Genomic DNA, 57,671 nt, shown 5'->3' with positions numbered 1-57,671 from the left:
TCAAAAGTCGATCAGCCCTAAGCTAATTTGCAGCGCCTCATCGACTTTATCCATCATTTCATCGTCCAAATGAGTGATTTTATCGGTCAGCCGTTGCTTGTCGATCGTGCGAATTTGCTCAAGCAAAATGACCGAATCGCGTTCAAACCCGTAGCGTTTCGCGTCAATCTCGACATGCGTCGGCAGCTTCGCTTTTTGGATTTGCGCCGTAATCGCCGCGACAATCACCGTCGGGCTAAAACGATTGCCGATATCGTTTTGGATCACCAACACGGGGCGCACGCCGCCCTGCTCCGAGCCAACAACCGGGGAAAGGTCCGCAAAATACACGTCGCCACGTTTGACAATCAAAGCATTACCCCCCGCTAACTAAGCGTTCAACGGTGTGGTCGGCCTCGTATTCAGCATGAAACGCTTCAGAAGCGATAGATAAATTGATTTTCGCCATTTCCATGTAGCCTCGTCTCATCGCCTCGCGAATTTGCCGTTTCTTCCGCTCGCGAATGTACATTTTCGTCGCTTGATAAATGAGTTCATTGCGGTTGCCGTTTTCCTGCTTTACGAGCACGTCCAGTTCTGTCAGCAGCGACTGCGGCAAACGAACGACGATTTCCGCTGTTGCGCCAGATTCCGACACAAATATACACCTCCACGAACTGCAGCCATTGATTGCTTCCACTTCATGATACCATTAAACAACGGCGCTGCAAAGTCATTTCTCCATTTTCTATCCTTTGTCTTCCGAAGCAGATTATGCATCGCTTCATCCGCGACCAACGGCGTTTCTCACTTCCATTATACGCTTATTTCGGAAAAAAATACGGGGCACCCGGTAGCCGATCGTGCACGGCACTTCATAATTGATTGTGCCCAAATGGCGGGCGACATCATCGATGGAAATGACTTCGTCCCCTTGGCGGCCAATTAATGTCACCTTCGTCCCGACAGGCAGCGGCTCCGGCAGGCGGATCATGCATTGATCCATGCAGATACGGCCGACGATCGGCGCCCGCTGCCCGCCAACAAGCACATGAAAGTGCTGCAGGCGGCGCAGCCAGCCGTCCGCATAACCGATTGGAATCGTGCCGATCCACTCTTCCGTCTGCGCGGTGTACGTCGCACCGTAGCTCACCTTTTCGCCTGGTTGCAGTTTTTTGACGTGTACAAGGCGGCTATGGAGCGAAAACGCCTCTTTCAATTCGTATGGGAGGAGCGGCTTGATGTCCGGCGATGGGGCGAGCCCGTACATCGAAATGCCAAAGCGAACCATGTTGAACGCTCGATCGGAAAAACGAAGGGCCGCCGCGCTGTTGGCGCAATGAACGAGCGGCGGCCGCGACGGCAGCCAGTCAAGCATATGCAAAAAGCGGGCGTATTGATAAGAAAAGTAATCCGTATTCACTTCATCAGCGGTCGCAAAATGCGTATACACCCCTTCAAGCACAAAGGGCGGATGGCGATCGATCAAGGCCGCTATTCGCTTTGTCTCCTCTTCGTCTTTAACCCCAAGCCGTCCCATTCCCGTGTCCATCTTTAAATGGAAATGAATCGGGGTCGAACCGTTATATAGCGATGACGCCTTCTCGAGCCAATCAGAGCGAAACACGGTTAAGGCGATGCGGTGTTCGGCGGCCAACGCCACATCCTCGGGACGAGACGCCCCAAGCACTAAAATCGGGGCATCGATGCCTTTTTTTCGTAAGGCAAGCGCCTCGTCCAAAAAGGCGACGGCCAAGCGGGAAGCGCCCGCTTCGAGCGCCGTTGCCGCCACTTGGGCATCGCCGTGCCCGTAGGCGTTCGCCTTGACAACGGCCATAATTTGCGTACCCTCCGGCAAAAAGCGGCGCAAATTCGCGACGTTGTCGTAAATGGCGTCCAAATCAATTTCCACCCACGTATCGCGGTGAAACTCGTCCATCCTCTCTCGCTGCCTTTCTAGTCATAGCCAGTTTGAAAGCGCTTGAATCGATTGGATTCCTTTTTTAGTTTACCATGTTCCTAGGGAAGAAGGAATAGGATGAGCGGCGGAAAAATGAGAAAAACGGCGGAAAACATTGGAGATCGCAACGATTCGTCCACTGTCCTGCCTTCACTGCTTCTGCACAAAAACAAAAAGCAGCTTCTCCGCTTCAACGCGGAAAGCCGCCTGTTTGCAAAACCGCACTGTCATTTTGCCGCTTTTTCTTGCACTGAGCTGGCGACCATCACCATTTCTTCCGGCGTCAAATCGTCCGAGGCGAGCGTAAACTCCGCCCCATTGTACCACCATGTCAACGTTCGGTCGGTGAGGGCGCCAATGGTGAATCCTAAATCAACCGGGTCGCCGTTGACAAGAACTGGCATGCTTGTCGCCGGAAGCACATCCGCTTTTTCTTGCACGAGCGTAAACGATTTTTTGCCGCCGAATGTCATAATGACGCGCGTGCCGTTTTCACCTTTCACTTCTTTTTCCTCGAGCGCTTGAACCCCTTTCGGAAGCTGACTCGGGTACATGACGGCCATCACTTGCTCTTTTCCTTCGGCCATCGTTGGCACCTCAAGACGGGCGCCAGTCATGTTTTTCTTTGTATCAAACGCGTCATCATCAAACTTTTTGTTAAACTCGACGTTGGAAAACTCGACCGTCAACAGCGCTTTCCGGTCCGTATCCATCACTTTGACCGAGACGGGCGCCAAATCTTTTTTGCGCAGTGTAATCTCTTGGGTTGGAATGACTTCGCTGTTCGGGTAGTTCGTTTTCGTCTCAAACACATAGTAATCGTCCGTCGCCTTAAACTTCGCCTTCGAATCGCTCAAAATGTCTTTGACGAGCGATTCGTACAAATACGCTTGGCTGCTGTTTTTCGGCCAATCGCTCACAAACTTGAAGGTTTTGTTGAGCGCCGGCGTGAAGACGAACACCCCTTCGTCATTGCGCAAAATCATTTGGCTTTGTCCTTTGTCGGCGTTTTTCAAGCTGACGCGGTAGTAGGACGGCTGCTTGTGCCACACTTCAACATGATACACTTGCGGCTTCTCACCGGTGCGGAACGTCATTTTCGCCTCAGCCTGATAACCCGTCATCTCATCGACCTTTTCATCAAGCGCCTTCAGCACCTCTTCCTGCGATTTCGACCCGCAGCCAGCCAAAGCAAACAGAAAAATGATGCCGACCAACGCCATCAGCACGTTTCTGCCCATCGCTTCAACCCCTTTGCCTCATATATCGATTTCTACCCATGCACTACAATATATGAGACAACTTTCGGGAATATGCAGACTAGCCATGGCAAGCATCAGCCGGCGTCATCGGTCCAAGGCGCTCAATGACGACTTGGGCGACGGCGTAATCGCGGCTATGGGAAATGGACAGATGAACCGTCTCGCCATCGCGGCGGGCAGCAATGCTCGGCTTTCCGTGCTCATCGGAAACGATCTCGATGTCTTGAAACGATAGATGCCGCCCGATCCCCGTTCCGAGCGCTTTGGCGTACGCTTCTTTAGCCGCAAATCGCCCGGCGAGAAACTCTGCCTGTCTTGCGGGCGGCAACTCGCCAAACTGCGCTTTTTCACGCGGCGTCAAAATTCGCTCTGGAAATTTGCGGCTCCGCTCAAGAAGGGAGCGGATCCGTTCCAACTCTACAATATCAATGCCAATGCCGACGATCACTGCTTCCTCACCTATCCTATCCGCCCTGATGGTCGGACAAATTTTTTATGAGAGACCCGCATAAGATGGCTTATAAAAAACGCCCCATTTCCGCGAAGAAGGGAGACCAACCCGTGTTTCAACATGCAAGCGATGTCCGCTCATTTGTCCGCCTTTATCCCGTCGTTGCCGCCTTATTATTGGTCCATATCGCCGCATGGCTGTTGTTTTCTCTTCCCTTGACAGCGCTTGAACCCATTTGGCAATACGCCGTCGGGACGAACGGCGCGATCCGCCATGGAGAGTGCTGGCGGCTTGTCAGCCCAATCGTGCTGCATCGCGATTTCCACCATATGGCCGCCAACAGTTTGTCCTTATGGCTGTTTGGCCCCTGGCTGGAGCGCGCACTTGGGAAAAGAAAGTTTTTGTTTCTGTATATCGGAGGCGGAATCGGCGCCAATGTCGCCACTTTATTCCTTCTGCCGCCGCTGTACACCCATGTCGGGGCGTCGGGCGCCATTTTCGCCTTGTTTGGCATGTACAGCTACCTCGCCCTATTCCGCCGCGACTTAGTCGCCCCCCGCCACGCCCAGCTGCTGCTTTCGGTCATGGCGGTTCATTTGCTGATTGGCATCATGACACCACATGGGAATTTATTGGCCCATCTATTTGGCTTCGCCGTCGGCGGCCTGCTTGCCCCCTTTTTGTCCATCCGCCCCAAGCGGCCGTCGTTTTACATGCCTCGGCTATGAAAAAACGGCGCTTAATGCGCCGTAATCCGCCGTTTCTTCGTCCGGCTGCGGGCTGAGCCGTCCGGGCGGCCGCCCCGTTTTTTCTCCCGCTTGACCGCTAAAGGCGGCTCTTCCGTCAATTGCACCGGCGTCGTATCCGGCTCGCGCGTCAACATTTTCAAGCAGGCAGCGACAATCGTTACCGAATCGTGCTCTTCAAGCAATTCTTCCGCTGCCCGTTTGTAAAATGACAGGTTTTCGGTCTCCACGACGTTGAGAAGCTTTTCGATAGCGATACGCTGTTGGCCTTCGAGCGCCTCATCAAGTGTCGGCGGCTTCATCCGCTCCATTTTCCGCTTCGTCGTCCGCTCAATATGGTGAAGCTGGCCGATCTCCCTTGGAGTGACAAACGTCATCGCCACCCCTGTCTTGCCGGCGCGCCCGGTGCGCCCAATCCGGTGGACATAGCTTTCCGGGTCTTGCGGAATATCAAAGTTGTACACGTGCGTTACGCCGGAAATATCCAAGCCGCGCGCCGCAACATCCGTCGCCACTAAAATTTCAATCGCACCTTCCTTAAACTTGCGCAGCACCGACAGCCGTTTCGCTTGGCTTAAATCACCGTGAATGCCTTCCGCTGCATAGCCTCGCAAGTTGAGCGCCTCTGCCAGCTCATCGACACGACGCTTCGTGCGGCCGAACACGATCGCGAGCTCCGGCGCCTGAATATCAAGAAGCCGCGTCAAAATGTCAAATTTCTTTTTCTCGTGCACTTCTAAGTAGTACTGTTGAATGTTCGGCACGGTCATTTCCTTTGCCTTCACTTTGACAAGTTCCGGCTCGTTCATGAAGCGCTCGGCAATGCGGCGAATCGGATCCGGCATCGTCGCCGAGAACAGCAACGTCTGCCGCTCGGCCGGCACATGGCTTAAAATCGCCTCAATATCTTCGATAAAGCCCATATTGAGCATTTCATCCGCCTCATCGAGAACGACCGTATGCACATGCTCAAGGCGGAGCGTCCCGCGGTTGATATGGTCGATAATACGGCCCGGCGTCCCGACGATCACGTGCGGATGTTTTTTCAAAGCGCGGATTTGCCGGTCGATATCTTGACCGCCGTAAATCGGCAAGACGCGCACGCGCTTGACGGCGCCGATTTTGTACAGCTCTTCTGATACTTGGATGGCGAGCTCACGCGTCGGCGCGACAACGAGCGCTTGAACAGCGCTGTTTTTCACATTCACTTTCTCAACGATCGGAATGCCAAACGCCGCCGTTTTCCCCGTTCCGGTTTGCGCTTGACCGATTACGTCTTTATTTTGCAGACTGAGCGGAATCGTCTTCGCTTGAATCGGAGTCGTCTCTTCAAACCCCATCCGCTCGATCGCTTTCATCACTTCTTGGCTTAATCCTAATTCTTGAAATGTCGTCAATGTTATCCAAACTCCTTATAAAAAATCGTCCCTTTATCCGAGAGAAAGGTTTGACAGTTATCATACCATGTTATGCGGTGATTTGCAATGATGGGCATGGGCAGCGCGCAAAAATGTTTCCACCTCAGCAAACAGAACGTGCCGATCGATGCTATGACAAACATGATGGAACGAATTGGGCAAAAGCAACAGCTTTTTTTCTGAAGACCCCATGCGTTCATATAAATAGCAGGCGCTTTTTAACGGCACGATCCCATCTTTTTCCCCCTGGACAATGAGCACAGGCGCCGCAACATGCGGGAGGCGGGGCCGCACATGGCGGACGAGCTTGCGAAACTCTCTGACAGCGGAAAACGGGGTCGCCATCATTTTGTTTCGATAGCGGAGAAACAGCGGGTGCTCCCGCGCTCCGCGCCAGCCGTTGGCAAACATTTCACGGATGTCGCGCCATAATTGGCGCGGGTTGACATAGTAAAACGCAGCGCTTAGCAGCACGAGTTTGGCGACCGGGTATTTTTCCGCCAAGTAGACGGCGATCACTCCACCCATTGAAAACCCAATGACATACACCACACTGCAACGGCGATGGAGCGCTAAAAACGCTTGTTCCGCCGCCGCGATCCATTGGTCGTATGCAATTCCTTTCAGCCGCAGTTCGCTTCCGTGGCCCGGCAAGGTCGGCGTTTCGATCATCCAATCGGTCCGCTCCCGCAAATAATCGGCCAGCGGCGCCACTTCTTCTGGACTTCCCGTAAACCCGTGAATACATAAACAGCCGATCATCATTTCCACCCCCGCCCGAATGAAAAGCGGCGCCTGTGACGCCGCTTTTAGTTTCTCTCGGGTTGCTTGATGTTACACCCAATATCGAAGCAACTCTTCCAATTTCATGCCGCGCGATGCTTTCAATAAAACAATGTCATCCGAAGTCGCGACGGAACGCACGGCCTCGGCCAACGCTGCTTTATCGTCGAACTCCCTCACCCGCCCATCATCAAAAAATGGGGCAGCCGCCGCGGCGATATGGTGCGCCAGCGGCCCGTAAGTGAACACATAGTCCACCATTCCCGGCCGCAACACCTCCCCGATCTCTCGATGAAACGCCACTTCTTCGTCACCAAGCTCCAACATATCGCCCAATACGGCGATTTTTTGCCGGTAGCCGCCTAATTCCCCAAGCAGCGTCAAGGCGGCGCGCATCGATGTCGGGCTAGCATTGTAGGCGTCATTAATGACGGTAAAGCCATATTTCGTCTTGACGACTTCCGTACGCATGCGCGTCACTTGCAGGCGGGAGAGAGACGCATCAATGCCTTCCCAATCGATGCCGAAAAAGCGGGCGACCGCAATGGCGGCGAGCGCGTTGTACACATGATGCTTGCCTAATACCGGCATAAACAGCGTCCGGCCGGGGAGCGCATTGATGACAAACGATGTTCCTCCCGCTTCAATGCGCACATCGGTCGGATAGTAATCGTTCTGTTCGCCCGCCCCGAACGTCACGACATGGCGGGGAAGCGGCAACTTCGGCACGCGCTCCGTCAAGAGCGGCTCATCGCCGTGGTAGACGAATAAACCATCATGGTGCAAACCCGCCAAAATTTCCAACTTCGCCTTGGCGATGCCTTCCCGCGACCCGAGCTCCTGCAAGTGTGCTTCTCCGATATTCGTGATGACCGCTGCGTCCGGACGGGCGATCATGGTCAGCCGCTCGATTTCGCCAAACCCGCTCATCCCCATTTCGACAACGGCCATCTCCGTCCCTTCGTCAAGCGAAAGAAGCGTCAACGGCACACCGATATGGTTGTTGAAGTTCCCTTCTGTTTTTTGCACGCGGTAGTTGGTCGCCAGCAGCGCGGCAATCATATCTTTCGTCGTCGTTTTGCCGTTGCTGCCAGTGACGCCGATCACCTTCAGTCCAAGCTGCTCACGGTAGCGGGCGGCGAGCCGCTGCAATGCCAAAAGCGTATCATCCACAACGACCACTGGCACACCTTCCGGCGGCGTTCCTTCCCTTTCCGCCCACAGTACGGCGGCGGCTCCTTTTTGCACCGCTTCTTGCACGAAATCGTGGCCGTTAAAGGTCGCACCGCGCAACGGAACGTACAAGTTGCCGGCTTGGATCGTCCTTGTGTCGGTTGACACACCGCTTACGACCATATTCTCCCATTCCGGCTTTAAACACTGTCCGTCAGCCATTTCGGCGATTTGCCGCACTGTCCGTTTGATCATCGGCTCTCACCTCTTTTCTTTTTTGAACGTGTACGTGATCGTCTGCTTTTCTTGATGTCGTTCCAATGCGAGCGCGATAAGCCGTTCAATCAGCTCTGGGTACGGCACACCGCTGTGCTGCCAAAGAAGCGGGAACATGCTGTATGGCGTAAAGCCTGGCATCGTGTTCACTTCGTTGATATAAACAGCGCCATCTTCGGCGAGGAAAAAATCGACGCGCGCAAGTCCAGACAAATCCAGCGCCTGAAACGCCGTAATGGCCATTTGTTTGATCGTCTCATACTGTTCTTTCGTTACGTCCGCTGGGATGATCAATTCGGTTTGCCCGTCTTCGTATTTCGCTTCATAGTCGTAAAATTCCTTTTTGGGAACAATTTCGCCAACGACCGAACAAATCGGCTCATCATTTCCGATCACGCCGATTTCAATTTCGCGGCCGACAATCGCCTCTTCAATAATAATTTTTCGGTCATACTGAAATGCCTCGATAAATGCGGCTTTTAAATCGCCGCGCTGCTTGCATTTGGAAATGCCGACGCTCGAACCGGCGTTGGCTGGCTTGACAAAGCACGGGTAGCCAAGCTCTCGTTCGATCCGGTCATACACCGTCTCGCCTCTTTTTTGCCAATCGTACTTCGTCACGGCGATATATTTTGCTTGGCGCAACCCGGCCTGCGCAAACAAGTTTTTCATCATCACCTTATCCATGCCGACCGCGGAAGCAAGCACCCCGTTGCCGACATACGGAATGTTCAATATCTCAAGCAACCCTTGCACCGTTCCGTCTTCGCCGTTCGGCCCATGCAAAAGCGGGAAAATGACATCGATCGTTTCCTCGTTTCCTCCCGCAGCCGAATCGGCAGCCGGAACTTGGTTCAAGGAAACCGGAATCAAGGCGGTCGCCGCCGAAGTGAATTGCAGCTGCTTGATTTCCTCGATCGGTCCGGTCAACTGTTCGCCCTTGATCCATTGACCTTCCGGTGTAATATAAATCGGAATGACATCGAATTTATGAGGATCAATGGCGTTCATCACCGCCATCGCCGTCGACAACGATACTTGGTGCTCCGGTGATTTGCCGCCGTATAACACGCCAACTTTCGTTTTCATCATCGTTCCTCCTCTTTCCTTGGCCATCGTTCCTATTGTAACACGTTTCGCGCCCAACGGTCTGATATTTTATATGTACGATGCAGGTTGTTTCGCCACCCCCCATAAGCGATTAGGAACAAAAAAGTGAGGGTGTCTAAAAAGGTGATTCTTCTTTCAACAAAGCACAACATATCGTTTTCCAGCATTTGTTTTACACGTATATACAGGAATAAGAAAAGGTGCCCCGACCGTTTTGGGACACCTTCTGTCGCTACGGATGCAACACGCGCCAAGCCATGCGTTGCGGCATGGCCGCTACCACTTCGGCGAGCGCTTCTTGCCCCGTTTTTTCCACGCCGGCAAAATAATCGGACACACGGCGGAAAAGCCGGTTTTTCTCCACGTCATCCATCAACAGGCGAAGCATGTGCTGCTCGCCGCTTTCTGGCCCGACCAAATGATAAATGAGACCATTTTGCTGTAAATATTGCAAATTGATGCGCTCCTGCCCAGGCAAGCAATCGATCGTAAAAATCGGAATGCGCTTATGAAGCAACTCGCTGACCGTCACCCCGCCTGGTTTCGTAATGACGGCATCCGCCTCTTCATACAGCCGATTCATCTCTTCCGGGTCAGCGATGTATGGAAGCGGCCGGATATGAGGCAGCTGCCAGCTGGCGATTTCCTCGTACAGCTGGCGATTGGCGCCGCACAGCACCGAATAGCGGAACAACGTTGACGTGCGGGCCGCCCGCAAAAACGCCAGCATATTGCCAAGCCCTTGGTTTCCACCGGCGACAAGCACATGAGCAGGCTGCCGCTTGCGTCTCGCTTCCGACCGATTCATAAACACATCGTGCACTGGGATGCCAGTGACGATGATGCGTCCTTTGTCAACCCCGTACTTCGTGATCAGCTCCCATTTCGCCTCTTGATGGGGAACAAAATGATAGTCAATAAACCGTTTCCCCCAGATGCTGTTCATAAAAAAGTCGGTGTAGACATTGACAACTGGAACCGTCAGCACCCGTTTTCGCTTCAGCCGCTGCAAAATGCGCGACGGAAACGAATGGGTGCAGACGATTAAATCCGGCCGTTCTTCTTCCACCATCTTTTTCATTTTGCTTTCAAAATAAGGCAGCCATGGCTCAAACGAAATGAACTCAAACCGGGGCGGCTCTTGGTACATCAGCGTTTTGTACACACGGTGGTACGAAGCAGGATGCGAGCGAATCCAGCGCAAGTAGGCCTCTGACACCATTTTTTCCATCAGTTCATTGCAATAGCTCAAAAAATCGATCTTTTTGCTTTCGACCGCCGGAAACTGGCGGCGCAAAAAATCCATCAACGTATCGGCTACTTTATGGTGTCCCGTATTCATTTGAAACAGCGGCAAAAACAATACTTTCATCATCGATCGCACCCTTTAGCTTTCGAAAGATTTTTTGCGCCTCCGCTGCCCAACCCATGCCGCAAGCAAAAAAAGCAAAAACAACGCCAAACCGGCAAGCGGAAAAGAAATCAGGGGGATATGGATGCGCTGGCCGAGCCAAAGCCCCGCCGCGGTCAACGGAACTGCCCAACCTGCCGTTCCAAGCGCCGACAGCAACAAAAACGGCCCGAACGGAAACCGGCTCACTCCCGCCATATACGGGCAAATTTGCCGCACCCCGGGAGCATAGCAGCCGAACAAAATCCCCCATTTGCCATAGCGGCCAAACCAGCGGCGAGCCCGCTCCCAACGTTCAGCCGTAATTCCGACGCACTTGCCGTACTTTTGCACAAACGGCGCCCCCCACCACCGGCCGGCGCCGTATGCCGTCACCATGCCGGCCATCGCCCCGCCCCAGCATGAAGCGAGCGACGGTCCAAGCAGCAACTGCTCCTTGGCAACCATCACGCCGACCAAAAAGAGCAAGCTTTCCTCCGGCGCCGGAATGCCGACAATGCCGCAAAACAAAAATAAAAACAGCATCACATATCCATATGACTGGACATACGGCAACCATACGCTTGTATCCATAGCTCCCCCGCTACATCGCCGAGATTTGTGTATTAGTTTGCACATTTCTCAGTTCCGTAATCGTCACCCAACGCATCTTTTTCGCTGCTTCATCCTTAAACAGCAGCTCGAGCGCTGACAACATTTGCTCTGGCGCGCGTTTGTCAGCACCTAACGCATCCCCATTGTCATGAAGCACAATCACCGCCCCGCCGCGTATGGACGAACGCAAGCGGCGGAACAATTCCATTGTACCAATTTTTTCGTTCCAATCGCCAAGAATATGCGACCATAACACCGTTGTATACCGCTTTTGCACGATCGGCGTCCAAGCGTTAAAATGCCCCCACGGCGGGCGGTAATACACCGGGCGTTGGCCCGTCGCCCGCTCAATCGCCGCGGCGGCGCGGCGCACCCCCCAATCCAACCAAAGCGGCGGCAACAGCCAATTGCTGATGTGGCGGTAATTATGAATCCCAATTTCATGGCCTTCTTCGGCCATCCGCCGCACAATATCCGGATAGCGCTCGACTTTGCGGCCGACAACGAAAAACGTCGCCTTCACGCCATATTTCTTTAATAAATCAAGCAACTTTGGCGTATAATACGGGTCGGGGCCGTCATCAAACGTCAGCGCCAGACAATCGGATGCCGTCCCCTCCCGAAACAAACGCACCCGCTTTTTGCGAATGATGATCGTCGGTACAATGCCATAAATGGCAATTCCCACAATGAAACAAACGAACAGCCAAACCCACATGGCATTCACCTCTTGATTGTACTTTACCAATATTTCTTCTCTCTGAAAATAGAAAAATGAACTTTCTGTATTCGAGATCATCACGCTGCAGATGTTTTATCATATAACAAACAAATGAGAAATCGAAAAGAAAATCATGAAAATTTCATGCAGACCGTCCAGTTTTCTTACTATACGAAAAACGCCACCGCTTGGTTTCCTCCCGAAGCTAGGTGGAATCTGCTATAATACATAACGATACACGAGCGATTAAAAAAAGACAGGTGATCCGCATTGCGAAAAAAAATCATCTTAACCGGCGGCGGCACAGCCGGCCACGTGATGGTCAACGTCGCCCTCATCCCGAAATTGAAAGAGCTGGGATGGGATATCGTTTACATCGGATCTCATCAAGGGATTGAACGGGAGATTATCGGCCGCATCGACGGCGTCCCGTACTATTCGGTTTCGACCGGAAAACTGCGCCGCTATTTTGACTGGAAAAACTTTAAAGATCCATTCAACGTGCTGAAAGGCGTTTGGCAGGCGTACCGCCTGATCCAAAAAGAAAAACCGGACGTCGTCTTCTCAAAAGGCGGATTCGTCTCCGTTCCCGTCATTCTCGGCGCTTGGCTGAACGGTGTGCCGTCGGTGATCCATGAATCTGACTTAACCCCGGGGCTTGCGAACAAAATCGCTATGCCGTTTGCGACAAAAATCTGCCTCACCTTCCCGGAAACGAAGCAATACGTCAATGCCGATAAAGCCGTCTACGTCGGCGCCGTCGTCCGCGAAGAGTTGAAGGATGGCAACGCCGAACAAGGGAGGAAGATGTGCCAGTTCGACGGAAAAAAACCGGTCTTGCTGGCGATGGGCGGCAGCTTAGGCTCGAAAAAAATTAACGACGCCTTGCGCGCCAACCTATCGACGCTTCTTGCCGAATTTGACATCATCCACATTTGCGGCAAAGGAAACATCGACCCGAGCCTCGCAGGCCAAAAAGGATACAAACAGTTCGAATACGTCAATGAAGAGCTGCCCCACTTACTCGCCTTGGCCGACATCGTCGTCTCCCGCGCCGGGGCGAACGCCATTTTCGAACTGCTCTCCTTGCGCAAGCCGATGCTGCTCATCCCGCTCTCGAAAGCGGCAAGCCGCGGCGACCAAATTGCAAACGCTCGTTCGTTTGAAAAAGCAGGCTATGCGGAAGTGCTGATGGAAGAGGATTTAACGAACGAATCGCTGCAAGCCGCCATTCACCGCCTATATGAAAACAAAGACCGCTACCAAAAAAACATGGAGAAAGCCGGCGCGAGCGATCCGCTGCAAACGCTGCTTGCAATCATTCAAGACACCGCCCGTTTGTAAAAACAGGCGATGCCCGATGCGGCCAACCACGGCCGTTTTTCGGCATCGCCTCGTTTTGTTTTCATCACCACACAACGAGCCTTCTCCTTTACACCGGCTCAAGCCGATAACGGTTGATACGGAACACATGGTCGCACAAGAGATCGATATCTTCATGATGTTGTACTGGAATTGTGATGCTGGCTCAGTCTTAGCACTCAGCTAGCACTACGGGTTATTTTTATTCAAATTTTTTCTCTTTCCATTTCCTTCCCCCAACCAGAAAACCGCCCGGCGGAACAACCCCGCCAGGCGGCACGACTAGAAGTATAAGAAATAAATGACAACGGCCAGCACGATCCGATACACCGCAAACGGCACGAGGCGGATGCGGTTGATGAGCTCAAGGAAAAAGCGGATCGCGAGCAAGGCGAAGACAAAGGCGCTAAAAAAACCGGCGATGAAAAACGGGATATCGGCGGCGGTGACATATTGCCAGTTTTTCAACAGCGACAGCCCGCTCGCCCCAGCCATGATCGGAACAGCCATAATGAACGTGAAATCGGCGGCGGCGCGATGGCTCATGCCGACAAGCACCCCGCCAGAGATCGTCGAGCCGGAGCGGGAAAAGCCGGGCCACAAGGATAAACATTGCATCAAACCAACAAAAAACGCCTGCTTGTACGTAATTTGGTCGACCGTCTGCGTCCGCGCGGCTTTTTTGGCGAATTTGTCGGCGGCGATCATCAACAACGCGCCGAGCACAAGGCCGATCAGCACCGTTTTTGTCGAAAACAAATGTTCATCGATGTAATCTTCAAACAAGACGCCGAGCACCCCAGCCGGCAGCAGGCCAATGATGACGTGAATGAGGTTAAGGCGCGGATGTCCGCCCGGATGGCGGCCGCGAACGCCAAGCAAGTCGAGAAATCGGTCTTTAAACACGACCACAGCGGCTAAAATCGAGCCGAGCTGAATGACGACTTTAAATGTATTCGCCGCGTACTTGCCTAAAAACTCTGTGGATTTCAGCCAAAGATCGTCGACAATAATCATATGGCCGGTCGAGGAAACAGGGGCGAACTCGGTCAGCCCTTCGACCATCCCTAAAATGATCGCCTTCCATAATTCCATCCAGTGCATGTCCTTCCATCCTTTCTGCGCGGGGTCGTCCTTTCTATACATATGGGCCAAGCGGGTGGAATAACACTCCGCTTTTGGCCGCGCCTGCTCTATTGTACTACAAATCTTTGTCTTGTACTACCCGCGCTTTTTCTAGGCAGCGACCTTGTTTTCGAGACAGAATCATCGACTTCCTGTTGCTAGTCAATGGGACGGGCCGGACGCTTCCCCTAACTCCCCGCGCCGCTCTAAGTAATGATACAAAGCGCCGAGCAAGTTCGCATCGTTTTTGAATTGGCACGTCTCCACCACCGGCTGGACTTTGGCAATTGGAACGAGCGACAATAACACCGAAAGCCGCTTGTTGATTTCGTCGACGAAATCGGGGCGGCTGCTAATGGCCCCGCCCAAAATGATTTTTTCCGGGTCGTATGCGTACTGCAAGTTAAAAATCCCTTGGGCCAATGAAAAATAAAACCGGTCAATGGCCTTTTGCGCGGCTTCATCGCCTCTCTCGGCCAACGCAAATACTTTTTCTCCGTCCAGCTCCCTCTCCGGCATCCCCTTTTCCTCAGCCGCCATCCGGATCAGCGCACTTGTCGCCGCCAGTTCGCTCCATGTTTTGCATTCGATCCTTCCGTTCCCATAGCGGACATCCATCAACATATAGCCAAATTCCCCGCCGTGCAAATGCGCCCCTTTATGGATGCGTCCGTCTTTCACGATCGCCCCGCCAATGCCGGTGCCGACAATGACAAAGGCGATGTCGCGGCAGTGCCGCCCCGCTCCTTTCCATAATTCACCGAGCGCTGCGCAGTTCGCGTCATTTTCCAGTTCCACCGGCAGGCCCGTCGCTCCGCCGAATACTTCTTTAAAGTTTGGGCCGTGAATGCACGGCAATGCGCTGCTTCCGCCGATGATGCCAAGATCGCTGTCAACGCTTCCTGCGGAACTGATCGCGATGCCGGAAAGTTCATAGTTCGCCTGCGCCTGGCGGACGGCGTTAAGCAAGTCATCGCGAAATTGATGAAAGTCATGCCGCTCCGAACGGTAACGCCCCTTTTCGAAAAAGTCGCCATGCTCGTTCATGACGGCATGTTTGACATATGTGCCGCCAATATCAAAAACGATATAGTAACGCACCGATGACGCCTCCTTCGTTTATGATCTTTCCTCTCTTCTAGCTCCATTAGGCTTAGCTGTTTCTCCGCTTTTATGTATTCGCCGTCGGTCCATCCGCTCCTCCCCGCCGCAATGAAAGAGGCCGCTCCACTTGGCGGGAGCGGCTCGTTTCTGTTATCGTTCATATCCCATCGACAACGCTTTTTGCGCGTTGCGGACGTCGTTGTGAAGGAGCTGGACAAGATCGTACGCTGGATAATAACTGCGTTCATACATATAGTTGAACGCTTTTTCGTGCGTGTCAATGGCTTTGAGCAGATGTTTGACAAACGTTTTGCGCAGCACCGGCGTCGCCGCCTCGGTAATGGCAGCAGCATAATTACGCACTGCCGTTTTTGAAAAGCCAAGCAAATCGCCAGCGTGCAAGGCCCGGTCGCCATCATCATGGTCGCGGCTTTCTTCCATCATAGGTGCCGCCGGAATGAAGGCAAGCAGCTCGCGCAAATTCGTTTCCAGCCCTTGAATCGTCTCAAGGTACAATCCTTTTAATTCAGGACAGTCGATTTTGCCGACCGCCTTTTTCATTTTTATGAGCCCGTTTGCTTGAAAAGCGATCAGTTCATGCAACTCCAACGTTTCATGCCAAGCCAAATGGCGATGACCGTACGTATCATTCATTTTGTTTCCTCCTTGTTTTATTTTTCCATTTATTGTATATGCCCACTAAGGAGAAACGGTCACCGTTGTACAAGACATCCGCATCAGCAAAAAAGCGCTTCGCGAAATGCGAAGCACCTTCCATATCATCATTACAGCCAATCTCCCCCATCAAATCCATCGCCGCCATCAAACCAATCATCCACGTCCAACCCGTCAGCGACATCATCGATCACATCGTCAAGCAACTCTTCCGCCACCATTCCCGCCAGCATCCCGGCCGCAAACCCACCAATGGCACCAGCCCACCCGTGTCCGCCATGATGCGAATGATGGACGGGTGGATAATGGCCTACTGGATGGCTATAGATTGGCGAATGCGGCGTTGCCAATGGATGCCCGCTCAGCTGGCCGAACGCCCCGGCCGCCCGCACCGCCTCTTCAATGGCTTCTCGAAGCAGACGGGCTGCCGTCGCCGAATCGCGAAGCTGTTCATGAGTGATCAACAGCTCCCGTTTCATTTCGCGTTCCCCGCCAAAGCCGTGGCGGACGTCGATCTCCATATACAAACGCACCCCTTCTCCCTCGACGAGGGCAAAAAACTCGACTTCTTGGACGATCCCTTGAAATTCGCTCGTCGGGAAGAACGCAAATTCCTGGCCATGCGGCGTAATGCTTCCGGATGTCGCTTTCTCCCGGAATCCCAGGGCGGCCAAAGCGGAAAACACTTGATCCAAGGCGGTCGGCGGCAAAATGTGAATGGCGTCTTGGTCATATGCATCCACCCCAGCGGCAATATCGAGCCGGGTGACGAACGTATAACGAACCGTGGGGCGGCTGATCGGCAAATGGTGCGGCAGTGTGTACGAAAACGGGAGCACTTTCCGCTCACCGGGCTGAATCGTAAACGAAGACGCGACCGGGATCACCGCCGCGGTTTTGCGATATGCCTTCCCTTCCGCTTGCACTTCTAATTGCAATACGATATCTAAGTTCCGAATGTGTTGGGCGACTGAACCACCTTCCAGCAAAAATTCCCCTTCCAACGTTTCACCAAGGCGTACATGCGAGCGATGCAGCACGAGATCCACTTTGGCAGCGCCAATGCCGAATTTCGATAAAAACTTTTTCCACATCGGACCTCTCTCCTTTTTCATCAACCTATTTTCACATTTGAATTACGAACAAGCCGCCAACATGGTGTCACCGAAATAATTTGATCAACCCTAGGACAATCAACACAACCCCAGGCAGCATTGTCGCCTTTTTCATGATTCCCGTTTTCGACACCATGTACCCCAACGATAAGCCGACTCGGATGAACATGAGAGTAAATACGCCAACCAACAGGGAAAACGAAAGCGGCGGGAAATGCAAAAGCGACGAACTGATCCCGGCGCCAAATGAATCCATCGACAAAGCGATCCCGATCAACAACGCTTCTTTTTGGCTGATCGTGCCTGAACGATCAAGATCCCCAAGTTCAGGCCGTTTCAATACTTGAACAGCGCCGCTGAATCGGTTAGCCTCCCCTGTTCCATCACATTCCATAGAGGAATCGCTTCCGTCTCCCTTTGGCTTATAGACGTTATAAATCGCCCAACCGCCAAGCGCCATGAGAATGACCGAAGCAAGCCCTCTCTCAACTTGCAATGGCAAAACAAGCGCCAACAGACGGCCGATGTTCATAGACACAAACACCATCATTCCAGACATGCATGCAATAAGCGCCAACGAAAAGCAGGAAAAACGGACACCACCCATTCCATACGTAATGCCTACGCTCAAGCTGTCCATGCTCACGCTGAAAGCGAGCAAAATCATGGACACCCATAACCACATAGGAATCCCCCCTGCGGTACGATATGCAATTTCGTACGGAGAGGGGACTTTTTTGCCATTCGACACGCATCGATTTCCGGGGAAATGTTTCCCCTTTTCTCGACATTATTCCCGCAAATGATACGGCAATGTCGCAATAACGACATCTTTTTTCATAATCAGAAAAAAGCGTAAAATGATTGCGGTTTGGTTATGCAAAAACGTATGCCACCATTTTTTCACAATAAATTGTGGCAAGAGTACTGTCACCGGCGCGCGGTCTGCTTCTTTTTCCGCTTTCGTGATGTATTCTAACAATGGCGACAAAATGGTTCGGTACGGTGAATAGATGACTTCCAACGGAATGTCCGGATAAAACTTCTCCCACTTTTGCCGCAGCTTTTGTTCGTCTTTTTCGTCGAAAATAATCGACAGTGCCGTAATGTCGTCGGAAATGCTGCGAGCGTACTGAACGGATTGGGCGACCACTTTGCTGACGCCGGAAATGGGAATAATGACTTTTGGTTTCAACAGTTTCCCGCGCTGTTGCCACTCCCGTTCGTCAAGCCGCAGCTGCTCGCCAAGTTTTTTGTAATGTTCATGAATTCGGCTGAACATCCAGACAAACAACGGAATCGCCACGATAACGATCCAGGCTCCTTGCGTAAATTTGGCGACCATCGTGACGAGCGTGACCATCCCGGTGACCACCGCTCCCGTTCCGACGGTGAGCAGCACGCCGAATTTCCGTCCTTCTTCCCGATTCCATAATTTTTTAATCAACCCACTCTGGCCGATCGTAAAGGAAAGAAAGACGCCAACCGCATAAAGCGGGATGAGCGAATGGGTTTTGGCATGAAACGCGATGATCAATGCGATCGCCAGCACGCTCAACAATATAATGCCATTGGAAAACACAAGGCGATCGCCCCGGGCCGCCAAGCTTCTCGGCAAAAAACCGTCCTTCGCCATAATCGACGTCAACTGCGGAAACCCGGCAAAACTCGTATTCGCCGCGAGCACTAAAATGACCATCGTCGCCAGCTGAAACAAGTAAAACAAAAGACCATTCCCAAACACATGGCGTCCGATTTGCGAAATGACCGTTTGATGCTCGGTCGGAGTAACGCCGAATCCCGCCGCCAACACGGTGATGCCTAAAAACATCACGCCAAGCAATGTGGACATCCATCCCATCGTAATGGCGGCGTTTTTTGAACTGTCTGGCCGGAACGCCGGCACGCCGTTGCTGATGGCTTCGACCCCGGTCATCGCCGAACATCCCGACGAAAAAGCGCGCAGCAAAATAAACAAGCTGTAACCGGACGCAAACATGTGAGCGGTTGACGCATGCTCATGCATCGTAAACCCATGCCATCCTTCATGCCACAACTGCCACCCGCCGACAGCGATCATCACAAGAACGAAGCCAATGAACACATACGTCGGATAGGCGAAAACCGTCGCGGATTCGGTAATGCCCCGCAAATTGAGCACCATTAAAAGCAAGACAAGAGCGACAGCGAGCTCCACTTTCCACGGCAGCAGCCCCGAAAACGCCGATGTCAGCGCGGCGACGCCGGAGCTGATGCTGACGGCGACAGTTAAAATATAATCGATCATCAGCGCCGCCCCGGCCACTAAACTAATTTTCGTCCCCAAATGGTCGCGGGCGACGACATACGCCCCGCCGCCGGACGGAAACGCGTAAATGATTTGCCGATACGACAAGGTCACTAACAAAAGCAATACTAAAATCGCCACCGCGATCGGCAGCGAATAGAAAAAGACGCTTGTCCCTAATAAAGCAAGCACAAGCAAAATTTCTTCCGTCGCGTAAGCCACCGATGACAGCGCATCGGAAGAAAAAACGGCCAATGCCTTCCACTTAGGCAATTTTTCATGTTTCAACTGTTTCGTTTCCATCGGTTTCCCAATCAACAAACGTTTTAACGAAGCCATGCTTCCGTTCCTCCCAAAGCATATTCGAGTTGATTCAAAAAGAAAAAACCGCTGAGGACGCGCTCAACGGCTACGTTTGGTTCAAAACCATACTCGTCCCTCCCCAAAGCGCTTGCGAGGTTAGCTGTCGGGTTCGGGCTTGGGGAGATGCCCTTCCTGATCGGATTCACCCCAAGACAGCAGACGCTGCCAAATCGGGTCCCCCGCTCCATGCCGGATTCAGCGCATCGTATCAAGTTGTTCTTGCTTCCATATCTTACCCCTTTGCTTGTCCCTCCGCCAACCTTGAAAAAGGAGGAAAACAGCGAGTTTCTGGGCTTTTGGGCTTATTTTTTCTTTATTATTTTCCCTTCGCTCACGCTCCCGACATTTTTCTGTTTTTCACTCATCCAATCATCATTTTCCCTTTCGGATAGCGGAACGGATCGGGCTGACGGCGCAGCGTGACCGCATAAGCGATCGTCAACGGGCCTACGCGGCCGGCAAACATCGTGAAAATAATGATCGCTTTTCCAAGCGGAGACAATTCAGGGGTTAATCCCATCGATAGTCCAACAGTCCCAAACGCCGATGTCGCTTCGAATAAAATCATGAAAAAGTCTTTTCCCTTTTCGGTAATCGTCAACACCATCGTCACAAGCATGACGACAAACAATCCGCTCATCGTCACGGTCAGCGACTTGTATACCGTATCGTAGACGATTCGTTTTCGGAACAAAATGACGTCTTCCTTCCCGCGGATTTGCGACCAAACCGCGCCGAGCAAGGTCGTAAATGTCGTTGTTTTGATTCCTCCGCCCGTCGAACCCGGGGAAGCGCCGACAAACATGAGAAAAACGATCAAAAACAGCGTCGGTTGCGTCAAATCCGGGATGTTAAGCGTATTCGAGCCCGCCGTTCTCGGAGTGACCGCTTGGTAAAACGCGGACAAAAACTTGCCTGAGAGCGACAGCGGCCCCATCGTCTTCGGATTGTTCCACTCCAGCAGCAATATCAGCGCCATGCTGGCAAACACCAGCCATGCCGTCGTGATGACCACCACCTTCGTATGAAGAGACAGCCGCCGTGTTTGCCGGTACTCATACACTTCATTCATGACAATAAATCCGATGCCGCCCAGTATAATTAAAATCGGCACGACAAGGCTGACGACCGGATCTTCCACATAGCCGGTCAAACTGCGAAACTCGCCCATCAAGTCAAAGCCGGCGTTGTTAAAGTTGGAAATCGCATGAAAGAACCCAAAGTACACGGCTTTCCAAAACGGCATATCGAACGAGAAACGAATCGCCAACAGCAATCCGCCGATGCCCTCAATGACGACGGTAAAAACGAGAATGCGTTTCACGAGCCGAACAATCCCTTCGATGCTCAGCTGATTGAGCGCCTCTTGCAGCAACAACCGCTCTTTCAAGGAAATCCGCTTGCCGAGCAAAAAGGCAAACAACGTAGCAAATGTCATAAATCCAAGCCCGCCCACTTGGATCAGCGCTAAAATGACCAGCTGGCCGAACAACGTGAACGTCGTCCCCGTATCAACCACAACAAGTCCGGTCACGCACGTAGCAGATGTCGCCGTAAACAAGGCGTCTAAAAACGGAAGTCCTTTTCCGTCAACGGTCGCCGTCGGCAGCATCAACAAGAAAGCTCCAACCAAAATAATCAAGGCAAAGCCGGACACTAATACTTTCGGCGGATCGAAAAATTTACGGTTCGCATTCAAAGCCCCATCCCTTCCCCCTCGCTCACATAATCGCCTCTTTATAGTTGTGGATGATGCATAGAAAAAATATACCAAAAACAAGCTTGTTCGGGTACTCTAAACCATTTTCATCATAACATTCTTTCTGCATAATAAAATGGATAAAGGGCATGGCCACCGACTTCAAGAATGTGGATGCATTGAAACCTTTTCCGTCTCCGTTCGTCTATATGAATGGCAAATGGCAGTCCGACTGGGACCACACAGGCATTGAAGCGCGGAAGGGGGCTTGCACCAGTCCCATAAAAACATTCCATTGACTTTTGGCAACAGACGTATTATGCTACTTGACATGGAGACGTTCCGATGTAAAATCATGTAAGAATAAAACGTTTGTTGCTGTGGGCAACGGCTGTTGATATAAACATAGAAGCATCGTTAAGAATACGAGGCAAAGGAGGAGAAGAGGACGTGAAGGCAATTTGGGAAAAATGGTTGAAAAAATGTCGTTCTCTCCCTAACCAATACATTGGCTTTTTTATTTTTGCCGTGCTCTTATTTTGGTTGAAGACGTACGCCGCCTATTTAGCGGAATTTAACCTTGGCATCAGCAACTCCATGCAGGAGTTTTTATTGTTCATCAACCCGATCAGCTCGGCGGTATTCTTCCTTGGGTTGGCGCTGTTGGCCAAGGAAACGCGTGTGTACAAATGGCTCATTATTATTAATTTCGTTTTATCGTTCATTCTATACGCCAATATCGTTTATTATCGTTTTTTCAGCGATTTTATTACATTCCCGACGTTGACGCAAACGAAAAACTTCGGCGATCTCGGCAGAAGCATTTGGGAGTTGCTCCGCTGGTATGACGTGTTCTATTTCTTGGATACGATCATTTTGGCGGTGATCGTTTTCTCGAAGCGATTCTCGCTCCCGGAAGTGCAGGCCGGCCGATTCAAAAAAGGCGCCATTTTCGCTTCGGCCATTCTGATGTTCAGCATCAACTTGGCGCTCGCTGAGACCGACCGCCCGCAGCTCTTGACAAGAACGTTCGACCGCAACTATATCGTCAAATATTTAGGCGTGTACAACTATTTGATTTACGATGCGTTCCAAAGCATGAAATCATCGACGCAGCGGGCGTTCGCAAACAAAAGCGACATCACGACTGTGCTGAACTATGTGCAGGCGACGTATGCCAAACCGAACCCGAAATATTTCGGCGTGGCGAAAGGGAAAAACGTCATTTACATTCATTTAGAGTCGCTGCAAAACTTTGTGATTAACTATAAGTTGAACGGTGAAGAAGTCACCCCGTTCTTAAACTCGCTCACCCGCGATCCGAACACGTTCTATTTCGATAACTTCTTCCATCAAACAGGACAAGGGAAAACGTCGGATGCGGAGTTTATGCTCGAAAACTCGCTGTTTGGCTTGCCGCAAGGCGCTGTCTTTACGACGAAAGGACAAAACACGTATCAGGCGGCTCCGGCCATTTTGCACCAATACGGCTATACAAGCGCCGTCTTCCACGGCAACTACAAAACGTTCTGGAACCGCGATGAAATTTACAAGTCGTTCGGCTTTGACCATTTCTTTGACGCCAGCTACTACGATATGAACGACGAGGACGTCTTGAACTACGGTCTGAAAGATAAACCGTTCTTCCGGGAGTCGATCCCGCTATTAGAAACATTGAAAGAACCGTTCTATGTGAAATTTATTACGCTGTCGAATCATTTCCCATACCCGATCAGCGAGGAGGATGCGACGATCCCGCCGGCGACGACAGGCGACGGCTCGGTCGACCGTTATTTCCAAACGGCACGCTATTTGGATGAAGCAGTGAAAGAGTTCTTTGACTACTTGAAAAAATCGGGTCTGTACGACCGCTCGGTCATCATTTTGTACGGCGACCATTACGGCATTTCGGAAAATCATAACAAAGCCATGGCGCAAATTTTAGGAAAAGAAATTACGCCGTATGAACATGCGCAATTGCAACGGGTGCCGCTGTTCATCCACGTGCCGGGCATAAAAGGCGGCGTCATTCACGAGTTTGGCGGCCAAATCGATTTGTTGCCGACGGTCTTGCACCTGCTGGGCATTGATACAAAAAATTACGTCCATTTTGGAACGGATTTGCTGTCACCTGAACATCAAGAAATCGTTCCGTTCCGCAACGGCGACTTTGTCACGCCGAAGGTGACAGCGGTCAACGGCAAGTACTATGACACGAAAACAGGCGAACCTCTTGAAAGCACGCCGGAAATTCAGCGGCTCGAACAAATCGTCCGTACGAAGCTTGACCTATCGGATAAAGTCGTCTATGGCGATTTGCTCCGGTTCTATACACCGAAAGGCTTCAAGCCGGTCGATCCGTCAAAATATGATTACAATAACCGTGAAGAGGGAAGCGATCAATGATCGCCTCCCTCTTTTTTTCTAGCGCTGCAGCAGTTGCTCAATGGCCCGTTTCCCATTCACGTAACCTGCTCCATATACGTTCGGGTCTCGCCCTTTCCACAAATCGGCGCCGTCTTTTAACGCCCGCTTGATTTCATCCGGCGTTGCATTTGGTTTGGCCTGAAGCATCAACGCGACAATGCCGGCGCAAATCGGCGTCGCCATCGACGTGCCGGACATCGATATATAATGGTCACCGACCCGGCTTTGCTTATTCATCTTGTCAAGAAATGAACGCGGGGCGCGAAGCGAAATAATGTTGACCCCTGGGACGACGAGATCCGGTTTTGTCACCCCGTACTCCGTCGGCCCTCGGCTTGAAAACGACGCCACATCATCGTCGGCGCGCGTTGTCGCCGTATCATGATCGTCAAGAGCACCGACGGTAATGATGCGGTCGCTAATGCCGGGGCTTGAAATCGTCCCATAATTCGGCCCTTCATTCCCTGCCGCCGCACAGACGACAATACCCTGCTCCCACGCCTGCTCCGCGACTTGCACGAGTGGGTCATCATTTTCTATCGGAAACGGTTGCGGCTCCCCTCCGAGCGATAAGGAAATAATATCGATTCGTTTCGATGGATGTCTTTCATTGTAATCGATGCACCATTCAATGCCGCGCATGATCGTTTCCAGCGTCCCGCTTCCTGAACGGTCGAGCACCTTAACGCCGATAAGGTTTGCCTCGTACGCCGGTCCAGCATACAGCCCATCGGACATGCGCCCGTTCCCAGCGGCATCACCAGCGCAGTGCGTACCGTGTCCGTTGTCATCATATGGCGTCGTACGCCCATTGACGAAATCTACAAAGGCAGCAATCCTCCCCTCCAAGTCCGGGTGCGGGTAAATCCCCGTGTCGACAATAGCGATCGTCACTCCCTTTCCACTCAACTCCGTCCCGTTGACCGCCACGCGTTTCGCATTGGCCGACGGCACTGCGTTGTTTAATAACGCTTTCACCGTACGGTTAAAATACACTTTCTTCACTTTTGGATGTTCAAGCAGTTGCTCAAGCGCCGCCGGCGTCACCCGTGCGCTGTAGAAGGGAACATGGCGAAAATGGTGGCGTACTTTCATACGGAAATGATCGCGTTCCGCCTTGGCCACTGCCTCCATCCCTTCAGCATTTTCGACTTCAATCAAGACGGAAAGCGTCCGCCATTTCCGCAGCCAGCGCTCGATCCAGCGGTGAAAAATGCACGGCATGCGTGTCATCGGCTTGTACATATTGACAAGCGCATGGCGGAGAGGACGGTCCAGCCGCCCCGCGTGCCGGCGGGCTAACTGCACTATTGAATAGCCAAACATGTCTTTTCCCCCTTCCTTTGTTTCTCGCTATACTCATATGACGGCTGGACAAAGGAGGAGGCGGCCTTTCCACTAGGACGAACGAACGAAAAAACGCTCGCCTAGCTGAAAACTAGGCAAGCGTTCCCGTCATTCCTCGACTTGCTCAAGCACAATCCGCTTCGCTCTTCCTAAATAATGCTCCACTTGGCGCAGCACGTTTTCCCTTTCGGCAAAAACGACGACTTGCGTCCCATCAACAATCACGCGCGTTAATGCTGTTTTTCGCTTTTTCTGCAGGCCAAATGCTCGCGCGATTCCGTTTACATGCCCTCGTGCGACCGTTCGCAGAAACTGGGTGTCATTCAGTTTTTCTGCATCCTCTTCCCGGTCAATAAACCCGTTCTCCGTGAGCACGGCTGGCATCGCGGTCTCCCTTAGCACATGAAAATTCGCTTTCTTTTTCCCACGATCGCGAAATCCCGCAGCTTTGACGACTTCTTCATGAATGGCATCGCGAATGCGGGCTGTTGCCGAATTGTCATCGAGCCGATTATAAATATAATCTTCATATCCAGTGCCGCCACCCGCGTTCACGTGAATGGAGACGTACAAATTGGCCCCCCAGCGATTGGCCCGGTCCGTCCGCTCATCAAGCGGCACCGTTTCATCTTTTGTCCGGCTCAACTGCACGGAAACTCCTTCATACTCATTTTGCAGCAGACGATTGATTTCGAGAGCGATAAACAACGTAATGTCTTTTTCCAACAACCCGTTGCCGACCGCGCCAGTATCGTTCCCACCATGCCCTGGATCGAGAAAAATTTTGACCATCTTTCTTCTCCTTTCACATTCTTCGTCGTTTAGGAATATAGCACTATTAGCATAAGCGTGGCACTCCAAAATGCCATAGATACTTCCCCAGGGCCAACAAATAAGGCGCAGTCAAAAAGAACGACTGCACCTGACATTCCCGCTGATCGACTTGTTCGATATGATGAAAGCCCCCACACAGCCATACAAGAAAACATAGACCGCTGGGCATTATACAAACTGTCCACTCTGTTGGCTTCGGCTAAACTTGTAAACAGCCAGAAGGAAAAAGGTCAGCGCAAAGGCGAGAAGAATCAACAGATGCCAATACAAACTTCCGAAAGAGCGCCCCTCCTGCAGCTTTACCAAAAAATCGAGCGCCCACCGTTGCGGTATAAAATATGCCGCTTTTTGCAAAAATTTCGGCATCAGCTCGACCGGCCAAAAACAGCCGGCCAGCATACATGTCGGCACGGTAATCAATGGCTGCAGCGCCCCGGCGGAAGCAGAGCTGTTCGCAAACATCACTGTAATCAAAGACAAGCCGATCGCGGATAAAGAGAAAAGCAGGAGCACCAGGGCCATTTGCCACATCGAAATATTAGGATCAATATGAAAGATGTTCTTCATTGCCACGATTGTCACGATGATTTGTGCCGTCATAATCAACAAATTCACCACGATATTCGATAACACATACGTTCTCGCCTGAATCGGTGTTGTCAATAAACGAGAATAGGTGCGCTCTTCTTTTTCTTTGATGATGATCTCAGTCAAATTCCCCGCTGACATCAACATAATCATGACCAAATAACCGATCGTTTGATACGTGACCCCTTTTTGTTTGGCTGTGTCGGGCAGCGAGTGAACGGACAGGCGGAACGGCGCTTGTTGATACCGTTCATACATCTTCCAAAAGAGATCACGATCCCCATTGGCCAATCGCCCCAATGTCGCCAGATGATCGATGTATTCATGCAAGTACGACTTGATGAACATCGTGATTTCCGCTCCCTTGAGCGAGACAAGTTCTATCGGCCGGGGCTGGCCGTGCTGGACGCTTTCGGAAAACCCTTGGCGAAAAATCAGCACGCCATCCATCTTTTGCGAGGTGATTTGCTCATCGACCGCTGATAACTTCACGCTTTTCACGGAGAGATGATCAAGGCTTTTCAGAAAACGGATCGTATCATCGGTAATCCGTCCTTGATCCTCATTGACGATTCCAATGCGAACTTCCTTGACAGGGTTGCCCCCGGCCGCAAACAAAGACAAAAGGATCGCCGCCAACGGAGTTCCAAAATATAACAAAAAATTGATTTTCCGACGGAACGTTCGCTTTAACGTATATCTCACCAACCAGATGACGTCATTCACCTTATAATCCCTCCCGTCTCGCTACAGATGCCACCGCGATCAATAAAAACAACGCCGCTATACCGATATTAAGCAGCATAGTTGGAACGACGCTTGACAAATCGTTCGCATACACGATTTTGAAAATCGTTTCATTCATCCAAGAAAGCGGAGACAAATGGGCATACCATGCTGTTTCATCGATCGGAAAATAAGCGCCGCCGAAAAAGGAAGACAGCTGAATGATGACCATCGCAATCGTTCGCGCCGCTCCTTCCGTCCTTGCCATATAGCTCATCCCTAGACCAAAGCTGATGGCTAAGACCACCTCGGTCAACATAAGCAACCATACGAGACTTACGTGATGCCCCCAATCGGCATGAAACACCCATTTGCTGAACAACATGACGACCGCAACACAAAGAAAATTCGCCGCGACGTTCCCGGCCAGCTTTCCAATAAAAATCTCGCTTTTGCGAACAGGAGCAGCCAAAAGGCGATCAGCCGTCTTCCGCGTTCGCTCCCCCCGCAGCAACGAACTGCCCGGCAATGCGCTGTACAAAGCGATCATCGTCGTCATCGCCACCGCATAATAATCCATGGCTCCCGGTTTGCGCTTGGAATGCAGCGACCGTTCTTGAATATACTCATCATGCACACTTTTATTTGATGGAACAAAACCGGGCTTCACCTCTGAAACGGCCATCGCCAGCTCGTATCGGCCGACAAACGCGGCCATCACCCCCTCAACAAGACTTCCTTTGATCTTGTTGCGTTCATTGGTGTACAACTCCACTCCACGCGGGCCGATCTCGATGTATCCATCCGCTTTTCCTTCCTGCACCGCTTTCGTTCCTTTTATCCGGTCGGATGCCTTTTGAAAATCGATGTGGGCTTTCTTCCCTGCTTGGATCATCGTTTGAATATACGGCGACAACGGCCCTGCTTTTTGATCGTTGTACAAGACGTGTACATCACCGACGGAAATCGTCCAGTGAAACGTGTTGGAAAGGGCTGTTCCTAAGATGAACATCAGTACGATCGGAAACAGCAGCATAAAAAATAGCGTCCGGACATCACGAAAATCGCTTTTGATTTCCTTGGCTGCAATGCGAAAAATATTCAAAAGAAGCACCTCCCTCGCATGATGGCACTCCAAACAGCTAATCCCGCAAATTTCTCCCCGTCAGCGCCAGAAAGACCGTTTCCAAGTTCGGTGATTTGTCTTCAAGCGAACGGATTTCGACACCGTCATTGATCAGGCATTGCACAATTTCGTTTAAATTATTGACACTGATATCCGAACTGATTTTGATCATATTTTCTTCACATTGCACCGCCTTGACCCCGGGAATGTCTTGAAGATGCTGCTTGTTGAGCCGATCCATTCCCCTGATTTCCAGCCAAATATCTTTTGTATCGGTGATAATCGCTTCCAGCTGCTCCTTTGTCCCCTCTGCGATGATCTTTCCATGATCAATGATGGCGATCCGTGTGCAAATCTCCTCCACTTCCTCCATATAGTGGCTTGTATAAATGATCGTGCATCCCATCTCATTGAGCTTTTTCACCGATGTTCCATGCCTTCTTTGGAAATATGGATGGCGTTTTCCAACAGTTGTTTCGCCTTGTCGCGGTCCCCATCCATCAACCGTTTGGCCGCCTCCATCTGAATGAGCGCTCCAGCGAGCGAGTGGCCGATTTGGTCATGGATGCGCTGCGACAGACGGTTCCGTTCTTCCAACTGCAACGTATATTCCGACTGCTTGATGTATTGATGATATTCGCTGATCCTTCTTGTCAGCCGATGCAAATCGTTGCGCATTTGATCCAAACGATCTTCTTGTTGTTCCATCCGCTCGATGTGCCGCTTGACTGCCGTCACGCTGACAAAACTGAACAATGCCACAAAGCCGTATAATTTCCCCGCCGATGGATCAAGCCAAATCATCGGCGTCAACAACACCGCCCCGATCCCCCAAACTCGGTGGATATACACGGAGGCCAGCTCATACCCATTGAGAGGCAGCAACAACGCCCACAGCGGCTCCACAAAGGCGGCGGCTAGAACGAGAAGAACAACGGAACCAAACGCCGCTCCCCTTTTCCAACTCATATGGCGAACGATCAGGGCAAACAGCTGAAGACAAAAATAGATCAGAGAGACTAGAACAAAGCCCGCTCCCGTTCTCTGTTTCGATGAAATGTAATCGAATGCCGCATAGCCCCATACAATCAGCTTGTAAATGATCAGCAGCGATTCCATAACATCCCCTCAGCCGACTTTTCCCGTCAGATAATAAACGGCAATTTGCGTTCGATGTTGCAGTCCGGTTTTGTCCAAAATCGATGTGATGTAATTGGCCACCGTTCCCTCGGAGAGAAATAGCTGTTTGGCAATCTCTTTATTCGAAAGCCCCTTCGCAATGAGCGCCATAATGTCCAACTCTCGTTCCGTAAACAGGCTTTTATCGATTTTCGGGGCTGCTTCTGTTTCTTCTTTTAAGTTGGACTTAATTTTGTCCATCACAATCTCCTGCATCACCACTTGGCCGTGATAAACCGCTTTGATCGCTTCGCGGATTCGTTCCGGATCGGTATTTTTCAAAAAATATCCTTTTGCACCGTATTGAATGGCGTCTAGAATGTATTCATCATCATCAAACGTCGTCAAGATGAGCGGCTTTGTCTTCGTCTGCTCGCATAGAAGCTTTGTCGCTTCCACTCCATTCATGTTCGGCATGCGCACATCCAATAACGCGACATCAACTTCATGATGTCGACAATAGTCCACTGCCTCTTTCCCATCGCCTACAGTCGCGGCGACATCAAACTCGTCATACGTGCTTAAGATGATCCGCAGCCCTTCGCGGACAAAGGGATTGTCATCGGCGATGAGCACTTTTATGCGCGGAACATGGGACGAAGAGTGATGTTCCATCTTTACCCACCCCTTTTCATCATGACGCCTGTCCACTACCTCGCGTGCATGATTTTCATGATTTACTTTCATTGTAATGAATAAGGGGGATTTCTTCCATTGCCATTAAGGGAAATGAGCCAAAGCAAGAGGTTTCAGATACAGGCATCGGCATCGCGCCGGAGCATTTGCCTTTTTTGTTCGATCGATTTTACCGCACAGATGAAGCCAGAACGCGAAATCGCGGGGGAACCGGATTGGGTCTTGCCATTGCCAAAGAATTCGTATCGGCTCACGGCGGAACAATCGATGTCCATAGCACCCCTGGCCAAGGGACCACCTTTCGGGTCAAGCTTCCCCGCTGACGATAGAGAAGATGTTTATGGTAAAATGGAAAACAGAATTCCATAACTAGAAGGAGGAAGAGCCATGTCCCGCGCAAAAAAATGGGTGCAATATTTCCTTTCCCACCGCCATGTCACGATGGAACTGATCCACAAAATCGACGAAGCGCATTATGATTACAAACCGACGCCGACCTCGATGACAGCGAAGCAGCTGGCGACGCATATGCTGTTCAGCTTCTACAATTTCGCTAACACGGCAAAACACGGCGATCTATCGCTGTTCCGGCAAAAAATCGAGGAACCGGAGACGAATTTGGCCAAGCTGGCGGAAACGTATACGGAAAAGACGAGGCAGCTCATCGAATCGATGAGCGATGACGACTTCGACCGGACGCTTGATTTAACTGCCATCTTTGGCACGCAAATGTCCACAGTTCAGTTCCTGCAATTGGCAATGGACCATGAAATCCACCATAAAGGCCAGCTGTTCGTCTACGTCCGCGGCATGGGGCATACGGACTTGCCGCTGTTTGTGAAACGCGGTTAATCTTCCCCATTTTTGTTTCATCTAACTAAACGAGAAGCTTCTCCGTGAAAATAACAAAAAAAGCCGGCTAAGAAACCCCTAGCCGGCTTTTCCTTTTTGGTTGAGGCGATCTAGTCAATCGAGCAGCTTCCGTCTGCGCACATTCCGCCTTCACCCGCCAACGACCGCAACGGGGAAGCTTGTTGTTCTTCCTCCCATACTTTCTCTAGCGCCCGCCGGAACACGTCAACCGGCTGGGCCCCCGAAATCGCATACTTCCCATTCAGCACGAAAAACGGTACGCCGCGGACGCCCAACGCCGCTGCTTCTTCCTCATCGCGGCGCACCTCTTCCGTATAACGACCACTTGCCAACACCTCCTCGGCTTCCGCCCGGTCAAGCCCGGTTGCTTCGGCGATCGCAAGCAGCACATCGCGGTCGCTGATTCGCTTTGACTCCGTGAAATACGCATAAAACAGCCGTTCCACCATTTCATTCAGCTTCCCTTTTTCCTTGGCATAATGAGCCAAACGGTGGGCGTCAAACGTATTCGTCGGCTTCATCGTCTCAAAGCGGAATGTCAATCCGACCGCTTCCGCCTGCCTGCCGATATCGGCATTGGCCCGCTTCGCTTCCTCGATTGAAATGCCGTATTTGTTAGCAATGATTTCGTGAATCGTCAATGGCGTCTCTTTTTTCGCATTCGGATCCAATTCAAAGCTGCGAAATACAACCTCAACATCTTCTCGGTGCGGAAACTGTTCAAGCGCCTGTTCCAAGCGACGTTTGCCGATATAGCAAAACGGGCAGACAAAATCGGACCATACTTCAATTTTCACGGCCATATCCTCCTCTACTTTTGACGCGCTTCCCCTCCATTGTAGCCCATTGCCGGTCGAATGGCTAACGAAAGGCATGGGGACGGACCCGCCCGCATACATTGTACTACCATGCTGTTGGGACAAGGAGGACAAAAACCGATGCATTCTCACGAACTAGGCGCCTTTCTATTGCGGATTGTCACCGGATTCATCTTTTTCGCCCATGGGTGGGTGAAATGGCAACGGGGGCTTGAGGCGGCAGCGGATTCGTTTGTTGCTATGGGCCTTCCCGGCTGGCTCGCCTACATCGTGACGATCATAGAGCTTGCTGGGGGCTGGGCGATGATGCTTGGCCTTGGCACACGCCCGATCGCCGCGGCATTTGCCGTCATCATGGTCGGGGCCATCGCCACGGCGAAAGTCGACGCCGGCTTGCTCGGCAACGGCCGGGAAACGGGCTATGAATTCAATCTCGCCTTGCTCGCTATGTCCGTATATTTGTGGCTGAACGGCAGCCGGCTTTGGTCGTTAGACACGGTTATCGGGCGGCCGCGGGGCTAAGTAGGCACAAAAACGGGTGTCCCTCACAGCGGGACACCTTTTTCTTGCTTAATAAGGCTGAATAAGACTGGACAAATCTTGTCCTTGCTTGTCGGTACGCTGCTTCATCCTTTTTCCACTGTCAGCTTGACGACGCGCTCGCCGATGGCCCGAATCAACTCCGGCGGCATCGGGAAACTGACTGCAGCCGGGTCAGATGCCACCGCTGGAATCGTCGCCGCGAATTGTTCTTCCGTCATCGGATAGTCGGCAAAATCAGCCGGCAGCCCGATGTCATCGCGCAATTGGCGAATTCGCTCAATGGACTTTACCAACAGCGCTTCATTGCCTTGACCGTGATCATAAATGCCAAGCGCTTGAGCCAACAGCTTCGCTTTCGGCAAATACAATTCCGGAATCGCTTCCATCACGACTGGCAAAAAGACGGCGTTCGCCAAGCCATGTGGAATGCGAAACATCGCTCCGTACGCATGGGCGAAATTGTGCACCGGAATGGCGTTTAACGCAAAGCTGAACGCGGTGATGCCAAGCAAGCTCGCATGCAGCATCTCCAAGCGGGCGCGGATGTCCCCGCCGTCACGAACCGCCTCCGGCAAGTAGTCACGAATCAAACGGATCGCCTGCAAGGCGCATGCATCGGTGAGCGCGGTCGCCATCGGCGAGGCGAGCGCTTCAATGGCATGGGTGAGCGCGTCCATGCCGGTAAACGCCGTCACCTTCGGGGGAAGCCCTACCGTTAAATCCGGATCCAAAACGGCCACATCAGCGTTGATAAACGGATTGATGATGTTCGTTTTCAAGCGCAGCTCTTCATTATAAATGACTGCGATCGGCGATACTTCCGACCCCGTGCCGGCCGTCGTCGGGATGGCGATGTGCGGGATCGGCATGAATTGCGCTTGCGGGAACGACTCGTACCGCAGCCCGCCTGGAATCGCCTCTTTAATATCACGCAACCCTTTAAACAGGGCGTATTTCACCCCTTTGGCCGTATCCAGCACACTGCCGCCGCCGACCGCCAACAAGGCGTCAGCTCCGACAGCGCGCGCATAGCGCACCGCTTCATTGACGCATTCACTTTCCGCATCCTGGCGGATATCCAAAAAGATGCCGACAAGCTCTGGTCCGACTCCATGCGTCGTCAAGTCAAAGAGGCTCGCTACTTTTTCGACAACCCCAGCTTGCTCGAGCCCACGGTCAGAAAGCAATAGCACCCGTTTAGCGCCCAGCCCGCGAAACAAATCCGGCACGAGCGCTCGGGTGTTCGACCCGGTGTAAATTGCCGTGCGCAGCCAAAAGTTCGCTAACGTCGTCATGTTCCTTCATCCCCCTTTACTTTTTCATCATGGTGTGCAGGCGAGAAAACAGCACTTGATACCATTTCCGTTTCCCAAGCTCCGGCACCATTGATGTGTGCACATGCTTCAGCTGCGTGTAAGCATCAAGTGAATATTTGCCCATCTCGCGCCCGATGCCGCTTTGTTTGTAGCCGCCAAACGGCGCGTCATTGCGAAGCATATGCCAGTCATTGATCCAGACGACGCCAGCCTGCAGGCGCCCGGCGATGGCGTACGCCTTGTTGACGTCTCGCGTCCAGACGCCGGCCGCAAGCCCGTAGATCGTGTCGTTGGCCATCGCCACCGCTTCTTCCACGTCATGATAGCGGATGATCGACAACACTGGACCGAAAATCTCTTCTTGAGCGATTTTCATGTCATTCGTGACATTCGAAAAAATCGTCGGCGCGACAAAATGGCCGCCTTCACAGCCGGGCACTTCGACTTCATGACCTCCGCATACAATGGTCGCACCTTCTTGCTTGCCGGCTTCAATATAGGAGAGCACTGTCTCTTTTTGCCGCTTGGAGATAACCGGCCCGACGTCGGTCGCCGGATCGAGCGGATGGCCGATTTGCAGCGTCTTCGTCAGGGCGACAAGCCGCTCGACCACTTCATCATGGAGCCGTTCAGGCACAAACAGCCTTGTTCCCGATTCGCACAACTGACCAGAGTGCAAAAAGACGCCAAACAAACTGCCGGGAACGGCAAGGTCCAAATCCGCATCTTCGAGCAAAATGTTCGGCGACTTGCCGCCAAGCTCAAGCGTAACGTTTTTCACCGTTTCCGCCGCCAACGCCATAATGCGGCGGCCGACTTCCGTCGAACCGGTGAACGCCACCTTGTCAACTTGCGGATGGCGGACAAGCGCCTCCCCGACATCGGCGCCGGGACCAGCCACCACGTTGATGACCCCCGGCGGCACGAAGGACGAAATGATTTCCGCCAGCTTCAGTGTCGACAGCGGTGTGTAGCTCGCCGGTTTCACGACGATCGTATTGCCCGCTGCCAGCGCCGGGGCGATTTTCCACGACGCGATCATGAGCGGCAAGTTCCATGGTGTGATCGCCGCGCAAACCCCGATCGGCTCGCGCCAAACAAAGTTATGCGCCGGTCCGGGAAACGGCGGAATCGGCAGTGTTTCCGAAAACGGGTACTCTTGGACGATGTTTGCCATCGTTTGGAATAGATCGACCGTCTGCAAAATATCGATCGAGCTGATGCGCCGGATCGTCCCTCCGCTTGAGATTGCTTCCAAATAGGCGAGCTCTTGAGCGTTGGCGGCAATGGCTTGGGCGATCGCATTCAGCACGCGCGCCCGTTCTTTCGGTTTCATCGCCTTCCAATCGGTCTCGTCAAACGCCTTGCGCGCCGCCTTCACCGCCCGGTCAACATCATCCGCTGTCGCCTTCGCGACAGTCGCCACCACCTCTCCGGTCGCCGGATTGTATACGTGAAACGTTTCCCCGCTCGTTGCCGGCTGCCATTGGCCGTCAATGAAGAGTGGAAAATGATGCACTTGCACATGAGTGGTCATGACGATTTCTCCCTTCCTTGTTTTCGACTCTCAACCTCTAGCCAACGTTTTCGCTTTCCTCAAGACCGAACAGCTCGTCAAACGGTTTCTCCTGCGCTTTTTTCAACACTTCCATCCTCGCTGCCAGTTGGCGAGCGGTGAAATTCATGATATCGGCATGGTGGTCGGGTCCGAAAATCGAATCGTGGGCCGCTGCTTCCAACCGCTTTGCCTTTTGGTAAAGCCGAAACGGGAACGAATCCTCCTGCAGCCCGCGGCTGCCTGTTGTGACCAACGGCTCGGCACGACGCACGCTCACCACTCCTTTTCCATTTTTCTTGAAATGTCGGCTGGTGTTGTACTTCTGGATAGATGAACGCGGGGACAACCAATCAATGTAAAGGCTTACAAATAGGCTGTTGCGACAATAGGCGGGTTGCTGGCAAAAAGGCAGGTTGTAAAAATGACCAAAATGTTATGAATAGTCAATCATTTTCCCTCATTCTAGCAACCTTCCCTTTCTTTCGTCAACAAAAAGCGAATGACATTTTCCGACAATAACGCTAAAAAAACAGAGGGGGTCACAACAGCATCGAGACCTCCTCTGCCACGGCCGTATATCCGCATCGAGCTGATTTGTTATTCAATCTCTCGCACTCCTCTTGAAAGCCAGCACCTCGTTAGGACAGCACCTACTCCGGTCATGCCCGCACTTTTCCGTATTCTTTCCGCAGTTCGCTCGCAATGATGTTGCGCTGGATTTCCGAGGTACCTTCGTAAATTTTCGTAATGCGGGCATCGCGGAAGTAACGTTCGATCGGGTAGTCTTTCATGTAGCCGAGGCCGCCGTGGATTTGCACGGCCATGTCAGCGATTTTGTTGTACACTTCCGAACCGAACAGCTTGGCGATGGCCGCTTCTTTGACGACGCGCATCTTTTGGTCGACCATCCAGGCGACGCGGTAGACGGTCGAACGCAGCACTTCGATCAACATGCTCATTTCCGCCAGCATATGCTGGATCGCTTGCTGCTCGATAATCGGCTTGCCGAACTGTTCACGCTGTTCGGCGTATTCCATGCAGTATTCCAAGAGGCGGATGCACGAGCCGAGGTTGCGCGCGGCAAGACCAGCACGGCCGTTCGCTAAAATCTTCAAGGCGTTGACATACCCTTCGCCTTCTCTCCCGAGCACGTTTTCGGCCGGCACTTCCAAGTTGTCAAAAAACAGCTCAGCCGAATGCGATCCGCGCAGCCCCATTTTCCGCTCGACTTTTCCGACGATAAAGCCGGGAAAATCTTTTTCTACGATAAAGGACGTGATGCCTTTCGGGCCTTTCGACGGATCGGTGACTGCCATGACGGTAAACACATGGGCGTCGACAGCGTTCGTAATATAATGTTTCGAGCCGTTAATGATGTAGCGGTCGCCTTTGCGGACGGCGGTCGTTTTGATCGCAGCGGCGTTTGATCCGGCGCTGGGCTCAGTGAGAGCAAAAGCGCCGATCCATTCGCCCGTCGCCATCTTTGGCAAATAGCGCTGCTTTTGTTCTTCCGTGCCGAGCTCAACGATGCCGACGGTGCCGATGCCGGTATGGGCGCCGATTAACGTCGTATAGCCGTTATGCGTTTTGCCGAGCTCTTCGTAAATGGCGCATTTGCCGACCATTGACAAACCGAGGCCTCCGTACTCTTCCGGAATGCTTAATCCAAACAGCCCCATTTCTTTCGACTTTTCAATGATATCTTGCGGAATCTGGTCATTTTCCTCAATATCCATCGCCACCGGTTCGACAACTTCTCTCACAAACTTGCGGACGTTTTCTTTTAAAAATTCAATCTCGGCTGGCAGCGTGAAATCCATCTTCTTCCCCTCCCCATGATTGAATTCCATATTTTTGCGCCTTGCGCACGAGTGTCGACGCATCGACACCAAGCAGTTTCGCAGCCCGCCGATACGTCTTCGCCTTGTGAAGCGCCTTGATGATCAGCTGGCGCTCGACCTCAGCCGTTGCCTGTTTGAGCGGGATGATCTCTCCGACCGCCACCGGGCTCGCAGCTGGCTCCGGTTCAAGGTGGAGCCATTTCGCCACTTGGTGTTCGTCAATGACTGGGGAAACGGCGGTCACAAACATACGTTCTACAGCATTAACGAGCTCTCGAACGTTGCCGGGCCAGTGATAGTCCATCATCGCCGCCAGCGCTCCGTCGGTAAAGACAAGCGGTTTTTGATACTTTTCCGCAAACCGCTTTCGGTAATGGTCAACCAAGAGCGGAATATCTTCTTTCCGGTCGCGCAGCGGCGGAATGGCAATCGGCATCACGTTCAGCCGGTAAAACAAATCAGCGCGAAACTGCCCAGCGGCAACAAGCTCCTCAAGCGGCTTGTTCGTCGCGGCGATGACACGCACATCGATCCGCTTCGGCGCCTCCGCCCCCAACCTCATGATTTCCATCGACTGCAACACGCGAAGGAGCTTCACTTGCAGGTGAAGCGGAATTTCACTGATTTCATCGAGAAAAATCGTCCCGCCATCCGCCTGCTCGAAATAGCCTTTTTTCCCTTTCTTCGCCGCTCCGGTGAACGCCCCCGGCTCGTAGCCGAACAGTTCAGACTCCATCAACGTCTCGGGGATCGCCCCGCAATTCACTTTCACAAACGGTCGGGCGCGGCGGGCGCTTTGTTTCCAAATGTAGTTCGCCAATTCCTCTTTCCCGGTGCCCGACTCTCCGGTCAACAACAACGTCACATCGACAGCCGCCGCTTGGCGGGCGATATTGACAACATGCGCCATCGCTGGAGCGCGATAAATGAGATGATCTTCTTCCTGACGGCCCAACATATGAAGGAGCCGTTTCGTCTCCTCCAGTTCCGAGCGCAGCTGTTCCATCTCGGTCATATCTTTGACGTAGAGAACAACCCGCTCTGCCCGCCCATCTTCCTCGATGATCGGCACCGCGGAAACGATCCAAATATTTCCTGTTTCCATCCCCTGATGAAGCATCGAACAGGGCTGACGTCCATCAAGCGCCTGTCGAACGACCCGGTCAAGCGGGGCGGTCACCCGCTCTTGCTCCGTTCCTAGAAACAGCGCATCCCATTTTTTGTTTCGCCGCGTGATCATTCCACTGCGGTCCGTGATAGCGATGCCGTCGCTGGATGCCTCCATCACCGTTTGCAATTCATTGACGATGCGCTTGACGGTCTCAAGTTCGTTGGAGATAAATTCAATCTCGGAAATGTCTTGAAACACCCCGACCGCCCCAACGACCTTCCCCTCGTCGATAATTGGCGAGCGGTTTGTAATATAGACGCGCTTGCCGACGCGGTATTTTTCCGTATGCCCTTTGCCGGTGCGCACGACCTCGAGCAAGCCAGACGGGATCACGACATCGGTCAAAAACTTGCCGATGGCTTCTTCTTTCGTCGTCCGCGCCATTTTCTCAGCCGGTGGATTGATCGATGTAATCCGTCCTTTTGCATCGATCGATAAAATGCCGTTATGGGCGGCGTTGAAAATGGCATCCAAATGTTTTAAGCGGAGTTGTGCCACCTTCGCATATGCCGTCAAATGCTGCTCTTTCGTCAACACACCGACAAGGCGTCCGCTCTCATCGACAACGGGCCGGAGCGGACCGCCGCCAAACTCGATCACTTCCACACGGTCGTGAATGGAAAGCGGCGGCAGCGACGGGCGCATCACCTCACGCACAGTTGTTTTCCCTTGGACAAGACCGAACAACACGTCTTTGACCGCCACCACGCCGACGATTTCCTCACTGCAACGGCATACGACCATCCCATCAAGTCCATATTCAACGAATGTCCGAGCCGCTTCATCAAGGGAATCGCTTTCAAAAATTACTGCCTTTGCCTTCACCATGATGTCTCCGACCATCATTGCCATTTCCTCTCCCACCGTTCCGCCTTATTTTCTACTCAAGCAATTTTTGTGCCAAAAAAGTTCCCGCTATTCAGAAAAAACAAACCCCTAGAAGGCTGGTGAAAAACAACGAATTCGCTCGGTTTGTGAGAAATCGTAAGGAAGGAGGTTATGGTGTTGCAAGGTTTTTCAATTTGAGAAACACTGTTGGAGAGCAGCATTTCCCCTTAAATCACCAACCTTCTAAAATTCATCTTACTTGATCGCTTGTTGCCAAACAACAACATATTGTTGCAATCTCGCAACAACAGTTCTGCCGTTATTCAGCTAAAAAATGTTGTTATTTCGCAACACTCATTAGTCACTTCTTTGCAACTATATAGATGCAACAAAGAAGTTTAACATATCCTTGACAGAAAAGTGGTTTGCCCATTTTCGACTGTCGAAGGCAAGCGTGTGGCTTGCCTCCGTCACGCCTTAGCGTGACGGAAGACCGAACAACGACTCGCTTCACAGACCCATTCATGGGTCTGGAAGCGGCGTTGTTCGGTCACTCGACAGTCGGATGCAATGACCGGCAAAGACGAAAAATGTTAAAGCTTTAAATTGCATCTATATAAAATTGATTCCCATTTTCAAAAAATCATTGTTTTTTTCATTGGATGCGCTATAATAATATTGATATTGATTATCATTTTCTTGATCCGGAAGGAGGTGGCCTCATGGTCCGCCTATACGCCGAGGAGTTGACCGTCCGCTACGATGACCGGACGATTTTCGAACGCTTGTCCGTCCGCATTCCCGACCGACAAATCACAGCCATTATTGGACCAAACGGATGCGGAAAATCGACGCTGCTCAAGACGTTGACGCGCATCATTTCCCCGCAGTCCGGCGCCGTCATTTTGGACGGCCGGGCCATTTCGCAACAGCCAACGAAAGAACTGGCGAAAAAAATAGCTATTTTGCCGCAGACGCCGGAAGCGACAAGCGGATTGACCGTCGCTGAGCTCGTCTCGTACGGCCGCTTCCCTTATCAAAGAGGATGGGGCCGCCTAACGAAACAAGATTACGAAGCAATCGACTGGGCGCTTGCCGTAACGAAAACAGCCGATTTGAAACACCGGCCGGTTGACGCCCTCTCCGGCGGACAGCGGCAGCGCGTCTGGATCGCCATGGCGCTCGCTCAAGAGACGGACATCATCTTTTTGGACGAACCGACGACGTATTTGGACATCGCCCACCAGCTCGAGGTGCTCGAGCTGCTTGAACGGCTGAACAAAGAAGAAGGGCGGACAATTGTGATGGTGCTCCATGACATTAACCAAGCGGCGCGGTTTTCCGACTATGTGATCGCCATGAAGGCGGGCACGATCGTCAAAGCCGGGCCGAGCGAAGACGTCATTTGCCGCGATGTGCTTCGCGACGTGTTTGGCATTGACGCTGACATCGGCCGCGACCCGCGGACGAACAAACCGATTTGCTTCACTTATCAACTGCTTAGGGAGGCTTGATTCGTCATGAGGAAAACATGGCTTTCCTTGTTGCTTCTTTTGGCGCTTGTGCTAAGCGCCTGCGGCAACGCGGCGGACGACAACAAGAACAGCAGCGCTTCACCAAAAGAAAAAAAGCCGGAAACGATTACATACCAATCGGAAAACGGACCGGTGGAAGTACCGGCTGATCCAAAACGCGTCGTCGTCTTATCGACGTTTGCTGGGCATGTGCTGGCCTTGGACGTCCCCATTGTTGGCGTGGATTCGTGGTCGAAAATGAGCCCGCTTTTTCAAGAAAAACTGAAAGATGCCGAAGTCGTGACCGATGAAGACATTGAAAAAATTATGGCGTTAAAACCGGACTTAATTATCGGATTATCCAATACGAAAAACGTCGATAAATTAAGCAAAATCGCCCCGACCGTCACGTTTACATACGGAAAGGTCGATTATTTAACACAGTTTCTAGAGATTGGTAAACTGTTAAATAAAGAAAAAGAAGCGAAAGCATGGATTGACGACTTCAAACAACGGGCGCAACAAGCCGGGGAAGAAATCCGGGCGAAAATTGGCGAAAACGCAACGGTCACCGTAGCCGAAAACTTTGATAAGCAGCTGTATGTGTTCGGCAACAATTGGGCGCGCGGCACAGAAATTTTGTATCAAGAAATGAAGCTGAAAATGCCAAAAGCGGTCGAAGAGCAGGCGCTCAAACCGGGCTACTATGCCGTTTCCCTTGAAGCGCTGCCGCAGTTTGTCGGCGATTACCTCATCTTAAGCAAAAACGGCGACGGCGATACATCGTTTATGGAAACGAACACGTTTAAAAACATCCCTGCTGTCAAAAACGGCCGTATGTTCGTCGCTGATGCCAAGGCGTTTTATTTCAATGACCCGATTACGTTAGACTACCAGCTCGATTTCTTTAAAAAGCATTTTTTAGGCCAATAATGACGAGACGGGGCGTTCACGGACAGTGAATGTCCCGTCCTTTCTTGTGAAAAGGAGGAAACCGCCGATGGAAGCAAACCGCCGGCTATGGCCGTTTCGTTATACGTTTCTCTTCTCTCTTATCCTGCTGATGGCCATCTGGTTCGGATCCATGGCCATCGGCGTCGCTGATACGACATGGAGTGACGTATGGCGCGCGCTCTTTTCCGATGAACAAGGTAAACAACTGGACTTGATTCGCGAGCTCCGTTTGCCTCGGGAAACCGCGGCGGCCTTTGTCGGCGCCGGACTCGCCGTCGCTGGGGCGATCATGCAAGGAATGACACGCAACCCGCTTGCTGACCCAGGACTGCTCGGCTTAACCGCTGGAGCGAACGCAGCGTTGGCCATAACGATGGCCTTTTTTCCTTCCGCCCATTATCTCGCAATCACCATCGCCTGTTTGCTTGGGGCGGCTGTGGGAGCAGGGACGGTCTTTGGCATCGGCGCCGCCCGCAAAGGCGGCTTTTCTCCATTGCGCATCGTCCTAGCCGGCTCGGCGGTCTCAGCGCTTTTGTTTGCCGTCGCTGAAGGAGTTGGCCTTTATTTTCATATTTCCAAAGACGTTTCGATGTGGACATCGGGCGGGGTAGCCGGAACGTCGTGGAAACAGCTGTCAGTCATCATTCCGCTCATCGTGATCGGGCTCGCCATTGCCGTATGGTATTCGCGGCAGCTGACGATTCTTAGCTTGAGCGAAGACGTCGCCGTTGGCGTCGGACAAAAAACAACAGCCGTCAAAACGTGGCTGTTTTCCGCTGTGTTTTTATTAACAGGAGCATCGGTCGCCATCGCCGGCAACATCACCTTCATCGGCTTGATGATCCCTCATCTTGTGCGCGCAATCGCCGGCGCCGATTACCGATTTATCATCCCGCTGTCGGCCACGGTCGGCGCGACCGGCATGATCGTCGCTGATACGGCGGCCCGCACGGTCAATGCCCCATTTGAAACGCCAGTGGCAGCCATCGTTGCGGTGATCGGCTTGCCGTTTTTCCTGTTTGTCGTGCGGAAAAAAGGGAGGGGCTTTGAATGAGAATGCGCATCACAGCAGTGTTAGGCATGCTTTTGTTGCTTATTGCCGCAACAGCCGCCATCGCGTTGGGCACCGGCGAAGCGCCGCTCTCGTACGGACGCATCGCGCCGACACTGTTCGGCTACGGTTCGATGCAAGAAGCGTTTATTTTGTTTTCTCTCCGCCTGCCGCGCATCGTGATTACGTTGCTCGCCGGGATGGCGCTCGCCTTGTCGGGAGCGATGCTGCAAGGCACCACCCGAAATGAGCTCGCCGATCCGGGCATATTGGGCATCAACGCCGGTGCCGGCGCAGGCGTCGCTATATTCTTTTTATTTTTCCCGATTGAAGCCGGGACGTTCCTTTATGCTCTGCCGCTCGTCGCCTTAGTGGGAGCACTGTTGACGGCGGCGGCCATGTACGCCGTTTCCTACCATCAAACAACCGGGCTGCAGCCGGTATCGTTCGTCCTGACCGGGATCGGGTTTTCGATGGCGCTCTCCGGGCTCATGATCATCCTCATTTCCGCCGCGGACCGAACGAAAGTCGACTTTATCGCCAGATGGCTTTCCGGAAACATTTGGGGCGATGATTGGCCGTTTGTTTGGGCGATGCTGCCGTGGCTTGTCATCGGTGCATTGATCGGTCTATATCGGGCGAAACGGCTAAACCTTTTGCATTTAGGCGATCCGGTCGCCATCGGCGTCGGCGTTCATGTTCGCCGCGAGCGGCTCGTACTGATGGCGACAGCGGTCGCCGTCGCTGCAGCGGCCGTCGCTGTAACCGGGGGCATCTCTTTTATCGGCTTAATGGCGCCGCACATCGCCAAAATGATCATCGGCCCGCGCCATGAGCGGGCCATTCCGGCAGCGATGCTCATCGGCGGCTGGCTGCTGCTTGCCGCTGACACGATCGGGCGAAACGTTCTCGCCGAACCGCTTCCGGCCGGAGTTGTTGTGTCATTCATCGGTGCACCATACTTCATTTATTTGTTATTGAAGCGTTGAACCTTTTGATGGCCATGAGACGGATCAAGGATGGCGGATAAGCTCGTTCAACTGCCTTCATCTTCATCTCTCTACTCCCGTTTCACTTTGAAACGGGAATTTTTCCGTTTGCGATGCGAAAAGGGCTGGCTCCAAGACCGAAAAACAGCCTTGGGCGCGCAGCCCTTTTTGGCAAAACCATTCCTTAAAATGCCGGAATTAAGAAGCCCGGCGCCGCTTCCAAAAGCGGACAGCTCCAATCAAAATGATCGCAGCAATAATGACATACACCACTTCGGCGTACATCCCAATCACTTCGGATACTTTCCCCCACGACTCACCGAGCGCCGCCCCGATCGAGATTAAAATCGTATTCCAAATGAGCGTGCCCAGCACCGACAGCCAGACAAACAGCCCTATATTCATCTTCGCCATGCCCGCCGGGATGGAAATCAAGCTGCGTACAAGCGGAACCATGCGCCCGAAAAAAACGGCCCACACCCCATAGCGGTGAAACGTCAGGTTCGCCTTGGCGATGTCTTCCGGCTTCACCCGCAGCCATCCGCCCCAACGGTCAACGATCCGCTCGAGCCGCTCAACCGACAACAGCCGGCCGATGCCGTACAGCACCAATGCCCCGGCAACCGAACCGGCGGTCGCCGCCGCAATAACGCCAGGCACCGTCAAAGACGTGTACGTCGTCATAAACCCGCCAAACGGCAAAATGACTTCCGACGGAATCGGCGGAAAGATATTTTCCAGCGCGATCATAAAAAAAATGCCGATATAGCCAAATTGCTCCATAAAATCAGTGATCCACGCCTGCATGGCGCCATTCTCTCCCTTCCGCACGGCTCATTGTATGTACGCATGTCTCTTTCCTCATAATGTATGTATATGATATGGTAGTACAAAAAAAGATCCTTTGCAAAAAAGAAAAGCAGCTTGCTTTCGCTCTCCCTTCGATATCACCGGCTTCATCGGCGTCTCGCAAACGAAAGGCCGCCCACCCCCAAGCAGATGAGGATGGACGGCACGCCCCCCTAGCAACAACCTTTCCATGATTATACCCAACCGCGGTAGCGAGCTGCTTCTGCTGTTTGGCGCAGCCCGATCATGTACGCCGCCATGCGCATATCCACACGGCGCGATTCCGCCAATTCATAGACGCGATGAAACGCGCTCGTCAATTTCTCTTTCAACTTCTCGACGACTTCCTCTTCCGTCCAATAATAGCCTTGGTTGTTTTGCACCCATTCAAAATAGGAAACCGTCACCCCGCCAGCGCTCGCCAGCACATCAGGCACCAATAGCACGCCCCGCTCCGTCAAGATTTTGGTCGCTTCCAGCGTCGTCGGGCCGTTGGCCGCCTCGACCACAATTTTAGCGCGAATATTCGCGGCATTGTCACGCGTAATTTGATTCGCTACCGCGGCCGGAACTAAAATATCACACTCTTTTTCCAGCAGCTCTTGATTGGTGATGACATTCTCAAACAGCGTTGTCACCGTGCCAAAACTGTCGCGGCGATCCAACAAATACGGAATATCCAGTCCGTTCGGGTCATACAACGCGCCATACGCATCGGAAATGCCAATGACGCGAGCTCCAGCTTCATGCAAAAACTTGGCCAAAAAGCTGCCTGCATTGCCGAATCCTTGAATAATGACCCGCGCCCCCTGCAACTCGATTCCCGCTTTTTTCGCTGCTTCTTCGATGCAAATCGTGACACCGAGCGCCGTCGCTTTTTCCCGGCCTTGGGAGCCGCCGAGCACAAGCGGCTTGCCGGTGATAAACCCAGGCGAGTCAAATTCGCGGATGCGGCTATATTCATCCATCATCCACGCCATAATTTGCGAGTTGGTAAACACGTCCGGCGCCGGGATATCTTTGGATGGCCCCACGATCTGGCTGATCGCCCGCACATAGCCGCGGCTGAGCCGCTCCAGCTCACCCATCGACATGTTCCGCGGGTCGCAGACGATCCCACCTTTGCCGCCGCCATACGGCAAGCCGACAATTCCGGCTTTGATCGTCATCCACATCGACAGCGCCTTGACTTCTTCCTCGGTGACATCCGGATGAAAACGAATGCCTCCCTTGGTCGGCCCTACGGCATCGCTATGCTGGGCGCGGTAGCCGGTAAACACTTTCACCGTTCCGTCATCCATACGGACGGGAATGCGTACGGTAAGGACGCGCAAAGGTTCTTTGAGCAGCTCATACATCTCCTCGCCGTAGCCAAGTTTGGCCAGCGCCTCTTTGATCACGCGCTGGGTGGAGAGAAACATATTTTCTTCCATCGTCTCATTCGCCTCTTTGACTCGATTTATGGACGGGACAAGACATTCGCAATCCGTTCGAACGCCCAATCCAATTCCTCTTTCGTAATGATGAGCGGCGGTGCGAAACGAATGACCGTCTCGTGCGTTTCCTTGCAAAGCAATCCTTGCTCTTTCAGCGCCTCACAGTACGGACGCGCCGGCACATGCAGCTCGACGCCGATAAATAAGCCGCGGCCGCGGATCTCTTTAATATCGTCGTTTCGGATTTGTTTTAGTTTCGAAAGGAAGTATTCGCCAAGCTCAAGCGAACGCTCCGCTAGACGCTCTTCTTCAATCACTTCGAGCGCCGCGATCGACACCGCACATGCAAGCGGATTGCCGCCAAACGTCGATCCGTGCGAACCGGGTTCAAACACCGACAAAATGTCGCGGTTGGCGACGACGCAAGAAATCGGGAACACCCCGCCGCCCAACGCTTTCCCTAAAATATACATATCGGGCACAACCTCTTCCCAGTCGCAGGCAAACAACTTCCCGGTCCGGCCGAGACCGGTTTGAATTTCGTCCGCGATGAACAGGACGTTGTTCGCTTTGCATACGTCATACGCCGCTTTTAAAAATCCTTGCGGTGGAATGCGGATGCCGGCTTCTCCTTGGATCGGTTCGACAAGAAACGCCGCCGTATTCGGTGTAATCGCCGCTTTCAACGCTTCGATGTCGCCGTACGGGATGATTTTCACTCCGGATAGCAGCGGTCCAAACCCGCGTTTATAAGCCGGTTCGGACGACAGCGACACGGCGGCAAGCGTCCGGCCGTGGAAGTTTCCTTCACAAACGATGATTTCGGCTTGGTTGTCCGGGACGCCTTTGACGTCATACGCCCAGCGGCGCGCCGCCTTGAGCGCCGTTTCCACCGCCTCGGCGCCCGTGTTCATCGGCAGCACCATCTCTTTTTTCGTCAACCGGCACACTTTTTCGTACCACGGGCCGAGCTGGTCGTTATGGAACGCGCGCGATGTGAGCGTCACCCGATCGGCTTGCTTTTTCAACGCTTCAATAATCTTCGGATGGCGATGGCCTTGGTTGACAGCGGAATAAGCGCTTAACATGTCCATATAGCGGTTGCCCTCTGGGTCTTTCACCCATACCCCTTCCGCTTCCGAAATGACAATCGGCAATGGATGATAATTTCGTGCTCCATATCGTTCCGTTTGTTCGATGAGCTGTTGCGATTTTGTCGTCATCAAAATCCCCCTTTTTTCCTCACTCTCCACCTTCACGGACAACGTTTGCCTTCATCCGACGATTGACGGACCAACGTTCCATTACAGGAAAAGGGCGGCTGCGGCCGCCCCGCCATTAAAACATTTCCGATACGGTTTTCGCTTGCATATGGAGAATCAAATAGTCCGGGCCGCCAGCTTTCGAGTCGGTGCCTGACATGTTAAAGCCGCCAAACGGCTGATAGCCGACAATGGCCCCTGTGCAGCCGCGGTTGAAGTACAAGTTGCCAACATGGAACTCGTGCCGCGCTTTTTCGAGATTCGCCCGGTTGCGCGAAATGACGGCTCCTGTCAGACCGTATTCGGTGTTGTTCGCGATCTCAAGAGCATGGTCAAAGTCGCGCGCTTTCGCAAACGCCACGACCGGTCCGAAAATTTCCTCCTGCATGATGCGCGCGTTCGGGTCGACATCAGCAAACACTGTCGGCTGGATGAAGAAGCCCTTTGCATCGTCTCCTTCCCCGCCCGTCATGAGACGGCCTTCCTGTTTTCCGATCTCGATATATTCCATAATTTTGTTGTACGCGTTTTGGTCGATCACCGGCCCCATAAACGTCGCTTGCTCCGCCGGGTCGCCGACGTTAAGCTGCTTTGTCAGCTCGACGACACGGCTGAGCACTTGATCATACACATCTTCGACGATGATCGCGCGCGAGCACGCCGAACATTTTTGCCCCGAAAAGCCAAACGCCGACGCGACAATCGATTGCGCCGCCAGTTCCAGGTCGGCTTCCTTGTCCACAACGATGGCGTCTTTGCCGCCCATTTCCGCGATGACCCGCTTCAGCCAAATTTGCCCTGGGTGCACTTTCGCTGCCCGCTCATAAATGCGGATGCCGACATCCCGTGATCCGGTGAAGCTGATAAATCTTGTGCGCGGATGGTCAACCAAATAGTCGCCGACTTCCGCGCCGCTGCCCGGGATATAGTTCAATACACCAGCCGGAAGCCCCGCTTCTTCCAACACTTCCACAAATTTATACGCCACCACCGGCGTTGCGCTCGCCGGTTTCAGCAGCACCGTATTGCCCGTCACAAGCGAAGCGACCGTTGTCCCCGCCATAATAGCAAACGGGAAGTTCCACGGTGAAATGACGACACCGACGCCAAGCGGGATATAGAAAAAGCGGTTCGTTTCCCCCGGACGGCTTTCGACCGGAATGCCGTCTTTCAACTTCAACATTTGCCGGCCGTAATATTCCATAAAGTCAATCGCTTCCGCGGTATCGGCGTCCGCTTCGCGCCACGGTTTGCCTGCTTCTTTCACCAGCCAAGCGGAAAACTCGTGCTTGCGCCGGCGCACGATCGCCGCCGCCCTGAACAAAATATCGGCCCGCGCTTCCGGACTTGTCCGGCTCCAAGTGCGGAACGCCTCATCAGCGGTTTTCATCGCCCGCTCCGCCAGCTCTTTGTTCGCTTTCGCCACCCGGCCGACCACTTCCGTTTTGTTCGCCGGATTGATCGAAATGATTTTGTCCTCCGTCATCACCCGCTCGCCGCCGATCACAAGCGGATAATCGCGCCCAAGCTCCGATTCCACTTTTTTGAGCGCCGCTAAAAACGCCTCACGGTTTGCTTCTACGGTAAAGTCGGTGAGCGGTTCGTGTCTGTACGGCTGCACCATTTGGTCATCCTCCTTTTAAAGGCAAAAAAATTTTTCGTTATAAAACGGTTTCATAGTTATATTATGCAAATGATTATGGCTTTTTTCAATTGTTTTTACTTGGCGGCCTTGAGCTCCCCTTCTTCTGCGGCTAGGGGCTGAACCCGTTTTTTCGCCACAAGGTGGTAGTACCCGTAGCAAGCGAGCAAAAACGGAATGCCGCAGTAAAGCGCGATCCGTTGATCTGGGATAAAGGCCAGTCCGATGATCGTCGCCATATTCAACGCAAACGCGGCCAGCGGCACGAACGGATACAACGGCGTCCTGTATTTCAGATCGCGCACATCGCCGCCTTCGCGCAAAAACGCTTTCCGGCCGAAATAGCTTGACAGCGCGATGGAAGCCCACACCGTGACGGCGCCAAATCCGGCGATCGCCGTCAGCCAGACGTACACCGTATCTTCCGCATACACGCTGCACAACAGAGACAAGCAGCCGATGGCAATGCTGGCAATAAGCGCATTGATGGGCACGCCGCGTTTCGATAGCTTGCTGAAAAACGGAGTGACCATGCCTTGGCGCGACATCGACCAGAGGACACGCGATGTCGCATATAAGCCCGAGTTGGCCACCGACAGCACCGCGGTAATGATGACAAAGTTCATGATATCGGCTGCATACGGAATGCCAATGTTGTCAAACACCTCAACAAACGGGCTTTCCACAACGCCGGCTTTCTCCCACGGAAACAAACCAGCCAGCACAAAAATGGCCAAAATAAAGAAGATCAAAATGCGCCATACGGTGTTGCGCAACGCAACCGGCACCGTTTTTTCCGGCTCGCGGCTTTCCCCTGCCGCCACGCCGACCAATTCCGTCCCCTGGAACGAAAAGTTCACGAGGATCATCGTCGTAAAGATCGCCCAAAACCCATTTGGAAACAAGCCCCCATGGTCTGTAAAGTTCGAGAAAAACGGAGCAGGTTGTCCATTTTTCATATGGATGACTCCGAACATCGCCGCCAGACCGAGAACAATAAAGGCGATCACCGTCAGCACCTTGATGCTCGAAAACCAAAACTCCACCTCGCCAAATCCTTTGACAGACAAGGCGTTGATCAAAAACAAGAGCAAAGCGAAGACCGCACAAAACACCCACGTCGGCACATCAGGAAACCATCGCTTCATCAAAATGCTGACCGTGAGCAGCTCGATGCCGACCGTCACCGACCAGTTCAGCCATGACAGCCAACCGATGCAATACCCCACTGCCGGCGAGATGAATTTCGTCGCATACGTCTGATACGACCCGGCATCAGGAATTCTCACGGCCAATTCTCCTAACGAAAGCATGGTCAAATACATAACCAATCCGCCAAAAAGATACGCAACGACAGCCCCTCCTGGCCCCGCCTCATGAATCGTATAACCCGATCCTAAAAACAAACCGGTGCCGATCACTCCGCCTAGCGCGATCATAAATAAATGCCTGCTTTTTAGCTCTCGTTTCAGTTCTTGCACTGGTTGCATCCGAAAACTCTCCCCTCTCTATGATAGATTCCGCAATCGCTTACATTTTTATCAAACGAATAGCAACCTCCTTTTATGCAAAATTATTTTTCAATTTATAATGTATTACAACTTTATTATGAAATTATTTTTTTCTATTTTCAATATATTTAGCAAAAAATTTTTTCACATCTTTCTTTCCCTTCCTGTCTCCCGTCCACCTTATGCTATAATACAAAAAAGAGAGGTGCTGATCGTGAACCGGGATATGGAAACGCTTTTATCAATGTATGAGCAAATTCTCGAAATGATCGACCTTGGCGTCCATGCGGTCGATCAACATGGGAAAACCGTCATTTACAACCGGAAAATGCGGGACATCGAGGGTATGAACATCGAGGACGTGCTCGATAAAAACATTTTGGACGTCTTCCGCTTCAACCCGGAGCAGCCGAGCACATTGCTTGAAGCGCTGCGCACCGGTGAAAGCATTCTGAACAAGCAGCAAACCTATTTCAATAACAAAGGACAAGCCGTGACAACGGTCAATCAAACACACCCGCTGCAAAAAGACGGGCGCATCATCGGCGCCGTGGAAATCGCCAAAGACATCACCAAATTCCGCAAGCTGATCCAAGAGCACCACCAACGCGGTGAAGCCGGTCGCACGTTTGCAGACATCATCGGCCAAAGCGAAGCCATGCAAAAGGCCATCCGCCTTGCTCGTCATGCCGCCCGCTCCGAGGCGTCTGTGCTGCTCATTGGGGAGAAAGGGACAGGAAAAGACTTGCTCGCTTCCTGCATTCACCACGAAAGCGAACGGCGAGCTAAGCCGTTTTTTGCGCAAACGTGTTTGTCGCTTCCGGACGATTGGATGGAAACGATGCTGTTTGGCAGCGAAGAAGACGGCGAGATCCAGCCCGGCTTGTTTGAACAAGCGGACGGCGGCACCGTCCTGCTTGACGATATTGACTCGTTAAGCCTGCCGCTTCAACAAAAACTTGCCCGTTTCCTGCAAGAAAAACAGTTTGTCCGCGCCCATGGCCAAGAACCGGTTCGTGCGGACGTTCGCCTCATCGCCTCGACAAGCGGCGACCCGATTGACGCGGTCCAAAACGGAGAATTGATCAAATCGCTTTACTACCAAATTGCCGTCCACTGCATCGTCCTGCCGCCGTTGCGCGAACGGAAAGAGGACATTTTGCCGCTCGCTATCCATTTCATCCGTCAAGGCAACGAGCGCTATGGCCTACATGTCGAAGGACTCGGCGATGACGTGCAAGAGGCGTTTCTTGCTTACAGCTGGCCCGGCAACGTGCGCGAGCTTGAGGCCGTCATTTTGGAAACGATGGCGACGATGGAACAAGAACAAACCATCACCCTCGCCCATCTGCCTGCCCCTTTTCGAGCCAAGCTGGCGCCCGACGAAACGAAAACGGACTTTTTATTTGATACGGAAGACATTTTGCCTCTTGACAAATACATGGAAGAAGTCGAAATTTACTACATCCGCAAGGCGCTGCAGCATCACGGCTTCAACATCACCAAAACGGCCAAAGCGCTTGGTTTGAGCCGACAAAACTTGCAATACCGCATCCGCAAGTACCAGATTGATAAGGAATGGGGATGAAAAGGCGAAAAGCCTCAGCCAGCGGGACGGCAAAAAGGACAGGGGAGGTCGCTGTGGATGATCGACGCTCATATTCATCTCGACCAGTACACGGACATCGATGAACAAATCAACCGTTGGCAAGAAGCGGGCATCACCGGCGTCGTCGCCGTATCCACCGATTTGCGCTCCAGCTGCCGAACGCTCGAGTTGAAACAGCGATTCCCTTCCTTCGTCTACGCCGCCATCGGTTTTCATCCCGAGCAACCGCTGCCAAGCGAAGCCGATTGGAACGAATGGACAGAGCTTGTCAAGCAAGAGCGGCCGCTGCTCGCCGCCATCGGCGAAGTCGGGCTGCCATACTATTCAGCGGAAGCATGCGCCAAGCTGCCCGCGTATCAAGAACGATTAACCGAAATCGCGGCCATCGCCGCGGATGCCTCCTTGCCGCTCGCCCTTCACGCCGTCTACGACCGCGCCGAAACCGCCTTGGCCATCTTGCAGCAAGCTGGCGTCCGACAAGCCCATTTCCACTGGCTGAAGGCCGAGCCTGCCGTGGTCAAACAAATCGTCCAATGCGGCTACTACATCTCCATCACGCCGGAAGTGTGCTACCGCGAGCGCGACAAGCAGCTGTTATCCCTCGTTCCCATCGAGCAGCTGCTCCTTGAAACCGATGGCCCATGGCCGTTTGCAGGCCCGTTTGCCGGAAAACTGACGACGCCGTTATGGCTATTGGACTCCGCGCGAGCCGTGGCGGCACACTATGGCCGAGATATCGAACAAGTCAAAACCATGATCACGGCGAACACAAAACGGCTTTACGGTTGATCTTCCTTATCGTACGATGAAACCAAATCTACATCGAAATGAGGGAAACATGATGGATCATAATGAGCAAGTGCGCCAACAGCTGATCAAAAGCGTTTCCGGGCTGTCGGACGAACAGCTGAACACCCGAGTGGCGGACGGAAGTTGGACGATCGCCCAAGTGCTCGAACACCTGTACTTAATCGAAACATCGATCGCAGCCATGATCGCCTATACATTAAAGCATGGCGAGAGCCAACCGGTCGAGGAGAAACCGATCCACTTGACCGTTGATCGTTCGAAAAAAGTGGAGGCGCCTGATTTCGCCCGCCCGAGCGACCGCTTTTTCACTCGACACGAACTGGAAGAAAAATTACGCCAATCGCGGCAGCGGTTGCGCCAAATCACGGAGCAAGCCAACCCGGCTGACTTGGAAGCCAAATCGTTCCCGCATCCAATTTTTGGGCCACTGAATTTGAAGCAATGGGTGGAATTTGTCGGCTATCATGAACAGCGCCACCTCGCGCAAATGGAAGAAATCAAGGCACAGCTTCCGTGAGGAGCGGGCGGCTCATCAAGGAAAAAGCCGAGCAACGACCAGCCAAATCCCCGCCCTGCTCGGCTTACAACGATTTTCCATCTTCATGTGAACGCTCCACTGCCCCTGTCACAGCCATTGTTTTCACTTGCTTTAACGTCGCCACGATGAGAAAACTGACAATAACAAGCAAACACCACGAACTCACCTTCCCAAGATGAACAAGGCTCCACGCCTTCACCTGGTTTGGATATTGCCAAGCGCCAAAAAAGGTGGCGATGTTTTCCGCGATCCAGATGAAAAACCCGATCAGCAAAAAGGACAAAACAAGCGGCATCCGGTAGCGGACTCCCCCGACCTCATACGTCACCCATGACCGCCAAAAGACAAGCATGACGAGGCTTGAGAGCCACCAACGAACGTCCACCCAATAATGGTGGGTGAAAAAATTCAAGTAAATCGCCGAAGCGAGAGGAACGACCATCCAAAACGGCGGCCATTGCACCAACTCCACCTTCAGCCTTCGCCACGCCTGGCAAAGATAGCTGGCGACGCTCGCATACATAAACCCGCTGTACAAGGGCACGCCAAAGATTTTCGTATACCCCTCTTCCGGATACGACCACGAACCCATGCGCACTTTAAACAGCTCGAGCGCAAGTCCAATGACGTGGAACAAGGTGATCACTTTGAGTTCACCCCGCGTTTCCATCCCTGACCGCACCATCCACCATTGCATGAGCAGGCAAATAACAAGCAGCCAATCATACCGCGGCAATAGCGGAAGCGGCGCGATCTTCGTCAGCGCCAATGAGGCAAAAATGACAACCGGAAACACGCAAGATTGCGCCTACGCCCAACCGAAGCGAACAAGCTGCACAAACGCTTTGATCAGCCGCGACGTTCTGCCAAACGAACCCCTAAATGTTGCAGGCGGCACCCCTCGTTTGAAAGCAAAAACCGCAGAACACCCCTGACGAAGGGCTCTGCGGCTACTTTTTCCCATAATCAATTGAAAACCTGACATAACTCTGGTTTCCAACGAAACTGCCAAATCAGTCACCGATAATCGGCCATGGCCTCGGCTTTCGTCCTGTGAACCGTGCCAAACGGATGCTCGGGCGGAGCATAAATGGAATATAGCTTCAAGGGAACATGCCCTATATTGGTCACATTATGCCACGTCCCAGCTGGAATCATGATCGCGTCACCTTCGGACACTCTTCTTTCAAAATCCAGACGGTCTTTTCGTTCCCCCATCTGCACAAGACCCTGTCCTTGTTCAATACGAATAAACTGGTCCACATTCGGATGAACTTCCAGTCCAATATCTCCTCCTACCTCAATGCTCATCAACGTCACTTGCAAATGTTTTCCTGTCCATAATGCGGTTCGGAAATTTTGATTTTGCTCGGCGGCTCTCTCAATATTGACAACGAACGGTTTTCCGCCGTAATCTCTCAATTTGATGGGAGGAAACCTGTCGTTCCTTGCATGTTGTAGCATACCATAAGCATACGGTGACCAGCTCCACCAGTCATAATGAGGGGGGCAGTAACTGGACATCGGGTAAGGCCACTGAGTGCTAATATACGGATGGGCGTAATTCGGATTCAATTGCCTGTTCACTCTCCTCACACTTGGAATCTGCTACTATCTTATGCAATGGCCCAGTCTGGCGTGACAAGAGCACACGGGCGAAGCATCGCGAGGAAAAGAAACCCTCAAAAAGCGGTGGCCATTCGCCGCCATGAAACCCGAACAGGTTAGACTCTTCCCGCCTGTCTAACCAACTCAGCCAAATGATCTCCATTTTTCAAGTGTCAATTCGTGACAGGAAAGCTAAAGAGGGTGCTAGGTATGACAGACCAATCTTTAGGTTTTATCATAGGCACTCGCTGACATTGCCTTGTTCATCGATAAATAATGCCGTGATTCCTGTTCTCTTCTTCGCTAACAGAGGTAGCCTGTCCCAAAGATTTCGAAACTGTTTCACATCTGGTAATGCGATGCTGTATTTGGCATTGGGATCCTCCATTCTTTGCAAAGTTTCCGCCAATACCCCTAAGAAATAATTCACGTTCATTGGATTTGATGTTCCTAGACCCTTCACCTCAATAATCCAACGCTCATTACCTCGGATTGCGTTTATATCAATTCCAGGTGTTTTTCCCCACGCAATTTGTGTTTCCCATCCTTCTGAATGCAGGTATGCCTGCAAGACCTCTTTAATATAGTCTTCTTTCAACTTCGAATCTGTATTCTCTGTTATCTTGGAATCGTTTCCTTGAGCCGAATTCACTACTAATCCGTCATCGGTTAAAAAATTACCTATTAAACCATCCTTACGGACAACCCGCCTAAGCAAACCTCTATTCGCCAAATTTCTACAGGCTTGATTCACTGATTGTTGCGGATTATTTTTACCCAATAAGATATCAGTAATTTCCCGATCTGTTAACCCATCCTTCTCTGTTAATAAAGTTATAATCCTATCTGTTAGGGTCATTTTTCCCATCCTTTCATGAACACTGTTCGCATCTATGTAAAATCATTGATTTGCAAATAAATCAGGAAACTCGCTTCGAATTAAATTATAACATTCGTCGCATACCACATAATTCCTATCCCCTGTCCCTACGAACTTCACCCTTATCTGGTAGTTCACATTCGGTTTTAACTCCGCAGGCAAAAAACTGGTACTGCAAGAGCCGCAACAACCACGAAATTTCAAGTAGCATTCCATACAAAGGCTTCAAGAAATGCTCGTACCTCTCCTGGTGCTCTGGAATCAAAAACATAGAAGTTCCCTCCTGTTTTTTTGAAGAACTTCTATGTCATATGCGGATGGGCAGGTGCTGATAATTGTGCAGGTCGATGATTGGTTAAAAGATGGTTGGATAAGCGTGCAACCGATCCATGTTCAACAGGTCAGTTCCCGTTCACCTGTCGAATATAAATTCCGCCACGTTCCCCATGCAACAAGCCCCCTGGGGGTTGTTCACTTCACAACCGCATCGCCCTGCCTGGACATGGGCTTTGATTTCCTGAAGCGGCTCTCCGCCGTTCCGCACAGCTCGCTCAATGCGTTCCCGCGTCCAGTCAAAACAGTAACAAACAGGAACATCCATGTCCGAATCCTTTTGAAACACGGGCACTTTCAAGTCTCCTACGGCAAAAGTCAGCGAACCGTCCCACGCAAAATAGACCGTTTCGCAGGACGGGTTCGGGCAAAAGGCGTAATCACGGTCAGGTTCAAGCGTCGCCAAAGCCGCAGGTTTCAACAACGACTTGAGCGTGATCAGCGGCACCCGTCGTCCGTTTTGCCCGCAGTTCGGGCAATTCGTTTTCATCGTTCCCACACGGTTTGTCGGAGCACAACAGTCCATATTTCCATCCCTTTCATGCAGTGTTATTGCAAGTATCCAAGGTTATACCGACTTTCTATCTTTTCAATATTGTATCACATGCCAGGTGTGGCAATATTAAAAAACGACCTTCCCCTTGCCTACTTTGGCAAACCAACCGCAGGATCCTGATCAACCCATTTTAAATTCCCTACTATGTCAAGAGAAAATAATTCATGTCCATCCCACTCAAGCCCCACCAAAGCCTCCAATCCCTTGCCGCACAAAGGGTTTCAGGTTTTGAGGAGCTAATTGGTACAAAATACCAAGAAAATAAAAAGTGGGCTCTTCACCAAAAGTTGTACTTGATTTTTTCTGAACATACCCTATTTACGCTTGTGAGGGAAAATCAACAAATCAGTGATTTTTGCACATCTTTGTTCAGGAAACCGTATTGCTTGTCAAGTACATGTTGTGGTGAAGAGCCAAAAAGTGCCCGTCGAATTGGAATAAATTAGCAGAAAGAAGGGCAGGAGGCACGAAAATGGAACGTTGGGAAATATCCAGGGAAATAATTTGGGAAAACAAATTGAGAAGCTCAATCGGAGCATAGCGGGAGGGGGTATATTGGGAAACTGCTTGATATATCAACTCACATTTCGCACCCTCTCGACGAAAATCGGGAGGATTTTTTCGTTCCGATGTCGAATGAATCCTTGACACACAAGGAACGTAAAGGAGTTTTTCTCTTATGAACGTTCAAGTCAAAAAGGTCT

At 52.2% G+C, this 57,671-nt stretch carries 53 protein-coding genes, 2 pseudogenes and 1 riboswitch; of the genes and pseudogenes, 13 read left to right on the top strand and 42 right to left on the bottom strand.

Annotation, left to right across the window (positions count from 1 at the left end; translation table 11 throughout):
- The 5 genes from ndoA to acpS form a co-directional block, all read right to left on the bottom strand.
- On the bottom strand, positions 1-351 hold the full coding sequence (ndoA, locus tag ACVBDQ_RS11530; protein WP_003253417.1) for a type II toxin-antitoxin system endoribonuclease NdoA: 351 nt from the start codon (positions 349-351) through the stop codon (positions 1-3).
- A 4-nt stretch (positions 352-355) separates the two neighbouring features.
- Positions 356-637, bottom strand: a complete 282-nt coding sequence (locus tag ACVBDQ_RS11525; protein WP_011229742.1) for a CopG family ribbon-helix-helix protein — start codon at positions 635-637, stop codon at positions 356-358.
- A gap of 126 nt (positions 638-763) precedes the next feature.
- Positions 764-1,918, bottom strand: a complete 1,155-nt coding sequence (gene alr / locus ACVBDQ_RS11520) for an alanine racemase (RefSeq protein WP_011229741.1) — start codon at positions 1,916-1,918, stop codon at positions 764-766.
- Between the two features lie 248 nt (positions 1,919-2,166).
- A complete protein-coding gene (locus ACVBDQ_RS11515; RefSeq protein WP_014194683.1) occupies positions 2,167-3,180 on the bottom strand; it encodes a LolA family protein in 1,014 nt (337 codons plus the stop codon).
- A 79-nt stretch (positions 3,181-3,259) separates the two neighbouring features.
- Positions 3,260-3,649, bottom strand: a complete 390-nt coding sequence (gene acpS, locus ACVBDQ_RS11510) for a holo-ACP synthase (protein ID WP_011229738.1) — start codon at positions 3,647-3,649, stop codon at positions 3,260-3,262.
- Positions 3,650-3,762: 113 nt separating this feature from the next.
- Here acpS and ACVBDQ_RS11505 point away from each other — a divergent pair, with 113 nt between their 5' ends.
- Positions 3,763-4,380 carry a rhomboid family intramembrane serine protease gene (locus ACVBDQ_RS11505; protein ID WP_014194682.1) on the top strand — a complete coding sequence of 206 codons (618 nt, stop codon included), beginning with the start codon at positions 3,763-3,765 and terminating at the stop codon, positions 4,378-4,380.
- Between the two features lie 11 nt (positions 4,381-4,391).
- On the opposite strand, the gene ACVBDQ_RS11500 is transcribed toward ACVBDQ_RS11505, so the two are convergent.
- The 7 genes from ACVBDQ_RS11500 to ACVBDQ_RS11470 all read right to left on the bottom strand — a co-directional run bounded on the left by ACVBDQ_RS11500 (position 4,392) and on the right by ACVBDQ_RS11470 (position 11,881).
- On the bottom strand, positions 4,392-5,756 hold the full coding sequence (locus ACVBDQ_RS11500; RefSeq protein ID WP_394606843.1) for a DEAD/DEAH box helicase: 1,365 nt from the start codon (positions 5,754-5,756) through the stop codon (positions 4,392-4,394).
- 99 nt (positions 5,757-5,855) lie between these two features.
- Positions 5,856-6,578: an alpha/beta hydrolase gene (locus ACVBDQ_RS11495; RefSeq protein ID WP_446663233.1), complete on the bottom strand. Its 723-nt coding sequence runs from the start codon at positions 6,576-6,578 to the stop codon at positions 5,856-5,858.
- A 72-nt stretch (positions 6,579-6,650) separates the two neighbouring features.
- Positions 6,651-8,027, bottom strand: coding sequence for a UDP-N-acetylmuramoyl-tripeptide--D-alanyl-D-alanine ligase (locus ACVBDQ_RS11490; RefSeq protein ID WP_446663232.1), 1,377 nt, complete (start codon positions 8,025-8,027; stop codon positions 6,651-6,653).
- A 6-nt stretch (positions 8,028-8,033) separates the two neighbouring features.
- Positions 8,034-9,137 (bottom strand): D-alanine--D-alanine ligase, encoded by a 1,104-nt coding sequence (locus ACVBDQ_RS11485; protein WP_033024531.1) that lies wholly within the window; start codon positions 9,135-9,137, stop codon positions 8,034-8,036.
- Positions 9,138-9,390: 253 nt separating this feature from the next.
- Complete coding sequence (locus ACVBDQ_RS11480; RefSeq protein ID WP_014194677.1) at positions 9,391-10,533, bottom strand: MGDG synthase family glycosyltransferase; 1,143 nt, start codon at positions 10,531-10,533, stop codon at positions 9,391-9,393.
- 12 nt (positions 10,534-10,545) lie between these two features.
- A complete protein-coding gene (locus ACVBDQ_RS11475) occupies positions 10,546-11,142 on the bottom strand; it encodes a DedA family protein (RefSeq protein ID WP_013522795.1) in 597 nt (198 codons plus the stop codon).
- A gap of 10 nt (positions 11,143-11,152) precedes the next feature.
- Complete coding sequence (locus tag ACVBDQ_RS11470; RefSeq protein ID WP_144329877.1) at positions 11,153-11,881, bottom strand: polysaccharide deacetylase family protein; 729 nt, start codon at positions 11,879-11,881, stop codon at positions 11,153-11,155.
- Positions 11,882-12,154: 273 nt separating this feature from the next.
- On the opposite strand from ACVBDQ_RS11470, the gene ACVBDQ_RS11465 reads away from it, so the two are divergent.
- Positions 12,155-13,228, top strand: a complete 1,074-nt coding sequence (locus ACVBDQ_RS11465) for an undecaprenyldiphospho-muramoylpentapeptide beta-N-acetylglucosaminyltransferase (protein WP_023633371.1) — start codon at positions 12,155-12,157, stop codon at positions 13,226-13,228.
- Between the two features lie 300 nt (positions 13,229-13,528).
- Here ACVBDQ_RS11465 and ACVBDQ_RS11460 read toward each other — a convergent pair whose 3' ends face one another.
- From ACVBDQ_RS11460 to ACVBDQ_RS11425, 8 genes are all read right to left on the bottom strand, one after another.
- Complete coding sequence (locus ACVBDQ_RS11460) at positions 13,529-14,350, bottom strand: undecaprenyl-diphosphate phosphatase (protein ID WP_013144033.1); 822 nt, start codon at positions 14,348-14,350, stop codon at positions 13,529-13,531.
- A gap of 183 nt (positions 14,351-14,533) precedes the next feature.
- Positions 14,534-15,472 (bottom strand): ROK family protein, encoded by a 939-nt coding sequence (locus ACVBDQ_RS11455; protein ID WP_011229727.1) that lies wholly within the window; start codon positions 15,470-15,472, stop codon positions 14,534-14,536.
- Between the two features lie 153 nt (positions 15,473-15,625).
- Positions 15,626-16,129 carry a spore coat protein gene (locus ACVBDQ_RS11450; protein ID WP_011229726.1) on the bottom strand — a complete coding sequence of 168 codons (504 nt, stop codon included), beginning with the start codon at positions 16,127-16,129 and terminating at the stop codon, positions 15,626-15,628.
- A complete protein-coding gene (locus tag ACVBDQ_RS11445) occupies positions 16,122-16,298 on the bottom strand; it encodes a hypothetical protein (RefSeq protein WP_156100176.1) in 177 nt (58 codons plus the stop codon). The genes ACVBDQ_RS11450 and ACVBDQ_RS11445 overlap by 8 nt, the downstream gene beginning before the upstream one ends.
- Positions 16,261-17,244: a sporulation protein gene (locus ACVBDQ_RS11440; protein ID WP_446663231.1), complete on the bottom strand. Its 984-nt coding sequence runs from the start codon at positions 17,242-17,244 to the stop codon at positions 16,261-16,263. The genes ACVBDQ_RS11445 and ACVBDQ_RS11440 overlap by 38 nt, the downstream gene beginning before the upstream one ends.
- A 67-nt stretch (positions 17,245-17,311) precedes the next feature.
- A complete protein-coding gene (ytaF, locus tag ACVBDQ_RS11435; RefSeq protein WP_011229724.1) occupies positions 17,312-17,950 on the bottom strand; it encodes a sporulation membrane protein YtaF in 639 nt (212 codons plus the stop codon).
- Positions 17,951-18,055: 105 nt separating this feature from the next.
- Positions 18,056-19,891 (bottom strand): APC family permease, encoded by a 1,836-nt coding sequence (locus ACVBDQ_RS11430; protein ID WP_446663230.1) that lies wholly within the window; start codon positions 19,889-19,891, stop codon positions 18,056-18,058.
- 94 nt (positions 19,892-19,985) lie between these two features.
- Positions 19,986-20,126: riboswitch (cyclic di-AMP (ydaO/yuaA leader) on the bottom strand.
- Between the two features lie 150 nt (positions 20,127-20,276).
- Complete coding sequence (locus ACVBDQ_RS11425) at positions 20,277-21,614, bottom strand: TrkH family potassium uptake protein (RefSeq protein ID WP_013522785.1); 1,338 nt, start codon at positions 21,612-21,614, stop codon at positions 20,277-20,279.
- Positions 21,615-22,064: 450 nt separating this feature from the next.
- On the opposite strand from ACVBDQ_RS11425, the gene ACVBDQ_RS11420 reads away from it, so the two are divergent.
- Positions 22,065-24,020 carry an LTA synthase family protein gene (locus ACVBDQ_RS11420; protein WP_021322035.1) on the top strand — a complete coding sequence of 652 codons (1,956 nt, stop codon included), beginning with the start codon at positions 22,065-22,067 and terminating at the stop codon, positions 24,018-24,020.
- A gap of 18 nt (positions 24,021-24,038) precedes the next feature.
- On the opposite strand, the gene ACVBDQ_RS11415 is transcribed toward ACVBDQ_RS11420, so the two are convergent.
- The 7 genes and pseudogenes from ACVBDQ_RS11415 to ACVBDQ_RS11385 form a co-directional block, all read right to left on the bottom strand.
- Positions 24,039-25,367, bottom strand: coding sequence for a S8 family serine peptidase (locus tag ACVBDQ_RS11415; RefSeq protein ID WP_011229720.1), 1,329 nt, complete (start codon positions 25,365-25,367; stop codon positions 24,039-24,041).
- 129 nt (positions 25,368-25,496) lie between these two features.
- Positions 25,497-26,180 (bottom strand): N-acetylmuramoyl-L-alanine amidase family protein, encoded by a 684-nt coding sequence (locus ACVBDQ_RS11410; RefSeq protein WP_011229719.1) that lies wholly within the window; start codon positions 26,178-26,180, stop codon positions 25,497-25,499.
- A gap of 210 nt (positions 26,181-26,390) precedes the next feature.
- Positions 26,391-27,536, bottom strand: coding sequence for an ABC transporter permease (locus ACVBDQ_RS11405; protein ID WP_446663229.1), 1,146 nt, complete (start codon positions 27,534-27,536; stop codon positions 26,391-26,393).
- Position 27,537: 1 nt separating this feature from the next.
- Complete coding sequence (locus ACVBDQ_RS11400; RefSeq protein ID WP_023633379.1) at positions 27,538-28,641, bottom strand: ABC transporter permease; 1,104 nt, start codon at positions 28,639-28,641, stop codon at positions 27,538-27,540.
- A 37-nt stretch (positions 28,642-28,678) separates the two neighbouring features.
- A pseudogene (locus ACVBDQ_RS11395) lies at positions 28,679-29,089 on the bottom strand (export ABC transporter ATP-binding protein); the annotation flags it as partial.
- Entirely contained in the window at positions 29,083-29,340 is a 258-nt protein-coding gene (locus ACVBDQ_RS11390; RefSeq protein ID WP_223812679.1) for a histidine kinase, read from the bottom strand. The gene ACVBDQ_RS11390 and the pseudogene ACVBDQ_RS11395, both read right to left, overlap by 7 nt.
- Before the next feature lie 450 nt (positions 29,341-29,790).
- Complete coding sequence (locus tag ACVBDQ_RS11385; protein ID WP_021322039.1) at positions 29,791-30,456, bottom strand: response regulator; 666 nt, start codon at positions 30,454-30,456, stop codon at positions 29,791-29,793.
- 86 nt (positions 30,457-30,542) lie between these two features.
- On the opposite strand from ACVBDQ_RS11385, the pseudogene ACVBDQ_RS11380 reads away from it, so the two are divergent.
- Positions 30,543-30,800 (top strand): annotated as a pseudogene (locus ACVBDQ_RS11380) (sensor histidine kinase); the annotation flags it as partial.
- A 64-nt stretch (positions 30,801-30,864) separates the two neighbouring features.
- Positions 30,865-31,329 (top strand): DinB family protein, encoded by a 465-nt coding sequence (locus ACVBDQ_RS11375; RefSeq protein ID WP_020278921.1) that lies wholly within the window; start codon positions 30,865-30,867, stop codon positions 31,327-31,329.
- Positions 31,330-31,439: 110 nt separating this feature from the next.
- Here the strand turns inward: ACVBDQ_RS11375 and ACVBDQ_RS11370 are convergent, their stop codons facing one another.
- Positions 31,440-32,147 (bottom strand): DsbA family oxidoreductase, encoded by a 708-nt coding sequence (locus tag ACVBDQ_RS11370; RefSeq protein ID WP_031206260.1) that lies wholly within the window; start codon positions 32,145-32,147, stop codon positions 31,440-31,442.
- 141 nt (positions 32,148-32,288) lie between these two features.
- Between ACVBDQ_RS11370 and ACVBDQ_RS11365 the strand changes: the two genes are divergently transcribed.
- Positions 32,289-32,690, top strand: coding sequence for a DoxX family protein (locus ACVBDQ_RS11365; protein ID WP_011229711.1), 402 nt, complete (start codon positions 32,289-32,291; stop codon positions 32,688-32,690).
- Between the two features lie 104 nt (positions 32,691-32,794).
- On the opposite strand, the gene ACVBDQ_RS11360 is transcribed toward ACVBDQ_RS11365, so the two are convergent.
- The 5 genes from ACVBDQ_RS11360 to ACVBDQ_RS11340 all read right to left on the bottom strand — a co-directional run bounded on the left by ACVBDQ_RS11360 (position 32,795) and on the right by ACVBDQ_RS11340 (position 39,449).
- Entirely contained in the window at positions 32,795-34,006 is a 1,212-nt protein-coding gene (locus ACVBDQ_RS11360; RefSeq protein WP_021322041.1) for an iron-containing alcohol dehydrogenase, read from the bottom strand.
- Between the two features lie 16 nt (positions 34,007-34,022).
- The gene (locus tag ACVBDQ_RS11355) at positions 34,023-35,564 is read right to left on the bottom strand and encodes an aldehyde dehydrogenase family protein (RefSeq protein WP_021322042.1); all 1,542 of its coding nucleotides are present in this window, start codon (positions 35,562-35,564) and stop codon (positions 34,023-34,025) included.
- 37 nt (positions 35,565-35,601) lie between these two features.
- The gene (locus tag ACVBDQ_RS11350; RefSeq protein ID WP_021322043.1) at positions 35,602-35,856 is read right to left on the bottom strand and encodes a hypothetical protein; all 255 of its coding nucleotides are present in this window, start codon (positions 35,854-35,856) and stop codon (positions 35,602-35,604) included.
- Between the two features lie 388 nt (positions 35,857-36,244).
- Complete coding sequence (locus tag ACVBDQ_RS11345; RefSeq protein ID WP_011229707.1) at positions 36,245-37,405, bottom strand: acyl-CoA dehydrogenase family protein; 1,161 nt, start codon at positions 37,403-37,405, stop codon at positions 36,245-36,247.
- Positions 37,377-39,449, bottom strand: coding sequence for a sigma-54-dependent Fis family transcriptional regulator (locus ACVBDQ_RS11340; RefSeq protein ID WP_033013392.1), 2,073 nt, complete (start codon positions 39,447-39,449; stop codon positions 37,377-37,379). The genes ACVBDQ_RS11345 and ACVBDQ_RS11340 overlap by 29 nt, the downstream gene beginning before the upstream one ends.
- Positions 39,450-40,147: 698 nt before the next feature.
- Between ACVBDQ_RS11340 and ACVBDQ_RS11335 the strand changes: the two genes are divergently transcribed.
- The 4 genes from ACVBDQ_RS11335 (at position 40,148) to ACVBDQ_RS11320 (ending at position 43,933) form a co-directional block, all read left to right on the top strand.
- Complete coding sequence (locus tag ACVBDQ_RS11335; protein ID WP_011229704.1) at positions 40,148-40,939, top strand: ABC transporter ATP-binding protein; 792 nt, start codon at positions 40,148-40,150, stop codon at positions 40,937-40,939.
- A gap of 6 nt (positions 40,940-40,945) precedes the next feature.
- Positions 40,946-41,872 carry an iron-hydroxamate ABC transporter substrate-binding protein gene (locus ACVBDQ_RS11330; RefSeq protein ID WP_021322045.1) on the top strand — a complete coding sequence of 309 codons (927 nt, stop codon included), beginning with the start codon at positions 40,946-40,948 and terminating at the stop codon, positions 41,870-41,872.
- 67 nt (positions 41,873-41,939) lie between these two features.
- A complete protein-coding gene (locus ACVBDQ_RS11325; protein ID WP_011229702.1) occupies positions 41,940-42,947 on the top strand; it encodes a FecCD family ABC transporter permease in 1,008 nt (335 codons plus the stop codon).
- Positions 42,944-43,933: a FecCD family ABC transporter permease gene (locus ACVBDQ_RS11320; protein WP_011229701.1), complete on the top strand. Its 990-nt coding sequence runs from the start codon at positions 42,944-42,946 to the stop codon at positions 43,931-43,933. Before ACVBDQ_RS11325 ends, ACVBDQ_RS11320 begins: the two co-directional genes overlap by 4 nt.
- 198 nt (positions 43,934-44,131) lie before the next feature.
- Here ACVBDQ_RS11320 and ACVBDQ_RS11315 read toward each other — a convergent pair whose 3' ends face one another.
- The 5 genes from ACVBDQ_RS11315 to ACVBDQ_RS11295 all read right to left on the bottom strand — a co-directional run bounded on the left by ACVBDQ_RS11315 (position 44,132) and on the right by ACVBDQ_RS11295 (position 50,612).
- A complete protein-coding gene (locus ACVBDQ_RS11315) occupies positions 44,132-44,740 on the bottom strand; it encodes a DedA family protein (RefSeq protein ID WP_011229700.1) in 609 nt (202 codons plus the stop codon).
- Between the two features lie 236 nt (positions 44,741-44,976).
- A complete protein-coding gene (locus tag ACVBDQ_RS11310; protein WP_014194643.1) occupies positions 44,977-46,215 on the bottom strand; it encodes a Glu/Leu/Phe/Val family dehydrogenase in 1,239 nt (412 codons plus the stop codon).
- A gap of 26 nt (positions 46,216-46,241) precedes the next feature.
- A complete protein-coding gene (locus ACVBDQ_RS11305) occupies positions 46,242-47,441 on the bottom strand; it encodes an ornithine--oxo-acid transaminase (protein ID WP_011229698.1) in 1,200 nt (399 codons plus the stop codon).
- Positions 47,442-47,556: 115 nt separating this feature from the next.
- Positions 47,557-49,104 carry an L-glutamate gamma-semialdehyde dehydrogenase gene (pruA, locus tag ACVBDQ_RS11300; RefSeq protein WP_011229697.1) on the bottom strand — a complete coding sequence of 516 codons (1,548 nt, stop codon included), beginning with the start codon at positions 49,102-49,104 and terminating at the stop codon, positions 47,557-47,559.
- A gap of 95 nt (positions 49,105-49,199) precedes the next feature.
- The gene (locus tag ACVBDQ_RS11295) at positions 49,200-50,612 is read right to left on the bottom strand and encodes an amino acid permease (protein ID WP_011229696.1); all 1,413 of its coding nucleotides are present in this window, start codon (positions 50,610-50,612) and stop codon (positions 49,200-49,202) included.
- Positions 50,613-50,847: 235 nt separating this feature from the next.
- On the opposite strand from ACVBDQ_RS11295, the gene ACVBDQ_RS11290 reads away from it, so the two are divergent.
- From ACVBDQ_RS11290 to ACVBDQ_RS11280, 3 genes are read left to right on the top strand one after another with little or no spacing between them, the layout of a single operon-like run.
- Positions 50,848-52,221 (top strand): sigma-54 interaction domain-containing protein, encoded by a 1,374-nt coding sequence (locus ACVBDQ_RS11290; protein ID WP_011229695.1) that lies wholly within the window; start codon positions 50,848-50,850, stop codon positions 52,219-52,221.
- A gap of 57 nt (positions 52,222-52,278) precedes the next feature.
- Positions 52,279-53,031, top strand: a complete 753-nt coding sequence (locus ACVBDQ_RS11285) for a TatD family hydrolase (protein ID WP_062898306.1) — start codon at positions 52,279-52,281, stop codon at positions 53,029-53,031.
- Positions 53,032-53,080: 49 nt separating this feature from the next.
- Positions 53,081-53,569: a DinB family protein gene (locus tag ACVBDQ_RS11280; protein ID WP_081653261.1), complete on the top strand. Its 489-nt coding sequence runs from the start codon at positions 53,081-53,083 to the stop codon at positions 53,567-53,569.
- Positions 53,570-53,633: 64 nt separating this feature from the next.
- On the opposite strand, the gene ACVBDQ_RS11275 is transcribed toward ACVBDQ_RS11280, so the two are convergent.
- From ACVBDQ_RS11275 to ACVBDQ_RS11260, 4 genes are all read right to left on the bottom strand, one after another.
- On the bottom strand, positions 53,634-54,386 hold the full coding sequence (locus tag ACVBDQ_RS11275) for a DUF817 domain-containing protein (protein WP_446663228.1): 753 nt from the start codon (positions 54,384-54,386) through the stop codon (positions 53,634-53,636).
- Between the two features lie 221 nt (positions 54,387-54,607).
- The gene (locus ACVBDQ_RS11270; protein ID WP_084544565.1) at positions 54,608-55,165 is read right to left on the bottom strand and encodes a cupin domain-containing protein; all 558 of its coding nucleotides are present in this window, start codon (positions 55,163-55,165) and stop codon (positions 54,608-54,610) included.
- Positions 55,166-55,433: 268 nt separating this feature from the next.
- Positions 55,434-56,057 (bottom strand): hypothetical protein, encoded by a 624-nt coding sequence (locus ACVBDQ_RS11265; protein ID WP_015373749.1) that lies wholly within the window; start codon positions 56,055-56,057, stop codon positions 55,434-55,436.
- 433 nt (positions 56,058-56,490) lie between these two features.
- The gene (locus ACVBDQ_RS11260) at positions 56,491-56,937 is read right to left on the bottom strand and encodes a putative iron-sulfur cluster-binding metallochaperone (protein ID WP_014194633.1); all 447 of its coding nucleotides are present in this window, start codon (positions 56,935-56,937) and stop codon (positions 56,491-56,493) included.
- Between the last annotated feature and the right edge of the window lie 734 nt (positions 56,938-57,671).

The sequence above is a fragment of the Geobacillus sp. CCR genome, assembly GCF_052906625.1.
Note: the sequence above shows the minus strand (reverse complement) of the source record. Positions and strands in the feature narration are given on the sequence as shown.

Coding starts and splice junctions, on each gene's coding strand:
- alr (WP_011229741.1), bottom strand. CDS start 1,918: ATGGACGAGTTTCACCGCGATACGTGGGTGGAAATTGATTTGGACGCC.
- ACVBDQ_RS11515 (WP_014194683.1), bottom strand. CDS start 3,180: ATGGGCAGAAACGTGCTGATGGCGTTGGTCGGCATCATTTTTCTGTTT.
- ACVBDQ_RS11500 (WP_394606843.1), bottom strand. CDS start 5,756: ATGAAAGCGATCGAGCGGATGGGGTTTGAAGAGACGACTCCGATTCAA.
- ACVBDQ_RS11495 (WP_446663233.1), bottom strand. CDS start 6,578: ATGATCGGCTGTTTATGTATTCACGGGTTTACGGGAAGTCCAGAAGAA.
- ACVBDQ_RS11490 (WP_446663232.1), bottom strand. CDS start 8,027: ATGATCAAACGGACAGTGCGGCAAATCGCCGAAATGGCTGACGGACAG.
- ACVBDQ_RS11485 (WP_033024531.1), bottom strand. CDS start 9,137: ATGAAAACGAAAGTTGGCGTGTTATACGGCGGCAAATCACCGGAGCAC.
- ACVBDQ_RS11480 (WP_014194677.1), bottom strand. CDS start 10,533: ATGATGAAAGTATTGTTTTTGCCGCTGTTTCAAATGAATACGGGACAC.
- ACVBDQ_RS11475 (WP_013522795.1), bottom strand. CDS start 11,142: ATGGATACAAGCGTATGGTTGCCGTATGTCCAGTCATATGGATATGTG.
- ACVBDQ_RS11470 (WP_144329877.1), bottom strand. CDS start 11,881: ATGTGGGTTTGGCTGTTCGTTTGTTTCATTGTGGGAATTGCCATTTAT.
- ACVBDQ_RS11460 (WP_013144033.1), bottom strand. CDS start 14,350: ATGCACTGGATGGAATTATGGAAGGCGATCATTTTAGGGATGGTCGAA.
- ACVBDQ_RS11450 (WP_011229726.1), bottom strand. CDS start 16,129: ATGAATGATACGTACGGTCATCGCCATTTGGCTTGGCATGAAACGTTG.
- ACVBDQ_RS11445 (WP_156100176.1), bottom strand. CDS start 16,298: ATGGCGGCGATGGATTTGATGGGGGAGATTGGCTGTAATGATGATATG.
- ACVBDQ_RS11440 (WP_446663231.1), bottom strand. CDS start 17,244: ATGTGGAAAAAGTTTTTATCGAAATTCGGCATTGGCGCTGCCAAAGTG.
- ytaF (WP_011229724.1), bottom strand. CDS start 17,950: ATGTGGTTATGGGTGTCCATGATTTTGCTCGCTTTCAGCGTGAGCATG.
- ACVBDQ_RS11430 (WP_446663230.1), bottom strand. CDS start 19,891: ATGGCTTCGTTAAAACGTTTGTTGATTGGGAAACCGATGGAAACGAAA.
- ACVBDQ_RS11415 (WP_011229720.1), bottom strand. CDS start 25,367: ATGTTTGGCTATTCAATAGTGCAGTTAGCCCGCCGGCACGCGGGGCGG.
- ACVBDQ_RS11410 (WP_011229719.1), bottom strand. CDS start 26,180: ATGGTCAAAATTTTTCTCGATCCAGGGCATGGTGGGAACGATACTGGC.
- ACVBDQ_RS11390 (WP_223812679.1), bottom strand. CDS start 29,340: ATGCGCAACGATTTGCATCGGCTGACAAGAAGGATCAGCGAATATCAT.
- ACVBDQ_RS11385 (WP_021322039.1), bottom strand. CDS start 30,456: ATGGAACATCACTCTTCGTCCCATGTTCCGCGCATAAAAGTGCTCATC.
- ACVBDQ_RS11375 (WP_020278921.1), top strand. CDS start 30,865: ATGTCCCGCGCAAAAAAATGGGTGCAATATTTCCTTTCCCACCGCCAT.
- ACVBDQ_RS11365 (WP_011229711.1), top strand. CDS start 32,289: ATGCATTCTCACGAACTAGGCGCCTTTCTATTGCGGATTGTCACCGGA.
- ACVBDQ_RS11360 (WP_021322041.1), bottom strand. CDS start 34,006: ATGACGACGTTAGCGAACTTTTGGCTGCGCACGGCAATTTACACCGGG.
- ACVBDQ_RS11355 (WP_021322042.1), bottom strand. CDS start 35,564: ATGACCACTCATGTGCAAGTGCATCATTTTCCACTCTTCATTGACGGC.
- ACVBDQ_RS11345 (WP_011229707.1), bottom strand. CDS start 37,405: ATGGATTTCACGCTGCCAGCCGAGATTGAATTTTTAAAAGAAAACGTC.
- ACVBDQ_RS11340 (WP_033013392.1), bottom strand. CDS start 39,449: ATGGCAATGATGGTCGGAGACATCATGGTGAAGGCAAAGGCAGTAATT.
- ACVBDQ_RS11335 (WP_011229704.1), top strand. CDS start 40,148: ATGGTCCGCCTATACGCCGAGGAGTTGACCGTCCGCTACGATGACCGG.
- ACVBDQ_RS11330 (WP_021322045.1), top strand. CDS start 40,946: ATGAGGAAAACATGGCTTTCCTTGTTGCTTCTTTTGGCGCTTGTGCTA.
- ACVBDQ_RS11325 (WP_011229702.1), top strand. CDS start 41,940: ATGGAAGCAAACCGCCGGCTATGGCCGTTTCGTTATACGTTTCTCTTC.
- ACVBDQ_RS11320 (WP_011229701.1), top strand. CDS start 42,944: ATGAGAATGCGCATCACAGCAGTGTTAGGCATGCTTTTGTTGCTTATT.
- ACVBDQ_RS11315 (WP_011229700.1), bottom strand. CDS start 44,740: ATGCAGGCGTGGATCACTGATTTTATGGAGCAATTTGGCTATATCGGC.
- ACVBDQ_RS11310 (WP_014194643.1), bottom strand. CDS start 46,215: ATGGAAGAAAATATGTTTCTCTCCACCCAGCGCGTGATCAAAGAGGCG.
- ACVBDQ_RS11305 (WP_011229698.1), bottom strand. CDS start 47,441: ATGACGACAAAATCGCAACAGCTCATCGAACAAACGGAACGATATGGA.
- pruA (WP_011229697.1), bottom strand. CDS start 49,104: ATGGTGCAGCCGTACAGACACGAACCGCTCACCGACTTTACCGTAGAA.
- ACVBDQ_RS11295 (WP_011229696.1), bottom strand. CDS start 50,612: ATGCAACCAGTGCAAGAACTGAAACGAGAGCTAAAAAGCAGGCATTTA.
- ACVBDQ_RS11285 (WP_062898306.1), top strand. CDS start 52,279: ATGATCGACGCTCATATTCATCTCGACCAGTACACGGACATCGATGAA.
- ACVBDQ_RS11280 (WP_081653261.1), top strand. CDS start 53,081: ATGATGGATCATAATGAGCAAGTGCGCCAACAGCTGATCAAAAGCGTT.
- ACVBDQ_RS11265 (WP_015373749.1), bottom strand. CDS start 56,057: ATGACCCTAACAGATAGGATTATAACTTTATTAACAGAGAAGGATGGG.
- ACVBDQ_RS11260 (WP_014194633.1), bottom strand. CDS start 56,937: ATGGACTGTTGTGCTCCGACAAACCGTGTGGGAACGATGAAAACGAAT.